The organism is Nonomuraea solani (genome assembly GCF_900108335.1).
Classification (GTDB): domain Bacteria; phylum Actinomycetota; class Actinomycetes; order Streptosporangiales; family Streptosporangiaceae; genus Nonomuraea; species Nonomuraea solani.
In genome coordinates, this window is record NZ_FNVT01000031.1 from 57,672 (window position 1) to 113,361 (window position 55,690).

A 55,690-nucleotide genomic window follows, 5' to 3' on the forward strand; every position below is an offset into this window, starting at 1 on the left:
CTTGTTGGTCGTCTCGGAGAAGGGCTCCCCCGACACGAAGCTGAGCCCGCCGTCCTCCTCCGCGGCGATATTGTCGACGGTGACCCACTGCTGGACTATGAGCTTGCGCATGACGGAATGTGTCCTTTCGAATATCTGTCGGTTGAGCAGGTCACCGGTACGAAGCCTTCGTGACGGATTCGACACCGGAGGCACTAGAGCGATTCTTCTTTTCGAGGACGAAACCGCGCGGGGTTCTCGACCTTCTACCTCGACATTTCCTGGCGAGCTTCAACGAATCCGCGCGCTCCGAGGCGGCCACAAACGGGCACAGGGAGAGCCACTTCGCGCCAAGGACATGGCGGTGCCCCACAATCAGCCGCGTCGGATCGCCGCTTCTCGATCGGCCCCCGCCGCGGCCCGCAGGAGCAGGTCCAGCCGCGTACCCGCGGTGGGAATCCGCCAAGGCGGGCGGCGCTCAGGCGGGCTGACGTTCCTTCCGCTGCCGGATCAGCTCCTCGACCGGGCTCGGCAGGGTCGTCTCGAAGTCGATCAGTTTCGCCCAGGTCGGGGTCACGACGATCCGGACCATGCCGTCGTGGTAGAGGAAACGTACCTCCGCCTCCCAGACGATCCGTTGCTCGGGCGTCATCTGGTAGGTGCTGGTCGTCTGGAGGTACTCGTCCGGGATGCCGTCGACGAACTTCGGCGTGCACATGACGATCTCCGCACCGTTCCAGGCAAAGATGATCGGGATGTGCCGTCCTTGGCGACATAGGCCAAGCGGGCCAGCATCTCCCGGCTGAGCGGCCGGTTCAGAACCTCGATGATCTCATTCGGTCGCACGGTCGCTCCTTCGGTTGTCGTTTCGTGGATCGTTGTGGGTGGTCTCGACCGTCTGCGGCGGGCCGTTAGGCGAGCTCTTCAGCCAGGGCGACGACGATGCCCTCGGAGCCGCTCCATGCCGGGTTCCACGAAGAACGCGATGACCACATCGAGGTCGTCGACGATGCTGTCCATTTGCTTGAGCGTCGTGCCTGGCTCATTCGTCACACGGCCGGTTCGTGGCCGCTGGTATTCCTGGGACGGAGCCGGCACCGCGTTCTCGACAACCTCGACGGCTCGTGTTCCGAATTTTCGTCAGCGATCGTGGCGCTGTTCGTAGATGCGGCGCACGCTGGTTCCGCTGCTGAGGTCCGCGCCGTACACGTGCAGCGTGATCGCGACCGTGTCACCGGTGTTGCGGACCCGGTGGATGTCGTCGGGCGGGGCGACGCCGCTGACCGAGCCGGCGGGCCGGTGCCGCTCACCGATCTCGACCAGGCGGTCGCCGTCGATGTCGTACAGGGTCTCGGTCTCGGCGCCTTGGAGCACCATGAACGAGCACCACACCAGGTGGTCGTGGATCTCCGTCACCTGGCCTGGCCGCCACACCACCGCGGACACCGAGAACGCCGCCTCGGTGTGCAGGGTGTGCTGGGTGTAGCCGTCGGGCGAGCCGGCCCGCTCGGCCACGGTGAGGAGGTCCACGTCCGGTTCGGTCTCTGCCAGTACGTCGGCCACCTGCTCGGCGATGGTCCGTGGGGTCGCCTGCCAGCGGGCGTGCGACCGGATGCGTGCGACCAGCTCGGCCAGGCCGGGCCTGGGCGGCGAGTCGACGGGGGCAGTCATCTGCTTGGCCATGACAACGATGCTGGCCTGCCAGCGGTCATGGCGTCTAATGCCAAAAACTCCCGCGTCCCATAGATAAAGTTAATAACATGATGAACCTGACGCACCTGCGGGTTCTGGAGGCAGTCGCCCGTCACGGGTCGGTGACCGAGGCCGCCAAGGAGCTGCACTACTCCCAGCCCTCGATCAGCCACCACCTCGGGCGGCTGGAGACCTCGATCGGGGCCCGGCTCATCCAGCGCGCAGGCCGCGGTATCCGGCTCACCCCCGAGGGCGAGCTCCTGGCCCAGCGGGCCAGGGAGATCGTCGGGCGGGTGGAGGCGGCCTCCGTCGAGATGGCCGCCCAGGTCGGGCTCCGGGCCGGGCGGGTCCGAGTCGCCGGCTTCCAGACGGTCCTCAGCACGATCGTCCCCAAGGCGGCGGCCAAGCTGTCCATGTCGTACCCGGGCATTGAGCTGAACCTGGTCGACGTGCACCCGGTCGAGGGGCTGCGGATGCTCCGCGCCGGGCACGTCGACATCGCCCTGGTCTTTCGGCACGCCGACACTCCGGACGAGGAGGAGGGCTTCCGGCTGACCCACCTGCTGGACGACCCGCTCTACCTGATCAGCCAAGAGCCAGGCCAGCGCCTGGAGGACCACCGCGACGCCGCCTGGGTCGGGGGATGCGAGCGCTGCCGCGCGACAATGGTCACCGCCTGTCAGGAAGCCGGCTTCAACCCGCGGATCGCGTACTCCAGTGACGACATGGTCGTGGTCCAGACGCTCGTGGCGGCCGGCATGGGGGTCGCCACCCTGCCCGGGCTCGCGCTCCAAGCCCACCGCACGCCGGGGATCCACGCCACCGAGATCCCGGGCAACACCCGGCACATCTTCGCCGTCACCTACGGCGAGCCGCCGGACCCGCCCGCGACCACCGCCCTGCTCAAGATCCTCAGGACAACCGCATAGAGCACGATGACGACCTCCCCCGGGCCGCACTCTCGGTCCGCGATCCGCGCCCAGCCTAACCAGGGGTTGGGCGGTGTCCGTCGCGTCGTAGAGCCTTCGGGGTGGTAATCGGGTCAGTGGTGCCGCCGGCCGGGGTCGTGCTCGGCGAGCGCGGCGGCTACGGCATTGGACGTAGATGCTGAGGTGTGCAGGTTCCGGTGGCCGGACAGGGGCATGAGCATGGAAGCCGACCAGCCGTCTTCGCCCAGGCGGGTCACCGCGGTGGCGTCGGCCAGGCGGAGCCGGGCGGCGATGCCGAGGGTGAACCCGCCGCCCAGGTTGGCGACGAACGCGATCGGCGCGAGCAACTGCTCGGCGACCGCGTGGCGGACGGGCTCGGGCAGGCGGGACGGATCGCGGTGTGCCCGAGCGCAGGGCGGGACGACAAAGACGTGGGCATGGTGACCTCGAAAGCGGGAAGCGTGGACAGCACGACAACGCCGACGCGGGAGAGGACGCAAAGTCCTGCCTGTTACTCCCGCCTGGCGCTGATAGCTCGGTCACGATGACCACCCCAGTGTGCCCGGGGCCGGCCACGTGGCCACGGGCACCTCCTGCAGAGATTGATTTCGACAGTGAGAAGAGGATCTGGCGTTTATCGGTCATTTTGGACAGCGCTTGCGCCAGTGGCGGGTCAGAAATGCCGATGAGAAGTAGCAGCGCTCCTCGCCCCAACGTCTTGGCGGTGCCTGGCCGCCGACAGCGTGCGGGAGCGAGCGGCGGCCAATCCCAGCCTGGACACGGGATCTGCGGCGCGGACTCGCCACCAAGGATCTGTCTCGGACGGTTCGGGAGCGTGCCTTCTCAGACAATTTCGTGCGTGAGTGTCTTCGCCCCACCCTGGGGGTGGACAAAGGTCACAGACCATGACCACCGTTATTCGGTGCCACCAGCACCGGGGCCGGCCAGCGTGACCATCGTTTCGAGCAGCGTCGTGTAGACAATGCCGGGTTCAGCGGATTCCTCCCAGCTCGGCTCTTCCCCGGCCGCCGGACTGGTTTCCGCCGCCGGAAAGAACAGCCACCACAGATTGTGCCAAGGGTCGAGGAACCGGGCGATGCCGTACCCGCCGTAGAAGGGAGACACCGGAGTGACGACGGTCGCACCTCGTTCGACCGCTCTGCGCATCGTCTCCTGGGGGTCGGCGACGTACACCTGGGTCAGGGCCGGGGTGAACGGCCAGTCGGCCTTACGGTCAGCGACCATGAGCAATGAGTTGCCGATTTTGACTTCGGCGTGGATCAGCGTTCCGTCTCCGGCGTAGAAGTCAGGGGTGCGGGCTTCCCCCCGCTCAGTCGCATCAAAGACAGCGACGAGGAAGTCGATGAAAGGCGCGGCTCCGTCAACGACGACGAATCCGTTAACGGTGTTCTCACCCTGGGGTTCGGGATCTTGCTTGGTCATCTCCATGCCGCGAGGCTAGAGATGATTGCGGCCAGTTTCCTGCCGCAATAGCAGCTCAGGGGACGCCCTGCCGGGTCCAGCTCGTTGGCTTCGGAGCTGAAGAACCAGCGGATAGCCGTTATCGATGAGAACGATCATGGAGCTGCGGGAGATTGGAACGTTCGCTTTGTGACGGGTTGAGTGCCCAGGGCGTGCCGGTCAAGGACGAGGATGTGGCCCGGCTGTCCCCGCTGGGCCACGTCCACCTCAACTGCCTGGGCCGGCCTCATCGGCCCCGGACGAAGGGCCTGCGGCCGCTCGGAGTGGCGGCGCTGCCCCAGGACGCTTCTTCCGCCGTCGTGGACGAGGACGATGCTTAAGCCCTGCAGTCGGCACCGGTCACCGATCAGGTCGAAGCCCTCGGCTCATCACCGGCTGTCTGTCCACCGCCGACGCGTCCGGCGATGACCGAATCGGGATCAGCGCCATGCCAAGCATCAAGAGTTCACCGGGATAGATCAGGTTGCGGCAGACCCGGACAGAGGTCATGGCCGGATCAAGACGCTTCAGACGCCGACATCCGGGCTCGCTGTTCCTCCGGTGTGCCGTGATCGGCTGGTCTGCTCATACGGCGATATAGCGATCGCTCGCCTTCCCGCGCAGATGCCCAGGTGGCAACTTCCGGCCGTAGGCGAGCAGGAGGAGATCCTGTGCTGAGCCGATCAGGGGGGCGCCGGCGCCGAAGGACCAGTCGAGGTCGTCGGCGCGCAATTCGACACCGTCGAGGTTGGCGCCGAAGAATTTGAGGGTTCGGGGGGTGACGTGCTCCAAGAGGAGGCGCACGCGGTCTTCGGGGACGCGGCGGCCGAGGCCGAGGGCGACGGTGATGTCCAGGCCGTGGATCAGGTCATGGCCCAGCGCCGCCGTGATGCCGCCGACCGGTGGTTTCCAGGGGTGGAGGACGTTGTCGCGGATCGCGCTGACCAGCTCGGCCGTGGACAGGGTGGCCGCGTCCTGGCGGGCCCGCCGGTCGGCCATCCGGTTGACGCCGCCTCCTGCCTTGACCAGCTCCAGCACCATCCTGGGCAGCGAGTATCGGAATCCCATCGACATGTGCGCCGCGACCTCCCGTACGCGCCATCCGGCGCACAGGGTCGGCGCGTCCCATTGGGCGGGCGGCAGATCGTCCAGCATCGCCGCCAGTTCTGTACGTTCGGCGGCGATCGCGGTGGTGATGTCCATGTGGTGCTCTTTCTCGTCAGATGGGTGGAGCCGGTCAGCCGCCGAGCAGGAAGCCCAGCACATCCGGGACGAACCGGTCGTCGGTGAACGTCGCGGCGTGACTTCTGCCTGGATAGCTGATCAGCCGGGTGCCGGGGATGCCCTCAGCGGTCTGGCGGGCCAGCTCCAGCGGGGTAAGCCAGGTCCTTTCGCCCTGGATCAGCAGCGTGGGAGCGGTGACGTCGCGTAGGCGGTGGCGCAGGTCGAAGCCGTCTTCCGCGTTGAGCATGGTGGCGGCGTCGGCGTGGGTCCTTGCGGCCGTCGGCCAGCCGGCCCATCGCCTTGACGAGGGCTTGTCCAGCGGGCGACTCGGTGACCGGCTCGGCCAGCGCCGGGGTGGGGCGCGCTCCCCGCCGTGTCCGGTCGATGTAGGCTCGCTGGGCGTGTTTGCCGATCGGTCCGAGGGTGGCCGCCGTGCCGGCCAGGGCCAGGCGAGTGACCAGGCCCGGGTGGTCGGCGGCGAGTTGGAGGGCGAGCGAGCCGCCGGTGGACATGTCCAACACGTTCACCGATAGGCCTCCATCGCCCTGGCGTAGTGGGCGGCCAGGTCGGCCATGGTCGTGGTGGATGGCAGGCCGGGCCGGCGGTTGAGCACATGGACGGTGAAGTGCTCGGTGAGGGGCCCCACCGTGCGCATCAGGTAGCGGCGGCCGAAGCCGGTCGGGATGGCGGCCTCGGGGGTGAAGAGCAGGACGATCAGCGGCGGTCCGGCGCCGATCGACAGGCACGGCAGTCCGTTCATCATGACGCCACTCGTTCTGTCAGGCGGGCGGCGGCGGTCAGGATGGCGCCCAGCTGCACCGCGACCATCCTGCGCGGCTCGATCGGCGGGCCGGGGCCGTCGGTCTCGGCCTGTCCGTACCACTGGTCGAAGCGCTCGGCGAACAGGTGGCGTTGCTGCCGGATGGCCGGCGTGAGGTTGCCTGCGGCCAACTCGGCGTCCAGCATGCGCAGGAACACCCCCAGCAGGCGCAGCCGCAGCAGGTGCAGCGTCTGGCGGTGGGAGAACTCCTCGGCGACCGTGGCCGGCCGATCCAGCTCAGGCAGGGCCTCTTCTTCGAGCTCGGCGAGCTTGCGGAAGGTCTCCAGCGTGCTCTCGGTCGAGCGGCGGAACGGCGAGCGCACGGTCAGGTCGCCGGCGACGGCCCGCATGCCCGCCTGCAGCGTCTCGATCAGCTCTCGCCCTGCCACCGCCCCTTCGGCAGCCACCTCCCGATGGGTACGGCCTGCCGCGCTCTGGTCGGCCACCCGCTCATCAGCCCACGAGGGCACCTCGGTCACCAGGTGGAGCGCGCCGAACCTGGCGGCGTAGTCGGCGCTGCTGCCGCCGGCGCCGAAGGTCGGGCCCACCTGTGCCCCGTCCGGCGTCAGGAAGACAGCGGGCGCGATCGGCTCGGCGCCGGGCAGTTCCGGCTCGCCGTGGTGCAGCGGAAGGCCCTCCACGCCTGGCAGGCCGGCCAGCCGCTCGGCCAGGACGGCGTCGCGGCGGTTGAGGTAGAAGAACGCGCCCTGATACTCACCGTTGTGCAGCGAGCAGACCAGCGACGGCCGAACCTCGTCCATCAGCCGCATGAGCGCGGCCGTCTCCGGCAGCGGCCGGTCGAACCGGTAGTCGCCGCTGACCAGCGGGAAGGTCCACTCGACCTGGTCGGCCAGGTCCGGGCGGTAAAAGTGCTCGGCGTAGGCGCGGCGGTCGCCCGGCGTGGCGTACCAGCCTTCGTTCAGCCGTGCGCCGTCCGGATCCGCGCACGCCACGATGTGCCAGCGAAACCCCAGCGAGGCCGGGTCCTGGCACAGCAGCCTGATCAGCGTGAGGACGGTCAGCGCGCCGACCGGCTCGTTGGGATGCGGCCCGGCGATGATCACCGCGTCCGCCGGGCCGTCGCCGATGGTCAGGGCGTGCAGCGGCTCGCCGAGCCGCGAGGCGCCAATGCGACGCCGCCGTACCAGATCGGGATGGGCGGCGGCGATCTCCTCCAACTCGGACTGCACGGCGTCGACCGATGGGAACGCGGCATAGCCGGGAACCCGGCTCATGTACTCTGCAACCTTCATAACGAGATTACTGTAATAATGAGATTATGAGAATGACAAGGGCGGAGGCCAAGGACCGGAACCGGCAGGCCCTGCTGGAGGCCGCGCGCCGGATCGTCGCCCGCGATGGTCACCGGGCCAGGCTGGAGGAGATCGCCGAGCAGGCCGGGCTGACCACCGGTGCCGTCTACTCGCTGTTCGGCAGCAAGAACGGCCTGCTGATCGCCCTGGTCACCGACTACCTCGGCCCGCATTACGACGGCATCGAACAGGCGGTCTCCCCCGGTCTCGAAGTTGTCGAGGCGGTGGAGGTCTTCGCCCGCCACTACCGCCGCCTGTGCGACGACCCCGACGCGCTGCGCCACCTGTCGTTCGAGATCAGCCTGCAGGACCTGGCGCTACGCGACCCCGAACTGCGGCCCAAACTCGCCGCCTCCGTACGGGCGCACGAGGAACGCCTGACCACACTTCTGTCCGGCAGATCCCACAACGGGAACGTCCTCACATCGCGGCAGGCGCAACGCCTGGCCACGGCGCTGCGTGCGCTCCTGGTCGGCCTGAGCCAGGGTGTCATCCTCGGCCTCGCTGACGCTGCCCCTGGGGAGTATTTCGCCGCCGCCGCCTGCGCCCTGGTCACCCCGGAGGTGCTCGGACCACCCTGAGGCCACCGAGAGGCGCGTCATGAACCGCCACCCGTGGCAGGACTCCGATAATTCCTGGACGGCATTACCGCTGGTCGCCAGGGTGTCCAGAAAGGTTTTACGTTTTTGGACACTGCCGGGAGGGTGGCTGACGACCGTCTGGGCGTGCGCACGAGTCTCGACGCGCGACCAGAACCCACAGCTCCAACTCGACGCCCTGGCGACCAGCGGCTACGACGAACTGGCCACACTACGCCGCCTGCTCGACGATGGCGCCTCGGTCCCCGAAGCTGCCCGCACTCTAAAAGAGGCCGTTCCACCGCCTACGTAGCGCTCGCGCCGTTGACCGGTAGCTACCCCACCGGCATCCCGTACTCTGCTCGACCGCGCCCCTACCCCGGCATCCGTCTACGACTGGAGCGACCCCTTCGGCCGGCTCTTCCTGCAGACCCTCGCGAGGTGTCCCTGGCAGGCGAGTACAGCGTCGGACGCTCTACCATCCACGGGCCAGAAACCTCCAGGTAGAGCGGCCACACGTGGAAATTGGACGTCACCCCTTCGCGTAAGATCATTCTCAGCGCCAAGGGCTACTCCTGGACGGCCAGCCTCAACCCCGAACACGCCGGGCAGTACCCTCGCACCGTTGCCTCGGGGTGACAGAGGCCTGGTTGATAGTGACTTTCGGTCATAGAAGAATTACTCTCCGTATGGACGTGATCAAGTCCGGCTGATCAGGAACGTCAGCCGACAAACGGAGGGGCGACACATGTTCAACCCCAAGGCGCGCACCCTGCTCTTCGCCGGGGACACTGTCCGCGCTCGTGATCCTGGCGCCGGCCCCCGCCCATGCGGACGCGCCGCACACCCGGGCCTCCGCCCACGTGGCCGCAGACGACACCCTGATCTCCGGCAAGAACATTACCTTCGCCTCCAGCCCGACCCCGGCATCTACTGCGTGGACATCGACCGCAGCGTCAACCTCAACGACGAGCCCATCATCCAAGCCGCCTCACCCACCCCCCACAGCGACTGCGGCAACCGGGCGGACACCGTGACCGTCTGGGTGAAGTGGGCCCTCGTGCACGGCCACGAGCTCTCCCCCGGCAACTTCTACCTCAGCATCCCCCAGTCGACCCAATACGGCATGGGCCCCTCAGCCGTATGACGTGAACCGCACCGGCAGCTAGAAGCTGGCATCACATAGGGTAATTTCGCGAGCACGTTTGGAGAGTTCTTTGCGGCACTCGCTTACCGCTCTCGGCGCTTTGACCCTGGCGCATTTCATCGCCCTGATCCCCGCGGCGGCACCCGCTCAGGCAGCTGAAGGGACAGCGACCTTCAATAACGCGAGGGGCATGGACATCACCCTGACCAACCCCATCGACGGGGAGTGCTACAACCTCGCCAACAGCTGGCCCGAGGGCGCCGTGTGGATGAGCAACCACACCAGCACCGACGCCACGGTCTATGCAAGGCAGGACTGCGACACAAGCCGTACCAACTATCCGTTGCCCGCCGGCGCATCCAAGAACCTGGCCATGACGATGCTGGGGTTCCAAAGCGGCTGGACCAGCATCCGCTCGGTGAAGTTCGGCACCGGTTCCACGGCGGCCAGCATCCAGCCGCGGGCCTTCTCCGACGTGCCCGACATCGGATGCCCAGCAGGACAAAAGAAGACCGGCGACGGCCGATGCTCATCGGTCCCTAGCTTCTGACCGCGTTACGGGCCGTCGCCCGCACGGTAGGGCCATATCGGTCGCGCACCCTGGAAGGCCACGAATCGACCCACAACCGCGGCAAGGCCATCAGCGGCGCCAGCGTCACCGACGAGGCCAACTTCTCCATGGCCGTGCACCTGCGCGGCCAGGTCCGGGGGCTCGGGACTCTACTGACGGGTAGCTACGCTAAGGACGGATCCGTAGGTCGGCAGGGTGGGGGTTGACTGGTTTGGTTTGATTTCGATTTGGGTGTACTGGTCGGTAGTGGCTGTCTGCATCCATAGCGTCGCGTTCTGTGGCTGTTGACTATCTCTCGGACGAGCAGGTCCGGCGTTATGGGGCGTTCGTGGCCGACCCGACGCCTGAGGAGCTGGAGCAGTTCTTCTTCCTTGATGAGCAGGGGCTGGTGGAGGCTCGGAAGAAGCGGCGCAAGCACAATCGGCTGGGCTGGAGCGTTCAATGGGGCACCGTACGGATGCTGGGGACGTTCCTGGAGGATCCGATCGAGGTCCCGTGGGCGGTGGTCGACTACGTCGCCGAGCAGCTGGGGATCGACGACCCGTCGTGTATCAAGCAGTACGCCGAGCGGAGTGAGACGCAGTACGAGCACACCGGCGAGATCCGGAAGTTGTTGACGTTCCGGGAGTTCGCCGAGGCCGAAGAGTAGATCGTGCGGTTCGTCGCCTCGCGGGTGGCCACGACGCGGGATTCGCGGCGGGAGTTGTTCGACCGGGCAGTGCTTCATCTGATCGAAAAGCGGGTGCAGCTGCCGGGGATCACGACGTTGGCGCGGCTGGTGCGGGATGTGCAGCTGTCGACGCTGGAGGAGATCAACGCGGCGGTGGTGGCGCCGACGCCGGTGCACACGCGGCGGGAGCTGATCGGCACGCTGGAGGTGCCGGCGGGCAAGCGGGTCTCGACGCTGGAGTGGATGCGTACCCCGGTGGTGAAGCTGACCGGCAAGGGGGATGGTCGCCGCGCTGGATCGCACCTCCTGCGTGCTGGGGCTGGGGACGGGTGCGGTGGATCTGACGGCGGTCGCGCCGGTGAAGCTGGCGGAGCTGGCCTCCTACGGGCTGCACGCCAAGGCCCCCAAGATCAAGAATCTGAAGGATGAGCGGCGGGTCGCGACGCTGGTGGCGACGGCCCGGCAGTTGGAGCGGTCGTCGGTGGATGACGCGCTGCTGCTGTTCGACCTGCTGATGTCGACGAAGCTGCTGTCGGGGGCGACCCGGGCGAGCAACAAGGAGAAGCTGAAGACCTTCTCGAAGCTGAAGACGGCGGCGTCCCGCATGGCGGCGGCGTGGGCGATCGTCCTGGCGGAGCGGCCCGAGGGTCAGGGGCCGGCGTCGGTCGCGGAGATGATGGCCGCAGTCGAGACCGTGGTGTCCAGGGAGGAACTGGCCGCCGCGGTGGAATCGGTGCGCGAGCTGCTGCCGCCGCCGGGCAGCGACGACGACGGCGATGCCGAATGGCGGGCGTCGCTGGTCGACCGGTACGCGACGGTGAAGCCGTTCATCGACATGCTGTCGGCGGTGATCCCCTGGGGCGCGACCGAGGCCGGCACCGAGGTCCTTTCCGCGCTGCGCGGCCTGCCGAAGGTGATCGCGGCCCGCAAGCCGGGCACCGAGCACATCCGGGGGTTCGAGGGCCTGGTGACGGGGTCGTGGCGTCGGCCGGTGTTCGCCGATCCGAAGCTGCAGCCCCCGGCGATCGACCGGCCCGCCTACGTGTTCTGCGTGCTGGAGCAGCTGCACGACGCGCTGCGCCGCCGGGACGTGTACGCGGTCGGCTCCGACAAGCGGGCCGATCCGCGCGTCCAGCTGATCGAACCCCGGTTGTGGGTGCGGGAGCGGGACACGGTGCTGACCGCGCTCGGCCTCCCGGCGGATCCCGCCGAGCACCTGGCCGACCTCGCCGACCTTCTGGACGGCGCGTTCCGGCAGGTCGGGGAGGGCCTGGCGGGCAACGACGCGGCCAGGATCTCGGGCGGGAAGCTGTCGCTGGCCCGGCTGGAGGGACCCCGCACCCCGAGGGTTTCGCCGCGATCCACGACGCGGTCGCGGGGATGCTGCCCCGGATCGACTACCCGGAGCTGATCCTGGAGGTCAACGCCCGGACGGGGTTCTTGGACGCGATGCCGCACATCTCCGGGTCGCAGGCGCGCCGCGACGACCTCGATCTGAGCCTGGCGGCGTTGCTGGTGGCCCGGTCGTGCAACATCGGGCTGACGCCGGTCGCCAAGCCCGGCACCGCCGCGTTGGGCGAGAGCCGCCTGGTCGGGGTGGAGAAGGGCTACTTCCACGGTGAGGGCATCGGGAAGGCCTCAGCGATCCTGGTGGACAAGCAGGCCGGCATCGAGATCACCGCGGACTGGGGGGCGGCCTGGTCGCCTCCACCGACGGGCTGCGGTTCGTCGTCCCCGTCCGTTCCCTGCACTCGCGGCCGTCTCCGCTGTACTTCGGAATCGGGAAACGGCCGCGCGGCACGACCTGGCTGAACACCGTGTCGGACAAGGTGATGGGGCTCGGCGGTCTGGTGGTGCCGGGGACGATGCGGGACTCGATGTTCATCCTGGACGCCATCCACCGCCTGGACGCCACCGAGCCGCCCGACATCGTCACGACCGACACCGGCTCTTACAGTGACGTCGTCTACGGCATGTTCGCGATCTGCGGCTACCAGTTCGCGCCCCGTCATGCCGACATCACCGACACCCAGCTGTGGTGGGTCGACGCCGTCATGCTGAAGGGCGAGATCACCCGCGATCACCGGGGCTCCAACGGGTGGGGCGCGTTCAACGAGCTTCAGCTGCGGCGGGTGTCGGTCCCCGCGATCGTCCAGTACTGGGATGACATGGTCCGGGTCGCCGGATCGTTGTCGACGAACAAGGTCCGCGCCTATGACCTGATCAAGATGATGACTGCGGGCGGGCGGCTCACCGGTCTGGGCAACGCGTTCGCCGCCTACGGCCGGATTTTCAAGACGCTGCACCTGCTCCAGATCATCCACGTCGAGTCCTACCGGCGGATGATCGGCGCCCAGCTCAACACCGGAGAGTCCCGCCACCAGCTCGCCCGCCGCGTGTTCTTCGGCAACCTCGGGCAACTCCGCCAAGTCTATGAACGCGGTATGGAGAACCAGCTCGGTGCCCTCGGCCTCGGCTTGAACGCGATCACTTGGTGGAACAGCCTCTACATCGACGCCGCCGTCGCCCGGCTGGAGGCCGGCGGCCTGGGCATCAGCCGTGAGATCAAGGCCCGCCTGTCACCTCTGCTGTTCGAGCACATCAACTTCCACGGCTCCTACCCCTTCCACCGCCCCCAACTGGAGGAAGGACGCCTGCGGGACCTGCGCGACCCCAACGCCGTCGAGGACGAGCCGGAGGAATAGGGCACCCGGTGAGCGACGACTCCCCTCCAGGCCCGGACGCGGCACGGGCCAGGCCCGGCTTCACCGTGCCGTCCCGCTCCGACGGATGGCCCGACCTGCTCGGACGGCGGCCCCTGACCCCTGCCGAGCGTGCCGAACTGCGGCGTGCGCTGGAAGCCGAACCCGAGCCCGGCAGCACCGACACCACCCCGGATCCTCTGTTCCTGGCCTACCTGACCATCGACGGCCTGGACCGCGAAGGCGACCCGCGAAAGGCGATGCGGCTGCGCGGCCGCATCCTCGCGGCCGCACGCAGCGCCGCCGAACAGCGCCGCACCACCTTCCACGCCACCGAGACCACCGTGACGGTCGGGATCTACGGCACGGACGCCGCCGCCCGGATCACCGTGCTGCGCGCCGCGTTGGCCGCGCTCGTCACCAAGCACGGGCTGGCCGCCCGCGACGAACCATGGTGAGCGGCAGGAGACGAAGGGGTCCGCTCACCCCATGGTCGTCGGCACTGCGGCGGCTCCGTCGTGTTCACGCAGCATGCGCAGGACGGTGGCTGGGGAGGGGTGGCGGCCCTTCTTCTTGCCCTTGGTGATGACGAGCCGCGCCGCGATGTCGCGCAGGCTCAGGTTTTGGGCGCGCAGGTGCAGGGCCATGGAGAGCATGGCGTCGTCGGTGACGGCGACGCCGCCGATGGTCTTGCCGCGGCTGCGGGCCGATTCGTGGCCTTCCAGGGTGCGGTCGCGGATGTACTCGCGCTCCATCCCCGACAGCGCGGCCAGCACGGTGAACACGACGCCGGACGGGTCGTGGGAACCCTGCAGCTCCCCGGTGAGGAACTCCAGGCCGATGCTGGCGGCGCGCAACTGCTCGGCCAGGGCGGCCAGGTCGAGACCGCGGCCGAGCCGTTTGTGCTCGTGCACCACGAGCGTGACCGCCACCCCGGCCGAGCGGAACTCGTGGGCCAAGGCCACGGCCTTATCGAGCTCAGGCCGGGTGGTGGCGCGGGTGGAGATCTTCTCGGAGAAGACGCGGGTGACGCCGGCGGCCTGGAGCGCGTCGAGTTGAGTGTCGAGGAACTGGCGGACGGTGGAGGCGCGGGCGTAGCCGATGCGCACGTGCCCGGCCGGCTCGGCGCCGGCCGCGGCCGGGCGGGGCAGCTCGATCCACAGCGTGCCCGGCTTGCGGACGGGCGGGGTGGCCACGGTGAGCGTCTTGGCGAGCGCGGACACCAGCCGGAAGCGGGCGGTGTGGTACTGGACGGCCACCTTGCCCTTGCCGGTCCGGCAGGGCGAGCCGGCCGGGGCGGCGCAGGAGGTCATCGGGCAGGCGTGGGCCTCCACGCGGAGGTAGTCGTCGTCGGGCACCGCCAGATCGTTTCATGGATGCGTTTCATCCCGCCATCTGTTTGCATCGACCTATGAAACGGTGTTCGCCCTGGACGCGTCCGGCCGGAGGCGCCGTTTCATAGATATACCTATGAAACAGCCGAGGGCATACCCGCCCCGATCCAGGCCGGCAAGTGCTGAGCGGACCAACCCATGGGCCGACCTCGGCGAACCGGCTGTATCTGTCCGAATCCTGGACCTGTTGCCAGTCGCTCATACTCCGGGAGTTAGCCGAGGTAGAAGTCCTTGCGGGCGGTGACGAACTCCTCGACCGTCTGGGGCCGTTTTCCGGTGATGCGCTCGACGTCGGGGGTCGCCCGGTCATATCGGTTCGCGCGGTGTAGCTGGGCCATGGTCGCGATGTGCTGTTCGGTGTGCTGCGGCAGGCCCGCGTTCGCGAGTATCTCTGTGCGCCACCATTGCAGGGGGACGTCCAGATAGGTCACCGTGCGGCCGAGCGCCTTGGAGAACTCCTGGGCTACGCCGGTCATGTCGAGCGCCCGCGGTCCGGTCAGCTCGTACACCTTTCCGGGGTGCTCGCCGGGGTCGCGCAGGATGGTCGTGACCACCTGGGCGACGTCGTCGGCGGCGATTGGCGAGGTGCGTCCGGTCCCGAACGGCAGTGCCAGCGTGTTGTTCTCGCGGATCGAGCGGGCTGCGAGGGTGGTGAACAGCGGATTGTCGAGGAACGTGGTCGGGCGTACGTGCACCACGGGCAGGCCTGACCAGTCCAGCACCTGCTCGGCCAGCCAGTGCAGCCGCTGCTGGTGGGATTCGGCGGTGCTGGTGGCGGTCATCTGTGACACCGTCATCTGCGACAGGTCCACCAACAGGTCGAGTTTGCCGTGCGCCTTCGCGACGGTGGCGACGACGGTCGCCGCCAGCAGGTGGTCCGGGGAGACGCTGAGCCCGAAGTACGCCCGGCGGACTCCGTCGAGCGCGGCCGCCACCGTGTCGGCGCGGGTCAGGTCCCCGGTGACGACCTCGGCGCCCAGTGCCCGCACCGCGGCTGCGCGGTCGTCCTCGCGGCGGACCAAGACGCGGACCGGCACGTTCTGCGCGCGCAGCCGTTCGATGACCAGGTGGCCCACGCCGCCGGCGCCGGTGACGAGAACGAGGTCATGTTCAGTCATTGGGTAGTTCCTTTCGGTGAGTTCGCCTCGGCCGGGGTCTGGCCGTGCTCGGGGCCGGCGGGCGCCGGGGATGCCTCTGTCATCGGAGGAAGAAGTTGAGGAGGGTCTCGGTGCGCTTGTTGAAGGGGGCGCGGAGCAGGCGGGTGGCGTTGAAGCGTCCTTGGGTGTAGATGCCTTTGGGGTGGCTGAGGGTGCGGAAGCCTTCGATGCCGTGGTATTTGCCCATGCCGCTGGCGCCGACGCCGCCGAAGGGCAGGTCGTCCTGGGCGACGTGCATGAGGGTGCCGTTGATGGTGACGTTGCCGGAGGTGGTGCGGTCGAGGACCTTGCGCCGGTCGGGGCCGTCGTCGCCGAAGTAGTAGAGCGCGAGCGGCCGGGGCCGGGCGTTGACGTAGTCGATGGCGTCGTCGATGGTGCGGTAGCCGAAGATCGGCAGGATCGGGCCGAAGATCTCTTGGTGGGCGATGCGCATGTCGTCGGTGACGCCGAGCACGACGGGCGGAGCGAGGGTGTGCGGGCGGTTGGTCGCCTCGTGCGGCCGGTGTCCGACCTCGATGATGCGGGCGCCGTGGGTGCGGGCGTCGTCGAGTAGGCCGGTGAGGTTCTGGTACTCCTTGTCGTTGACAATCGAGGTGTAGTCGTCGCTGGTCGGGCCGTCGGGGTAGGCGGCTTTGACGAGCCGGTCGTAGGCGGTGATGAAGGTGTCGATCTCGGATTCGTGGACGAGGGCGTAGTCGGGGGCGATGCAGGTCTGCCCGCCGGACAGCAGTTTGCCGAAGACGATGTCGGCCACGGCCTGATCCGTGACGTGGCCTTTGGCCACGATGGTCGGGGACTTGCCGCCCAACTCCAGGGTGACGGGGACGAGGTTGTCGCTGGCGGCTTTCATCACGGCCCGGCCGACTTCGGTGCTGCCGGTGAAGACGAGGTGGTCGAACGGCAGGCCCGAGAAGGCGGAGCCGTCACCGTTGACCATGGTGACCTGCTCCGGCGGGAACAGTTCGGCGAGCATGGACGCGAGCACCTTGTTGGTGGCAGGGGTCAGCTTCGAAGGTTTGAGCATGACCCGGTTGCCTGCGGCGATCGCGGTGACCACCGGCATCAGGGACAGGTTGACAGGGTAGTTCCACGGGGAGATGACCCCGACCACGCCGAGTGGCTGGTATTCGATGCGGTTGCTGCCGAACCGCAGCAGCAGCTCGATGTGGCGGCGGGTAGGGCGCATGAACCGGCGCAGGTTGCGCTGCAGGTATTCGATGCCCTGCACGACACCGACGATCTCCATGAACGCGGTCTCGTGCCGTGAGCGGTGCCCGAAGTCGGTGTCGATCGCCTCCTCGATCGCGGTACGCCGGGCGATCAGCGCCGCCTTGAACCGGGCCAGATCGTTGCGGCGCGCGGCGAGCGACGGTGCGCCGTCGCGTAGGTAGGCGGCGCGCTGCACCTGCAGGATGTGCTGGAAGCGCTCGGCGTCGGTGGGCGAGGTGGTGACGTCGCTGACGGTCATGATCGTGCTCCTCAGTTGGTGCGGATGGCGGCGGAGGGGTGGGCGCGCTGGCTTTCCGCAGCGGTTGGTGCGGGCAGTGGCGGCCGGCTGAGTGCGCCGGTTTTCCTCAGCGGTTGGTGCCGGCGGCGGCCTGCTCGGGGAGCGAGCGGCGGGCGGCCCAGCCCATGATCCGGACCATGGCGCGGCGGGGCAGGAGCTTGCCGGCTACGGCGAGTGAGCCGCTGTTGGTGATCACCGACGGCGGTGCGGAGCGGCGGTCGAGGGTGTCCAGGGCGATCTTGACGACCTGTTCGGGGGTGGCCCGTTTCGTGCCGTAGTCGGCGTTCTGGCCGGCGGCGTCGTAGAACTCGGTCTTCGTGGCGCCGGGGGCCACGGCCAGCACGCGCAGGCTGGTGTCGTGAGTTTCTTCCCACAGTGCTTCGGTGAAGCTCAGGACGAAGGCCTTGGTGGCGCCGTAGACGGCCATGTACGGGTTCGGCTGGAAGCCGAGCAGGCTGGCGACGTTGATCAGGATGCCGTTGCCGGTGGCGGTCAGCGGGCCGACGTAGGCGCGGCTGAGGTCGATCAGCGAGGCGATGTTCAACGCGATCATGCTCTGCAGCCGGTCCGGGTCCTCGTCGGTGAACGCGTCATGGGTGCCGAACCCGGCGTTGTTGACCAACCCGGTCGCGTAGATGCCGCGGGACTCGAGCTCGGCGCGCAGGGTCCGGCCGGCATCCGGCAGGCCGAGGTCGCGGGTGACGGTGGTCACCGTGACGCCATGGGCCCGGGTGAGTTCGGCGGCCAGGCTCTCCAGGCGGTCGGCGCGGCGGGCGACCAGGACCAGGTCGGCGCCGCGGCGGGCGAGTTGGCGGGCGAACTCGGCGCCGAGGCCGGAGCTGGCGCCGGTGACGATGACGGTCTGGCTGCGGTAATCAACTTTGCTCATGCCGTTCACTCTACGCACTGCTTTGCACTGAGTGCAAATAGGTGCATCGTGTGAGTTGAAGTACCATCGGTGCATGGCTTCGAAACCGACACCCCTGCGGGAGCAGACCCGCTCCGTGGTCCGCTCGCTGCTGGCCCGGACCGCTATCGAACTGTTCGCCGCCAAGGGGTACGACAACACGACCCTGGAGGAGGTCGCCGCCGCCGCGGGCGTCTCCCGGCGGACCCTGTTCAACTACTTCCGCAACAAGGAAGACCTCGCGCTCAGCAGCCTGGCCGAGCAGGGCGACCTGATCGCCGCGCGCCTCGCCGAACGCCCGGCCGACGAAGACGCCTGGACGGCGCTGCGCACGGCGTTCCAGGCTCTCGAAGAGATCGACATGACTGCCGAAAGGCGCCTGGAATTCATCACGCTGCTGTTCGGCAACGACTCCCTGCGCGCCGGCCACGCCGAGAAACAGGCCCGCTGGCAAGACCTGTTCGCACCGCTGATCGAGCCGCGGCTGCCCGACTCCGACCGCCGCACCCTGCAAGCCCGCGCGATCGCCGCCACCGCGATCATCTGCCTGCAAGTGGCCAACGAGGAATGGGTACGCCTGCGTGGACAGGCCGACATGCTCGACCTCTACGACACGGCCGTCCAGGCCATCCACCGCCCTACCTGAACCCGGCCCGCCTCCCGCTTCATCACGCTCGCCGGTGGCCACGGGACGGGTGCGTAACGCGTGGAGGGCGGCCCATACCCCGGTGGCCGGGGTTCCCCGCTGGGCACGAATCGCCGCCTACACCGTCCCGTTCACCGTGCTGCCGTCCAGCCTCTGGCGGCTGCCGGCCGCGTTCGGCGACGGGCTCCCGCTCGGCGAGCGGGCCTACATCGTCCTGCTGTCGATCCTGTCGGAGCTGGTGGCGTTCACGGCCGTCGGACTGGTCGCCACCTGGGGGGAACGATTTCCACGCTGGATTCCCGGGATGGGTGGCCGTAGAGTGCCAACGCCGGTCGCCGTCATCCCCGCCGGTCTCGGCGCCGTGGCTTCGACGATCTTGTGGACAGCCTGCTTTATCACCCAGCTGGCCGGAGTGACCCTGCGAGGCGAGCCGACTCCGGCCAACTTCCCCACTCAAGCAGGCGACTGGGAGGCGGCGCTCTTCTACCTCTGCTACCTCCCGCTGCTGCTGTGGGGACCCCTGCTCGCCGCCGTCACCTACGCCTGCTACCGACGCCGCCGGAACAACTGACCCGATCGGCACGGCGCAGCGCAAGCCTCGCCTCCTCCACCCTCTGAAGGCCTCCTACGTCTTCCCGGGCCCGACGTGCGATGGTTATCTGGGGTTGTCAAGTGAACCTGCTGGTCAGCCACTTGAATGCCTGTCAGGCACGTCAGGCAAGTAGGCTGCCCGGATCGGTCCGGGGGTCATATGTGGCAGTAGGTTCGTCCCGGTCCCGCCGCTGTCGCGATTCCGTCATCGGCGGCTCTTGGATCAGGGGCGGGATCGCGGGCGTTGGGATCATGCTGGGTGAACAGATTCCCAGAAGGGCCTGGATCGGCAAACTGGCTGGGCTTGCTGCAGAGATGGCGGGGGGCCCGCCGGGCGGCGATCGGCGCCGTGCATGGTCGGGCGGATTCGGTTTCGGAGGCTCCTGCCCGACCATCGCGTCTGCCCGGTCCCGTCAGGCGGCCTCGAAGTCGGCTCGGTGGTCGGCGGCCCACTTCGCCAGAGTACGGCCCGGCCGCCCGGTCACCACGGTGGCGGGACGCGGGACGTCGGGGACGGTGAGGGTGTCGTGCCAGTAGTCGAGCAGCATCTTCATCACCGGCTCGGGGATGAACTGTGCGGTCTCGGTGCGGAACTCCTCGGGTGTGATCTCCACCAGCGGGATCTCCCGTCCCAGGGCCTCGCTGATGATGGCCACCTGCTCGGAGCGGGTCAGCGCTTGCGGGCCGGTGAGCGGGATCACCTCACCCAGATGATCGTCGGAGAGCAGGGTCTCGGCGGCGGCCTCGGCGACGTCGTACTCGTGGATCGGGGTCTGCGCCGATGCCAGGTACGGCGCCCGGATCGGTGCGCCGGATCGGATCTGCCAGGCCCAGGAGAGCAGGTTGTTGGCGAAGGTGCCGGGCCGCAGGATCGTCCAGGCATCGGTGCGGCCGGTCACGACGGCCTCCACCGCGCTGTGGTGAAGCTGGCTCGCCGACCCGTGGTCACGCTGGAACTCCTTCGCGGCAGCCAAGGAGGACAACACGGTGAAGCGGTGGACGCCATGCGCGATGGCCGCGGTGACGAACGCCTCGACGCCCTCGGCGGGGAAGACGAAGGCGCGATCGACACCGTCGAACACCTGCGACCCGAGCGTGGTGGCATCGGCCAGGTCACCGGCGACGACCTCGACCCCGGCCGGCAGGTTCGCGTCATCGGGCTTGCGGGTCAGCGCACGTACGGCGGCGCCGCGGGCGAGCAGGGTCGCGACGAGGTGACGACCGACGGCACCGGTCGCTCCGGTAACAAGGATGGTCACGATTGTTCTCCTTAGGGAGTAGCCCGGTCTGTCCGGCTTGAACTGCAATCTAGAGCAGGTTTAGGTCATTTTCTGTCCCTATTTCTCCTAGACTCACGGATCATGCCGGAACAGACCACGACCGAGCGGGCCCTGCGCCTGCTGGAGCTGCTGCAGGCCCGCCGGTCCTGGAGCGGCGGCGAGCTCGCCGACCGCCTCGGCGTCGGCGGCCGCACCTTACGGCGGGACGTGGAGCGGCTGCGGGCCCTGGGCTATCACATCGAGGCACGCCGCGGCCCTGACGGCAGCTACTGGCTGACCACGGGCAGCGACCTGCCGCCGCTGGTGTTCACCCCGGACGAGGCGCTCGCCGTGGCCGCGGCCCTCGCTTCGTCAGCCGCGAACGGCGCCGCCGGCGGGGGTGAGGTCGCGCTCACCGCTCTGGCCAAGATGGAGCAGGTGATGCCCCAGGCGGTGCGCCGGCGGGTGCGGGCGCTGCGCTCCTCGATCGCCCTCGGCGACACACCGAACGCAGCGGCCGGCGCGTATCCGGCTCCATTGAACGCCGATGTGCTGGCGGTCCTGGCGCTGGCGTGCCGGGACGCGGAGCAGGTCCACCTGCGCGTGATGAGCACCGAGGGCGCAGAAACCGGACGGGAATCCTCGCGCCACGTCGAACCTGCCGCCCTGGTGCCCCGGCAGACCCGGTGGTTCCTCGTGTGCCGCGACCTCGACCGCGGCTGGCGGGTGCTGCGCGTCGATCGGATCACGCGAGCATCGGCTACGGGCGTGCGCTTCGAGCCGCGCGAGGTCCCCGAAGGCGACCCGGTCGCGTTCGTCACCAGCCAGCTCGGCGCTCCGCCTCGGAAACATACGGCGACGATCCTGATCCACGCCCCGATTGAACAGGTACAGGCGTACATGGGCGGCTTCGCCGCGGACTTCGCTCCGACGACAACCGCCACGGGTCAGGCAGCGACCCACTGGCGCATCGCCGACGTACGTCTGGAGGTCCTCGCCGGTGGCCTGCTCTGGGTGCGGTGGCCCTTCGAGGTGATCGACTCCCCCGAGCTCGCCGCCCTGCTGCGGGATCGAGCCGCGGCCTTCGCCTTCGCCGCCGACCCGCGCTGATGCCGACTCGCCAGGCCGTCACCACTAAGGGTCTCGCGCGGGCAAAGGGACACGCATTCCCGGACTCCTGCGCGGGCTGGGGCGATCGCCGCCGGGAGCCTCCTTCGTCGGCCCACGGCATCGAGCCCGAAGGCCACCTGAGGTGGCGTGATCACGGCAACGCTGACGTAAACGCATACGACCGAGCCCTGACGAGATTTCGCAGGTGACGAACGTGCCTGACAACCCCAGATAACGTGTCAGGCACGTTCCTCTATAGCCCAGTTACCTGACATGCCTGACGCCTTCTCGGCACCCCAGATAACAGGGGAGTTCTGCCATCCGTGCAGCCGGCTTCTGAAAACGACAAGGGGGGCGACGGGTTCGAAGGAGCGCAGCGGCCGGTAGCCAGTGGCATCCCGCTGGGCCCGGTCCGGTTAGAGAACCAACCGAGCGATCCAGTCGCTCACCAGCGTCAGTCCCCCGATCCGTCCTTAGCGTAGCTACCCGTCAGTAGAGTCCCGGAGCCCCGGTCCTCGGCCTGCGCGACGTCGCCGCACACCTGATCATCACCACGGGCAAGCGGAAAGGACGGCACCTCTCGGCGACAACCGTCCTGCGCATGCTCCGCAACCATGACGACAAGACCAGCACCGGTCCCGATGCGGCGGGCGTCGGCGGCTCGATGACTTCGCCCGTTGCCCCGGCCCGCCAACTCCAGGCAGGCAAAGATGGGATACATGCCGGAGCCGAGCGAGTCGTTCCAGCCGGTGCATGAAGTGGCGAAGGTCGTCCGTTTGCCCGTACCCAACGAGATCCGCGAACCGGACTGCATGATCGGCCCGAAGGTCTGGGTCAGGCGGCGGATCCGCCGCCTGCCGCCATTTGGCGATCTTCCGGGACCGCTCGCTCGTGCACTATGACTGCTCAAGCCACCACACTGCTACGCGCGCTGCTGGTGCTCACCCACAACGAGACCACCCGGTGACAGACGATCACACGACATGATCAAGCGCCCTCGCTGCCCCAGCACCGACAATCGAACTCAGGCAAGGGGTATGACCTGCGATTTCAGGATGGACGTACCCCGCTATACCGGGCCAACGCGCCAAGCCTGACCACCGGTTCCCCTCGCCTTTTCGGCATGCCGCCGTTGGCTCCTTGCGCGGGTGGCGAGTCACCTAGTCAGCGGCCACAGCGGCTACGCAGGCGGCGAGATCCTCGCGTAGCCGACGCTGTTGCGCCGCGGACAACGGGGAGAACAACCGCTGTTCGACGGCGCGCACCGCGACGCTGGCCTCGCGCAGCGTCGACCGTCCGGCTTGGGTGAGCTCGGTGGGCAGCGCCCGCCCCTGAGTGGCGTGATCAGGCCTGGTGAGCAGGCCGCGCTCTTGTAGCCCGCGAAGGACGAGGTTCATCGACTGGCGGGTGACGAAGGCGCGGCGGGCGAGTTCGGAGTTGGACAGTCCCGGATGCCGGCCGAGCAGTTCGAGGCATGCGTATTGGGAAACGGTGAGGCCCAGTGGACGCAGCACCTCATCCATCGCGGTGTGCAGTGCGGCTTGCACCTGCTTGAGGACGTAGCCCACCGACTGGCCAAGGTCGCCCACGGTCTCTTCTTGCTCCATGTCAGCATCCTGACATACTCTCCTATGTCAACAAGCTGACATAGGAGAAAAACTTATGAATGGACCGGTCACCTACTTCGAACTGCCGAGCACCGACATCGAAGCAACCCAGCGATTTTGGGGCTCGCTGTTCGGATGGACGTTCTACCAGGGCAACTTCCCGGGCTACTCGATGATCCAGGGTTCCGAGCCCATGGGCGGGGCGCCGCACGACGATTCGTCACGACACCCGCGCATCTTCTTCGCCGTCGACGACATCACCGCCGCCGTCACCCGGGTGCGCGACCTCGGCGGTACGGCAGAAGATCCGGTCAACATCCCCTCTGGCGCCTACGCCCACTGCACCGATGACCAGGGCGTGGAGTTCAGCCTGTCCCAACAGGCCGGAGACCAGGGTTGAATCGCACCGAGATCGGCGAGCCAGGACCAAAGGGATCTCTGGTGAGAGCGTTGTTGCCGCTGGCGCTGGCGACCTTCGCGGTCGGCACCGACGCGTTCGTGATGGCCGGTCTCCTGCCGGCCATCGCCGCCGACCTTGAGGTCAGCGTCCCGGCTGCCGGCCAGTTGGTGACCGTGTTCGCACTGACGCTCGCTGTCGCCGCGCCGATACTGAGTTGGCTGCTGAGCCCACTGGATCGTCGCAAGGTTTTGCAGCTGGCGCTGATCGTGTTCGTCGCCGGCAACGTCGTCACCGCACTCAGCCCGACCTACCCGATCGCGCTGTCAGCCCGGATTCTCACAGCAGCCGGGGCGGCCACCATCACCGCCACAGCGTCGAGCGCCGCTGTCGCCATCACGCCTCCCGAACGCCGGGGGCGTGCCATGGCGCTGGTCATCGGCGGATTGACGCTGTCCACCGCGCTGGGCATGCCGCTGGGCAACTTGATCGGCGGCATCGACTGGCGCCTGACACTCTGGGCGGTCGCCGCCCTTGGCGTCGTTGCCGCGATCGGCATCTCGGTAGCGTTGCCCAAGGTCGTGCTGCCGGCGACCAGCCTCATGGCCCGCCTGGCCCCGCTGCGCCAGCCCAAGGTGCTCTCCATTTTGGTCGTGACGCTGCTGGTGATGGCCGGACATTACGCCGTCTACACCTACATCGCAGCAGTGACGGCTAGCGCCACGACCGGATCGTTTTCCCAGGCCCTCACCATGATTCTGTTCGTCTGGGGTGTCGGTGTCCTGGTCGGCAACTTCTTCGCCGGCCATCTCGTGGACAAGCGTCCGGTACTCGGGGTCGCGGTCGGGGCACTCGCCGGCGGCACCGTGCTACTCGCGATCAGCCCACTCACGGTCGGCAACCTGGCCATTGCGAGCATCTGGGCCGCCATCTGGGGCATCACCGACGGTATGGCCTCGGTGGTGCAGCAACACCGGCTGGTGACCTTCGCGCCCGCCTCGTCACCCATGCTCCTTGGTCTCAACTCCTCCGCGATCTACTTCGGTGTAGCGATCGGTGGCGGACTCGGAGGTCTGGCCCAGGAGTGGCTGTCGGTCACCTTGCTCGGCGTTCCCGCCGCGGTCTTGGCACTGCTCGCCACCACCATCACCGTCGTGGAGGGGAGGGAAGACCCGGCGAATGCCTCGCCAAAGGCAGCCGAGAACCGCCGCTGAGGCAGCAAATGGGCCGACCGGCCCGCCGGGGCAGGCGCCGTACCCCCGGGATCTGCTGATCGACGCCACGGCGGTGACGGAGGCCGGCCGGGGCGGGGACGCACCGCACGGCGTCACCCGGCCGCATGAAGGACCCGCGATCGGCTGACGCGCAGCACGTCCATCGCCACGGCGCGGCACGCGGCCTTGCTGCTACTGATGCTCGCCCCTCTTCGGACAGGAGAACGGCTCCATGCGGAAGGATCTTGAAGTTGCCGACGAGGCGGCCGGGCTGGTCGGCCAGGAGAACCTGGACCAGCTCGCCCGCGCGGCCACCGTCTCCTACGAGTGCTGGCTGTGCATGCGGCCGGGGAAACTGCCGGACACGCCCGCAGCGGTGCTCGCCCTGAGGGACGGCCCGGTGACCGTGGCCAAGCTCGCGCACCGCTTCTGCTCAGAGTCGTTGGTGATGGACGTGCCCGGCCTGACCTCCGTGATGTACGACCCCGCCAGGGCGGTCAGCGTCGATGCGGAGGCGGCGTTCCTGCCCTACCAGGCGGGCCACCGCCCGGCCCTGCTGCTGGAGGTCCGCGCGACGGTGAGCATGGACGCCGGGCAGGATGAACGCGTCGACCGGGCGGCCGGCTGGCTGCTGGAGCACGGCCTGCACCTGATGGCCGCCGCCGGCGAGCAGGTGCGGGCGGCGCTCGGATGGGCCGTGCAGCTGATCGGCGGCGGCGGCCTGCGGGTGACTGGGCCGGGCGGCGAGTTCTACGGCGGCAACCTGCAGGCGGATCCGGCCTGGCGGCGCGCGGTCACCACGCACGGCCGCTGCCTGCTGCTGGTGGGCGCCGGCTTGAGCCTGAACCGGGCTCCGCACAGCCTGCAGGACGCCCTGGACCGGGTCGACGCCGTCGTCCGCCAGGGACGGCTGGCCGGCGCCATGGTGACGGTCGAGAGCCGATGACCGGCGGCCTGCTCGCTGGAGCGGCTCGACCGATCGAACGGGCCCGGCGCGCCCCCTGCTGATCGACGCGGTCAAGGGCGTGCTCGCCGGGGCCCGGGCGGCGGCCTTCGAGGAAGCCAACGCCACAGGACTGTCCCTGGCGGAGATCGGCCGGTGGGTCGGCATCGGCCGGGCGGAAGTGAGCGAGGCGATCAAGGAGCACGGGCCGCCGGCCCGGCCTGCTGGCCACCCTCGCCGACGTTCTGGGGAAACACGCCGCATGGCGTTATCGGGCCAGCGAGCGCCGGACTCATCCCCGATCGTCCAGGTCGAAAACCGGCCTCGACAGGAGCCCCGGTCACCTGCTGTGACCCGGGGCGACTCTCTACTTTGGGGCTCATCGCACCGATCCGAGAGGAGGACCGACTACTGGCGGGACACCACCCGAACCCTCGACATGGACCTCCGGGTGGCTGCGCTCATGCTCCTGGATGAGTCCGCAGCCACGCCGGGCCACCCCTGACGCGCAAGATCGAGACCCGTTTCGCATCCCCTACACACAAATTCCGGGACGTGTCCATGGCGCCGCCACCTTGCCAACCGTCACCAGCAGCGCACTATGCATGTTTGCGCCCCAGCACAAATCCTCTCCCCGCCGGGCGACGCGGCGACCGACCATCGTGCATGACCGGCACGACGGGGAAGGCGGCCGAACGCGCGGAGTCCGCGGCGACCGCCTTGAGGAGTGCCGATCGGCACCAGCACCGTCCACTTCTAGGAGGAGCACTGTGCGTAGCACATGGATCAGGAACGCCATCGGAACGGCGGCAGCGGGAGCGCTGCTGGTAGCGCTGAGCCCGTCGGTCGCGCACGCGGAGCCGCGCTGGAACCTCGTGCCACCATCGGGAGAGCGGGCCGAGGCCGTCGCCCCGTCCATCATCAACTACAACTCCCGCATGGTCCTGCAGCCAACGGGCAGCAGCACCGCCAACGGTGCCCGCGTCGTGCAGTCGCTCTACAGCGGTTCCAGTTTCCAGACCTGGACCCGCGTCCTCGACGGCAGCTATTCCAGTTTCGACAACGGCGGCTCGCGCAAGAACCTCGGCATCGACCGCGCGAGTACCGCGGCAGGGGCGAACGCCATCCAGGCGAACCCGGCCGGCGATACGAACCAGGACTGGTACCTCGACGACGCCGCGTACCCGGGGAACTGGTTCGCGATGAAGAACCGTAAGAGCGGCCTGTGCCTGGGCATCTCCGGCGGCAGCACCGGCAGCGGCGGGCAGGCCGCGCAATTCTCCTGCGACGGAAGGGCCAACCAGCGCTGGGCATTAGGAGTGCCAGCCTGACGCCCAGCTCGAAGGCGCCGCCCCGGACCCGTTCCGGGGCGGCGCCCCATGGGCTCTACGCCGAAGAGCATCCCTGCAACAGGGCATGACCCAGCGGGGTGAGCAGGTGCAGCACGGCATTGCCGTCTCGCCAGCTGCGGACCAGCCCGGCCTCGCGCAGCGCTGAGGCATGGCGGCTGGCGGCAGCGAGGGAGATCCGCACAGCCCGAGCCAACTGTGTCGTTGTCGCAGGCCGGTCGAGAGACTGCAGGACCGCCGACCTGTTCCTTCCCATCAGCGTGGTCAGCGCCGGGGCGCTGCCTATCACCGGCTGCCAGCGGTGCCGTTGCGCGATCGGATAGATCAGGACCGGCGGTAGTTCCTGATCGGCCAGGGACAACGGGGCGCGCTGGCAGAAGTAGGACGGAACCAGCCGCAACCCGCGTCCGCCGAGCACCAGATCCCGGTCCAGCCCGTAGCCGACCTCCAGCACCGGCGGCTGCCAGCGCATCAGGGGCCGCATGCCGTCGAACAGTCCCGCCAGGCCACCCCGCAGCAGGTTGCCCGATTGACAGGCACGGTCGGCGGCGGCGGCCGCGCCGACCAGATCGGCGAACGGTGCCACGGCTGCCTCGTGATAGGCGTGCAGCGTCCCGGCGAGCCGGCGCAGCGCCATCATGTCGCCCTCAGCGAGCGGCCGCACCCAGCCAGGCAGCCGGTGGCGCTCTCCCAGCAGCCGCAGCTCTCGGCGCAACCGCCGCCGGGGCGTGCTGAGCAGCGCCTCCAGCCCGGCGTCCAGCCCGCGAGCCGACTCGTTCGGGGTGAGGAAGTCCGGGAAGTACGGCCCCGTCGGCGTGAGCGGGTCCAGGACCCGCCCCCCGGCCCGGATGCGCGCACACCTATCGGGAGAGGCGCGTAGCCGGTTCAGCCAGGGCGTGAAGGCTAGTGGTCGTACCGGATCCCGCAGCCGGAACCGGGTGAAAGCCACCTCCCACAGCGGGTCAGGCTCGTTGGCGATAGTGACGCGAGCGAGGTCGTCAGCGGTGAAATGCACCCGTAAGATCCCCACGTTGGCTCTCCAAGCCAGGATTTCCTTCGCATGCGTACCGGTATCTTCGGTTCAATGACCGATGATTGTTGTGCTGTACCGCGCACCACAGCGGTTTCATAAGTGACTTCTTCCTCGGTGCATTTATGCTGCTTGCGACCCTGCCCCGCGCAGTCGAGATATTGGCCAGCCTGCAGCGGGTTGCCGAACTCGCTGGCCGACGACCTCAACCCGCCCGGCATAGATGCGGTACGTCCGATTGACGGCGATGTTGATCTTCCAGCTCTTGACGGTCTGGCTTCTTTTGCAAGCCCGCTCTTTGTGAATCCTGATCCACGCGGAGCTGCTGGTGTAGTACGGCCGCAGGCTCGCGACGTAAGTACCCCCGGAGGTGAAATCGCCGTAACGTCTCTCCAGGTAAGCGACGGCTGCCTGCGCCGGCGCAGGCAGGGCCAACGAACCCACGGGGACGAATGTAGCGGCAGCGATCTTTTGAATGCGTTTTATGCCGAGATCCCGTCCTGTCTTCCCGTTCCCACCAGGAGCGTGGTGCCTACATTGTTCGACATCCATGATCTGGCAGGAAATAACGCGTTTCTGGAATTACTGACCAGAGACAGCTATCGAGCGAAAGGCCTGGCCGACTATGCAAGGGTAAAGCGATGGGGCAGGCGTAGCGTCAGCCCAGGAGCGGTTTTCTGCCTACATCACACGGCGTATGTTTTCACGCGCGTCCACCCTGCGTTGTAGCCGGCATCCCCTCTTCGTGAATGAGGTGGATTCCGCTGGCCGCGTGGCCAGCGGAATTGCCCGTCGAGGGCGACCAGCCCGGAGTAGAACAGCAGTCGGCCGATGGCGCGGTCGCGGGCGAGCCGGCGCACCTCCACGGCGCGCAGGAAGCATTTCTGCTCGCGGGCGTCCAAAGGCTTGGGGGGCGACCAGCCAAGCCAGGAAGGAGCGGACCCGGGAGGTGTAGGCGCGGCGGGTGTCGTCCAGCGGCGCTCGCTCCAACGCCGCGGTGAACGCGGCCGTTACGGGGAGAGGGCTTTGCCGACATCCCCCTGCTGCTCCCCGGCAAAGATATGCAGAAAGGGGGACGCACGGACGGGACGGCCCCGGCGATCCTTCCGGCATGAACATCGTCGCCTCACTCGTCATCGGCGCGGTCACCGCCGTCGCTCCGGTCACGACCACGCCACCGTCGTGGCAGGACTGCGGAGACGGTCTGCAATGCGCGCAGATCCAGGTGCCGGCCGACTGGGCCCGCCGATCAGGGCCGAAGGTCACGATCGGTCTCGCCAAGCTGCCCGCCCAGAACCAGGCAGGCAAGAAGGGCGTGCTGCTGGTCAACACCGGTGGGCCGGGCGAGCAGATCACGCTTCTCCGCCAGGGACAGAAATACTTCAAAGATCTCACCCAATGGTTCGACGTGGTGATTTTCGACCCACGGGGGTTCGGCAAGTCCAACGCGATCAACTGTCCTATCCCCGCACCGTTCGCCACCGAGTGGGTGTTTCCGACCAAGCCGGCCTATGACGCGTACGCTGCGAAGAACCGCACGTTCGGGGAGGCGTGCGCCAAGGAAGCCGGGCCGCTGTCGGGCAACCTCAACTCCTGGCAGATCGCGCACGACATGGAAGCGATCAGAGAGGCCCTCGGCCAGGCCAGGCTGACCTACCTGGGCAACTCGCACGGCACCGTGCTCGGGCAGGCCTACGCCGAGCTGTTCCCCCGCAAGGTCGGCCGGATGTACCTCGACAGCGTGTGGGACCACACCACGCCCGGCCCGCGCGAGTGGCTCCGCCGGCGCGCTCAGGCACTGGAGGCCAACGCCGAACGCTTCGCCACCTGGTGCAAAAACACCACCACCTGCGCGCTGCATGGCAAGGACCCCCTGGCCGTCTGGGACGAGGTGATGGACAAGGCCCGCCGCGAGCCCATCCCCGCGCCCGAGGCCGGTCCCGAGGTGCGCATCAGCGACACCCAGATCGCCTCTCGCACCAACTTCACCTACGAGGCCACCTGGGAGCGCCTGGCCGCCGGGCTCGCGCGAGCGCAGGCCGGTGACGCCTCGTTCTTCGCCAAGGTGGAAGGAGCGCCCGACCCCAGCCTGTCGCGCGTCATCCTCTGCGCGGACCTGCCCTACCCCGACTACGACAAGCTCAAGAAGCTGGAGAGCGCGCTGCGCCGCGACACGCCCCGCATCGGATGGCGGATGGTGTGGCCGATGGCCAACCACTGCGCGGGCCTGCCGCCGACCAGGACGTACCCGCCCCATCCCATCAAGGCGCCGGGCCTGCCGCCCGTGCTCATCGCCAACGGCGACCACGACGACAACAGCCCGGCCGCCGACGGCCGCCGGCTGGCCGCACAGCTTCCCCGCGCCCATTACCTGAAGGCCGTGGGAGGACATGCCCTCTACTTCACCGGTCACCCCTGTGTACGCGAACACGTGCACCGCTACCTGACCACGGGCAAGATGCCGCCGCGTGGCGCCTCCTGCGGACCGGCGAAGTAGCGTAGCGGCCGTGTACGCCAGACAGGGACTGCTCATGCTCGCGGCCGCAACCGTGCTCACCGGATTCGCCATGCTCGACGGCGAGCCGCCGCGACCCGAGCTGCCCTTCCTGGCGAGCGTCAGTCTCGTCGCGGCTCTGCCTCTGACCCTGGCAGGACGCTTCCCACTGACGGGAGCGCTGCTGTCGGCCGCGATCGCTCTCCTCGGCCTGCTGGTACCGGGCTGGCCCGGCCGGCTGGTGACCATGGTCATGTTCGGTGCGGCGGCCTTCCACCTGCCGCGCCGCCCGTGGCTGGTCATGAGCCTGTCCATTGCCTGGACCACCGGCTACGGCCTGCTCATCCCGCAGGCCAACAAAGGGCTCTCCGTGGTCACCGACCTGGTCATCATGGGCGTGGCCCCGGTCGCGGTCGGCCACATCCTGCGGTTGAACGGCGAGCGGGCCGCACAAGCGGCCGAGCTTGATCATGCCGAGGCCAGACGCGCCATGGCCGAGGAACGCGCCGGGCTCGCACGCGACGTCCACGACAGCGTCGGCCACCACCTCACCGCGATCCGCATGCAGGCCACCGCCACCCGCCGGGCCCTGCGCGGCCAGACGCCGGCCGCCGACCACACGCTGGCCACCATCGCCGAGCTGTCCTCAGCCGCGCTGAAAGAGGTACGTGCCCTGCTCGACACCCTGCGCGAGGCACCCGTCGGACCGGACCTGGAGGAGATCGAGGACCTGGCCCGGCGGCTCTCCACCCCGCACCTGCGCATCTCGGTCCACCACGCCGGTTCCAGCGCCTGGCTGCCACCCGGCGTGGCCCATACGGTCTACCGCATCGTGCAAGAAGCGCTCACCAACGCCGCCCGCCACTCGGGGGCCGCCCACGTGGAGGTGCGCGTGCGCCGCAGCCGGTCGGCAGTGACGCTCTCGATCACGGACAACGGCCGCGCCCGCCCCGGCGCGGAAGGGCGGGGCATCAGGGGCATGCGCGAACGCGTTCAGGAGCATGGTGGCACACTCACTGCAGGCCCAGGAGAACATCACGGCTGGCGGGTGGAGGCCGTCGTGCCAATCGCAAAGGGCTCTGCGTCACCGAGGGTCAGGCACAGCCCTTCGGCACGACGGGAGATCCCACGTTGACAGCCCAGGATCGCGGCGTGTGCCGCATACCGGTTCGGGCGACCCTTAGGAGGAGAGCGGCGTGACCATTCGCGTGGTGATCGCCGATGACCAGCCCGCCGTCCGCGAAGCTCTACGCATGACGCTGGACGGCGAGTTCGACATCAAGGTGGTCGGTGAGGCGGCCGATGGAGCCCAGGCCGTGCACCAAGCGCTGTGGCGGCGTCCCGATGTTGTGGTGATGGATCTGCGCATGCCGTACGTCGACGGGATCTCCGCGATCCGGCAGCTCGCTCAGGTGGAGGTCTCGCCGAAGATGCTCGCGCTGACGACGTTCGACACCGACGAGTACCTCTTCGGCGCGCTCCAGTCGGGCGCCTCGGGGTTCCTGCTCAAAGACAGCGACCCTGACCTGCTGCTGGAGGCGGTGCGAGCGCTACACCGCGGGCACGGGCTGGTGGACCCGCAGGTCACCACCCGGCTGATCCACCGCTTCGCGAGGGTGTCGCCCGCGTCCGCCACCGAGGCGCAACAGCGGCTCACCGCCCGCGAGTTCGAGGTGCTTCAAGAATTGGCCCGTGGCCTGAGCAACAGGGAGATAGGCGAAGCCCTGACCATCGAGGAAGGCACGGTCAAGAACCACGTCGCGAGCCTCCTCCGCAAACTCGGGCTGCACACTCGGGTGCGCGCCGTCATCTATGCCCACGAGCACGGGCTGGCCCCGCGCGACCTGGACATCTGACCCCTCAACGAAGGGCTTCTGGCATCCGCTGCGACGTTTCCTCAAACGGTGTCGCCCACGAAATCCCTGCTCAGACCTGGTTTGGCGGCTCATCGCCCATTTCTTATTCGCCTACACCGGCGCCCCTCGCCTGATTCCAACACGCTCGCACCGCCGCCCAATCTTACACACTTGTTTCTTTTGACACACATGTGTAAGTTCATCGCATGTCGGGAAACCACATGCCGGAGCAGCCGGCCGTCGACCGCAGGGTGCAGCGTTCCCGCGCCGCCCTGATGGCCGCCGCAGTGCGACTGGTGTCCGAGCGTGGCACTACAGCCCTTCCGGTCGCCGAGTTCACCGAGGCTGCCAACGTCAGCCGGAAGCTGCTGTACATGCATTTCGGTGACCGGGACGGGCTGCTCGTGGCGGCGGCCATCGACCTGGTGGAGCGAGAGTTGCTGCCACGGACCGTAGAAATGGATGGGGATCTGCGTGAGCACGTGCTGGCGACGGTGCGGCACTTCGCCGAGCACCGGCCGTTCTACCGCCCCATGCTGACCGGGCCGTGCGCGTTCGCCATGACCACGAAGCAGAACAGCCTGCTCGGCTCGCTCAGCAGAGACACGGTGCGGGACGTGTACGGCGATCTGGAGCAGCAGACGCTGAACGACCTGGCACTGGTCATCACGTCGGGAGTGAGCGCGGTCGTCAACGACTGGCTGATCAACGCGGACGACCCCCTAGACCCCGACGCGATGACGGATCGCCTGCAGCGCATGGCGTCGGCGTTGATCAATTCTCGAAGTGGCGGAGGCCGGGTCCGATGAATCTGATAAGTCACGTCGTCGAGCGCCTTCAGCATCTGCCGCCGCCGCTGACCCGGGATTTGGGCAGTGAACGCGATCTGAAGGTGCCAATGCGGGACGGGGCCGTCCTGCTGGCCGACCGCTGGTTCCCCAAGGCCGGCCGGAAGGGCCTGCCGACCGCGTTGATCCGCACCGCCTACGGCAGAGGCTTCCTGGACGCCTCGATGCTGGCCAGGCCGCTGGCCGAGCGCGGCTTCCAGGTGCTGATCGTGAGCTCGCGCGGCACCTTCGGCTCCGGCGGCGCCTTCGACCCATTGCGCTGCGAACGCGAGGACGGGCTGGACACCCTGGACTGGGTGGTCGAACAGCCCTGGTTCGGCGACTCCATGATCCTCACCGGCGGCAGCTACCAGGGGTTCACCCAATGGGCCGTGGCCGACCAGGTGCCGCCCCAGGTCAAGGCGATCATCCCGCTGGTGTCGAACTCGGCCCTGACCTTGGACTTCCTGCACCAGGACCGGTTCTCCCTGGAAGTCCCGTTCAGCTGGGGCATCAGCGTCGCCGGCCAGGAACGACCATTGTCCATGCTGCGCGTTCTGCTGCAGGAGAGAAGGCTTGAGCGCGTCCTGCGCACGTTGCCGTTGAGCCAGGCCGACGTCGCCATGCTGGGCCGCCACGACGACTACATCCAGAACATCCTCACCCACGACTCCGACGACCCCTTCTGGGCGGCACTCGATCACCGTGATCGTGTCGCCGACATCACGGTGCCCGCCAGTCTGATCGGCGGCTGGTACGACTTCTTCCTGCCCGGTCAGCTACGCGACTTCCACGTGCTGCAAGAGGCCGGACGTGGCGCCCGTCTCACGGTCGGCCCCTGGCCGCACGCGTCATTGGAGGCCGGCGGGGTGGCCGCCCGGGAGGCACTCGACTTCGGCCTGGCCCACGCCCGCGGCGAGCAACCACCGGAACGCGCCCCGGTGCGGCTGTTCGTCATGGGCGAAGACGCTTGGCGCGACTTCCCCTCCTGGCCGCCGCCGGGATACCGGCCGCAGCGCTTGCACCTCCAGCCCGCCGGAGCCCTGGCCACCGACCCGCCCCCCGAATCGGACCCGGACGGATACCACTACGACCCGGCCGATCCCACGCCCACGGTGGGCGGGATGCGCATGACGATGACGGAAAAGGCGGGCAGAGTCGACAACACGAAGCTGGAGGCCCGGCCTGACGTCCTGACCTACACCACCGCCGCTCTGGAGCGCGACGTGGAAGTGATCGGAGAGGTCAGCGCCGAGATCTGGTTCCGCTCCAGCCTGCCCTACGCCGACATGTTCGTCCGGCTCTGCGATGTCGACGAGCAAGGCCGCTCGTACAACGTCTGTGACGGCCTGATCAGCCTCACGGGCGCCGACCGGACCTCCTGCGCGACAGTGCGTCTGTGGCCGACCGCGTACCGGTTCAAGCGCGGCCACCGCATCCGCGTCCAGGTCTCCAGCGGCGCCTTCCCCCGCTACAACCGCAACCCCGGCACCGGCGAACCCCGCGCCACCGCCACCACCCTCCGCGCCGCCGACCAGCAGATCCACCACGACCCGCAGCACCCCTCCGCCGTGATCCTCCCAGTTCGGCAACCCGAATAAGCCCTGTGGTGGTACATCGAGCACTGGGTCAGGGACGCTCAGGGTCTGTCGTCGGATCGAACATGGGAGCGCCATCCGCTGCTCCTGCGGCAGGTCTGGGTCGTCGGAGGCCGCCTCGGGTCGGGCCGGCCGGCGCTGGCTGACCGCGCAGCATCCACCCAGGTGGTGAGCGAGATCCGGTAGACGCGGGCGGAGGGCTTCGCGATGCGCGCGCCGGTGAGGTGCCGCTCGACTGCGGCTTCGTACGACGGCGGCGGGGCGGACAGCGGCACGACCCGCGCGCGGCACCCGCAACGCGCCCCCGTTCTCCGGCACGGCCACCCGTTCGATCGCCACCCCGTCGGCTCCTTCCGGCCCTGCCGCAGTAAATCCGACATTCACCGCGGCAGTGCTTTCAGCTGCTGCGGTTCGATCAGGCCGTCAAGATTGTGCCTGTCAGTAAGCAGACGCCGAGTTCTGCTTCGCCCAGTTCGTCTCGGCCTCGGAGCCCTCTGGAGGCGGCACGATTCCGTTGATCATCCAGAGGTCTCTGCTGGTTTCGTCGACGTGGAACTCCCAATGCAGCCCTGTGTGCTGTTCGAGGTGGGGCTGCAGCATGCCCTTGATCCACTGGGCGGTCCGCCGGCGGCTGTCTTGGTCGGGATTACGCCGGGCGATGTGGTCGATGACGATGCGGATCCCGGCCGGGGTGGGTTCCCCGCCGACGTAGAAGTCCTCGGGCCGGGTTTCGTGGAACAGGGTGACCGCGTAGAACCGGGGCAGCCCGGCCTTTTCGTAGTGATCGGCGATGCGGGAGGCGAGTTGGTGTTTGTCGTCGTCGGTGAAGATCCCGGGGGTGTGATGAATGGTCCACAGTGGCATGGCGGTTCGGTACTCCTCGGGTGATGGTCAGCCGGCAGATGAGAAGGTCAGGTGCTCCACGGGGCCGGAGAGAGCCGCTTTGACCGTGACGGTGACGTCGTCGGCGAGCACTTCCGTGTCGCCGGACTCGAGGCCGGCGACGATCCGCGCGGCGATCTCGGCGGGCGTGGTCTTCGGCCGTTCGATGGCGGCGACCATGTCGGTGTCGATGAATCCCGCGTGCACGCCTACGACCTGGGTGTTCTGGGGCGCTAGTTCGAGTCGGAGCGAGTTCGTGACCGACCACGCCGCAGCTTTCGACGCCCCGTAGGCGCCGCTGCCGGCCAGCCAGGACAGCACGGAGTGCATGTTCACGAGTGCGCCCCCGCCGTTGGCGGCCAGGATCGGCGCGAACGCCCGCGCCATCCGCAGCGACCCGAAGACGTTGACGTCAAATGTCTCGATGACGCTCTCGAGGCCGCCTGTCAGCAGTGCGGCCGGCAGCAGGACGCCGGCGTTGTTGAACACGATCTCGGCGTCGGCGGCGACCTTCGCGAGGGCGGCGACCGACTCCGCCGAGCGGACCTCGAGCTCGGCGGTGACCACCTCTGGACGTTCATCGATGTACGCCGCGCGCGCGGTGGAATACACCTTTCGCGCGCCGCGCGCCAGCAGTTCGTCCACGAGGGCCGCGCCGAGTCCGCGCCGGCCGCCGGTCACCACGGCCACCCTGCCCGTTACCGCAACCATTGCACTCCTCTACCTGGGTAACGATGTCGTTAGTAAGATAAATCACGACACTGCTGGGTAATGCAAGCGTTAGTTAGAATGTCGGAGTGGCGATGGAGTTCGAGGAGCGGCTGCGCGACCGGGATGCCTGGTCGATCGGCGACGGGTGCTCGGCGGGGCGTGTGCTGGACCTGCTGAGCACCAAGACGGTGTTCCTGGTCATCCGCGAATGTTTCTATGGCACAACCAGGTTCGATGACTTCGTGACGCGGATCGGGACCACGGCACCCGCGGTGTCACGGGCGCTCAAACAGCTGGAATCCGCACAGATCGTCGCGCGCGCCCCCTACCAGGAGCCGCGCAGACGGGCCCGCGACGAGTACCGGCTGACCGCGGCCGGCGAGGACCTGCTGCCAGTGTTCCTGTCGCTGTTGCAGTGGGGCGACAAGTACCTGCAGGAGGGCCGCCCACCCCTGTCGTTCGTCGAGACCAGCACCGGCCGTGCCTTGAGAGTCCGCGTGACCGCCGACCCGACGCCGGAGACGACGTCCGACGACATTGAGATCCAACTGAACCCCGCATGGCGGCGCGGCTAGCGCCTTCGACTCGTACGCCTCCGGCTGGATGCCGAGCTCACGCGTGGAGTACTCGCCAAACCGCTTCAGGTACGGCGAGACGTGGGCCAGGTCCTCCTCCAGGGGCTGGCGGACGATCTCGGCGATGTCCGGGACGTCGTGGAGATCACCGTGTTCTCGGAAGTCATGGCCAGGGCGTGAAGCCCTCGTGCCGGACGACCCAGCTCCCGTCCTTCGGGAAGCCCGGGCAGTCGGTGTCCGAGCCGTCCCAGCCGGCCGCCATGAGGGAGACGGCGGCGAGCACGCCGCCGTTGGCCGACAGGTAGATCGGCAGCAGGCTGCCGAACTGCGGGACCTGGCCGGTGGGCAGGAAGGTGTTCTTGCCCGTCTCCATGAGGAGGGCGTCCACGGCCAGGTCGGGGCGGCCGAGCCGGGTGGCGGTCATCGCCATGGTGGGGAAGTCCCAGCCCCAGGCGGTGTCCCACTGCCAGTCGGCGAGCACGTCCAGGAGTGTGGCCTCCATGATGGCGGGGTCGATGAGCGGGTTCTCGGGGACGACACCGAGGGCGCACAACAGCGAGGGGTGGTCGTCGCGGCGCAGGTACGGCTCGGTGGCGATGGCGGTGTAGACACCGTCACGCTGGTGGGGCCGAGCCAGGTTGTCCTGGATGTGCTGCCAGTCTTCGCGCCGCCTGAGACCGGAGCGTTCCCGCCAGCGCTGCGCGATCTCCAGGCCCCACCACCAGTAGGCGAGCTCGAACGTCGGGTCCTCGGTGGCCCGGGCGTCGTAGAACTCCTGGGCCGGCATGACGGGGGCGGGCAGGTGATAGGTGCCGTCGCGTTCTTCGACGAAGGACGCCATGAACAGCGCGGTCTCCTCGACCAGTTCGGCGAAGCGGGTCACCAGCCGTTCCCGCTGCGGCTCCGTACGGCCGCGGTGGAGCAGTTCGAGGAGGTAGAGCGGGTGCGGCTGCTGCCAGACGAGCAGGGCGCCGATGTGGGACGGGCTCTCGCGGCCGTCCGAGGCGACGTGTTTGGGCCAGCGGGCGCCGGCGTAGTGCTGGCGGCGGGCGGTCTCCTGGGCGACGTCCAGGATGGTCAGGTACCAGTTGAGGCTGCGTTCCAGCAGGTCGGGGCGGCCCCAGGGGGCGAGCTGGGCGGCGTGCCACCAGTGCATCTCCAGATGGAACTTGCCGTACCAGGAGTTGGTGGTCAGGCCGGTCTCCTGCGGCGGGGTGCTGCCGGAGCAGTTGACCGCGTTGAGGTACTGCGACAGGATCACGCGGCGTTCCAGCTCGGCGGCGCGCGGGTCGGTGCTGCCGGTGAGGTCGATGGCGGCGCCCGTGGTCCAGAACTCGCGCCACCAGGCGTTCGCGGCGCCCTCGATCGTCAGGAACTCACCGCGGCCCAGCGCGCCCGCGTCCTCCGGGGCGAAGGTGGCCACGAGCTCCAGGGCGGTGCCGGAGGTCTTCAGCTCGAAGGTGTGCGGCTCGGCGGCGGTTGCGATCTCGCCTTCCGACCAGTCCAGGCGCACCACGTACGTGGTGTCGTCGAGCGTCCGATCGAAGCGGCAGGCGCGCTCGCCGAGGGGCCGCAGCACCGTGGTGTGCCTGTCCGGAGCCGTCCAGTCGGAGGTCGCGAAGAAGCCGTCACTGGCGTACGGGAAACGCACCGCGACGGCGGCCTGGCCGGTGGCGAGCAGGTCCGACTCGATGCGGAAGGCCACGCGGGCGCGGCGCGGATCGGCGACCGTGGTCACCCGAACCTGGTGCCCGGCGTAGGTGAAGACGCTGGTGATGGTGCCGGTCCACAGGTCAAGAAGCTGATGCGGCTCTTTCAGGGCCCCGGGGTCCTCCTCTGGCGCGCCCCCGGCCTCCGGCCTCAGCATGAGTCCGATGCGGCCGAGGTCGAGCCGGTGGGGGTTGGCGTGCAGCCAGGCTCCGGCGCGGAATTCCTCCGGGATCTCACCGCCCATCATCGAGTTCATGTCGAACTTGTCCGGATACGCGACAGGGCCGCGAGGGCTGTCATAGGTGGTCATCGCGTCGGCGAGCACAAAGTTGTCCGGGTTGGGCATCGCGTGCCAGCCCCACGTGGACATGGTCGCCGTGTTCACCGCGAGCCGCCCTTCGGGGAAGGCGGTGGCCTGGTCGTGGTAGGCGGGGAAGGTCTGCATGCCGGTGATGTCGGCGGTGTAGGCGAAGTCGCCGTTGCCGACGGTCAGCGCGGCCGCGGGATCGGCCTGCGCGATCTCGACGGTGTGGCGGCGGACCAGCGCCTGCCTGTCGATCTTGGTCAAGGGTTCTTCCCTGCTATTCAACGGTGATCAGGATTTCGGCCGGGTCGCAGTCCGGGGCGGTGGCGATCACGTGGATCTTCCCGGGACCGGTGGGGCGCAGGACGGCCAGGGCGCGGCCGTCGTGGGTGCGGCGTTCGGCCGCGTCGAAGCGTTCTTCCGTGGCCGGGCAGGCGCTGCCGAACCCGGCAGCCACTCCCGCGCCCGACACCTCCAGCCGGACCGGACGGTCGGCCGAGGTGTACGAAGTCCCGTCGGCATCGGTCAGGGTGAGGGTGACGTAGGCGAGGTCACCGCCCGTGGCCGAGACGGTGAGCCGGTCGGCCTCGGCGCGCAACCGCACGGGGCCGGTCGCGGACCGCAGCAGATCCCGGCCGGCCTCGGTGCCGTCGCGGTAGGCGACGGCGAGCAGTTCGCCCGGCTCGTACGCCGCCTCGAACGCGGTCCGGAAGCGCTCCACCGGCTGCCGTCCCAGCGAGCGGCCGTTGAGCAGGAGCTCGATCTCGTCAGCGTCGCTGTAGACCTCGACCGTGATGGGCTCGCCTTCATACCCCGGCCAGGTCCAGCTCGCGATCGTGTCACTCCACGCCCAGGGGCTGCCGATGAACGTCCTGCCGTGGTGCTCGGGCCGCCACACCGCCAGGTAGGGCCGGCTGCGCAGGCCGAAGACGATCTCCCGGTAGTAAGAGGCGGGACGGCGGTGGCCGGTGATGTCGATGTCGCCGCAATCGGCCGTCAGGTGCGGGTACGGGGCGTTGTGCGGCGGCCGCGCATCGTCCGAACTCGCGTACTGGGCCCGGCCGATGCCGACTTCGCCCAGGTAGTCCCAGCCGGTCCAGGTGAAGTCGCCGATCACCGTGCTGTACTGCCGGACCAGCGCCCAGTTGCGGTCGATGCGGGTGGGGAAGGTCTCGGTGCCCAGGATGATCCGGTCCGGGAACCTCTCCCGGTCGAGCGCGTAGCGGCTGTCGGAGTAGTTCATGCCGGCCACGTCGAGCACGCCGTACGACTCGGCGGTGCGCTCGGTGACCAGGTCGGAGACGGCGACGGCGTTCATCGCGTCCCCTGCGTCGGCCATCAGGGTGTTGATGCCCGCGCCCTGGTCCTCGGCCGCCTGCCGCATGAAGGCGCCCAGCTCGGACATGACGGCCAGCATGTTGTTGATCGCGTTGGTGACGTAGCGGGTGCCGTCCAGGGCGCGGACCTTCTCGGCCAGCCTGCGGCCCCAGGCGGCGCCGGACGGGCTGCCGGTCTCGGGGATCTCGTTGCCGATCGAGTACATGATGACGCTGGGATGGTTGAAGTCCTTGGCGACCATCGCCTCGATGTCACGTTCCCACCACTCGGGGAAATTCAGGCTGTAGTCGTACGGGCTCTTGGCCGAGGTCCACACATCGAACGTCTCGTCCACGACCAGCATGCCGAGCCGGTCACAGGCCTCCAGCATGGCCTTGCTCATCGGCTGGTGGGACATGCGGATCGCGTTGAAGCCCGCCTCTTTGAGCAGTTCCACGCGGCGTTCCTCGGCGCGGGCGAAGGTGGCCGCGCCGAGCACGCCGTTGTCGTGGTGCACGCACGCGCCGCGCAGCTTGACGCTCTCGCCGTTGATCCGCAGGCCGTGCTGAGGGTCCAGGCGCAGCGACCGGATGCCGAAGGCGACCCGCTCGGCGTCGAGGCCGGTGAGGCTGACGTCGCAGGTGTACAGGGCGGGCGCGTCGACGCTCCACAGAGCGGGGTCGCGCACGTAGAACCGCTGCCGGGCGATCGCGGACTCGCCGGGCAGCGCGGTCACCTTCGAGCCACCCGATGCCACCACGATCCCGGCGGCGTCGCGAAGCTCGGTGACCAGGTCGAGCGTCCTGATTTCGATCGAGTCGTTCAGCACGGTCGTGGCGACCTCGACCACCGCGCGCTCGGCGTCGATGTCCGGCGTGGTGACGCGGACGCCCGCGGGCGCGATCCGGACCAGGTCGCCGACGAGCAGCCACGTCTCGCGGTAGATGCCCGCGCCGGTGTACCAGCGCGAGTCCTGGTGGGCGCGGCATTCGACGCGGATCTCGTTGTCCTCGCCGTACCGCAGGAACCGGCCGGCGTCGATGCGGAAGAGCGAATACCCGTAAGGACGCTGGCCCGCGTAGTCGCCGTTGATGTGCACCGTCGCGTCACGATGGACGCCCTCGAACTCGATCGCGATGCTCTTGCCCCGGTGCTCCTCCGGGACGAAGAACGTCTTGCGGTACTCGTACACCCCGCTCGGGAAGTACGCGCCGGCAGCACCCTCCTCGGAAGCCACCCGCTCGCCCGAGATCATCGCGTCGTGCGGCAGCGTCACCTCCTGGTACGGGACCACCACCCCGGCCAGCTCGGCGAAGGGGTTGACCTTCGGCCGCACCTGCCAGCCGTCGTTGAAGGACGTGCGGATCACTTGTACTCCAGTCCGAAGCCTTCGGGGAACAGGACGTCGTCGAGGTCGTTCGGCACGTCGGCCTGGTTGCGTTCGACGGCGGTCATGCTGCGGGGCAGCTGGAACGGCAGCCGGCCGCGCATCGCGCCCGGGGCCACCAGGGCGTGCGCCAGCGCCGCGTTCCCGGAGCCGAAGCTGCCGACGATCGCGGTGGCGAGGTCGGCGAGCGGCGTCAGGACGGCCGGGCGTTCGAGCTTGACGTCCACGATCACCGGTCCGATCGCGGCCAGCTCCCGCACCCGCGCCACCGTCTCCTCGGCGAAGTCGAGGCTGCCGGCGTGGAAGTACGGCTCCAGGAACATGCCGTCGCGCTGCTCGAAGGGCGCGTCGAGCCGGACGACGATGACGTCGGCCTCCTCAGGGCGATCCACCCCTTCGGGGAAGGCGCCGCCTTCGACGTACACGCGGGCCGTCGGCGCCAGGGGCAGCAGGCCGTCGTTCTTGAGCAGCACCAGCGACCCGACCTGGACGTCGAACCCGGCCGTGACGGCCTCCGGGGTGCCGGCGCGCTCCGGCGCCTCGGCATAGGGGTCGTCGAACAGGCCCAGCTCGAACTTGACCGCGAGCAGCCGGGCGAGCGATTCGTCCAGCCGCGACTCGGGGACGGTGCCGTCCTCGACGAGGGAGAGCAGCACGTCGGTGCACTCCTCGCCGCCGAGCTGGTCGCAGCCGGCGTCCAGGATCCTGGCCACGCGCCCGGCGCGGCTGAGGTGTTCCACGCCCCAGGCCCGCGCCGGGCTGTAGGGGCTGTCGGTGACGAGCTGCCAGTCGGTGCAGACCACGCCGTCGTAGCCGAGGTCCTCGCGCAGGATGCCGGTGATGACGCCCTTGTTGAAGCCGAACCCGACCTCCTCGATCGCCCGCCCCTTGTGGACGGCGCCGACGGGCATGCCGTAGTACGGCATGATGGCCGACGTGCCGGCGTCGATCGCCTCCAGGAACGGCTGCAGGTGGTGGTCGAACAGGCCGCCCGGGTAGACCTGCTCGCGCCCGTACGGGAAGTGCGGGTCCTCGCCGTCCTTCTGCGGGCCGCCGCCGGGGAAGTGCTTGGTCATGCACGCCACGCTGGTGGCGTCGAGCGATTCGCCCTGGAAGCCCTCCAGGTAGGCGCGCACGTAGGCGGTGGTCAGCTCGGCGCTGGGACCGAAGGTGCCGGACTGGCGGGCCCAGCGCGGCTCGGTCGCCAGGTCGATCTGCGGGTGCAGGGCCGACCGGATGCCGATCGCCCGGTACTCCTGGCGGGCGATGCGGGCGAACTCGCGCACCGCGTCGACGTCGCGCAGCGCGGCCAGGCCCATGGCCTCCGGCCAGCGGGAGAACGCTCCGGACAGCATCGAGGTGGCGAGATTGTCGCCGCCCGAGTGGCACGGGTCGGTCGAGATGGTGACCGGGATGCCGAGCCGGGTCTGCTCGGCGAGTTTCTGCACCCGGTTGTGCCAGAGCGCCGCGACCTTCGCCTCGCCCGGCAACATGATCACGTTGAAGTGGGTGATGAACTGCCGCTGGATGGTGTGCGAGGTGGAGTGCGGCATCAGCATGGCGCCGGTCTCGACGGGCGAGCCATCCTGGCCGGCCTCGATCATCGGGTGGAAGAACTGCCCGGCCTTCTCCTCGACGGTCATCCGCGAGATGAGGTCGCGGACCCGCTGGGCGACGGGCAGGCGGGGGTCCTCGTAGGGGTCCATGACGCCGTTGCCGTTGAGATCACGGTAGACGGTGCCGTCGGGGGCCTGTGAGGTGACGAGCCACTCGGACATGAACTTCTTTCTCTCGTTCAGCGGACGGATTTGACGCGCAGCAGCACCACCAGGCCGCTGGCCAGGGTGAAAGCTCCCGCGACGTAGAAGAGCAGGGCGTAGTTCTTGTCTGCCCCGGTGGCGCCGATCGCCAGGAACAGTGGCGCGACGAGGGGCGCGACGCCCTGCGCGATCGAGTTGGCGAAGCCGTAGATGCCGATGTAGCGGCCGGCGTCGGTCTCCCGGTCGGGCAGCACGTCCAGCATCAGCGCCTGGTCCACGGCCGAGAACACGCCGATGCCGAGATTGCCCAGCATCGCTCCGACCATGATCAGCGGTACTGTGGGCGAGAGCGCCATGACGACCGCGCCGATCGCGACGACGGCGCCGCCGAGCAGCACGAAGATCCGGCGGCGGCGAAACCTGTCGGACAGGAACCCGCCGCCGATCGCGCCGATCATGGCGGCGACGATGCCACCGAGCCCGAAGGCGGCCATGATCCCCGCCACGTCCGCCACCCTCACGTCCATCCGGTCGGCCAGGAAGAACGCGGTGAAGGTCGAGTAGAAGGTGACGCCGGCCATGAACAGGAGCTTGCCGAGCCAGTTCCAGGCGAAGTCAGGGTTGCGGCGCGGGCTGAAGAGGTAGGGCCGGATCAGCAGCCGGGCGCTGAAACGCTCTTCCGCCTTGGGCAGGTGGCGGCTGTCGCTCTCGCGTACGAACACGATGAACAGCGCCAGGGCCACCGCGCCGATCGCACCGGGCACCAGGAACAGCAGCAGGTTGTTCCCCGTCACCGCGCCCGCCATGATCGTTCCGCTGACGGGCGCGAGCTGCTGGACGACGCCGGACAGGCCGGCCACCTTGCCGCGCTGGGACTCCGGCAGGCGGTCGGCCTGCGAGGCGGTCAGCAGGGTCATGACCGAACCCCAGCCGATCTGCGCCAGCATCCAGCCGATGGTGAGCACCAGGATGGTGGGGGCCTGGGCCAGCACCACGAGGGCGACGACGCCGAGGACGGTCAGGCCGATCAGGTACGGTCGGCGGCGGCCGAGCCGGGTTCGCGCGCGGTCGCTGAGCATCCCGAGCACCGGGGTCGTCAGTAGCGCGGCGATGGCTCCGGCTCCGGTGACGTAGCCGAGATACTCCTCGTTGTCGGGGGCGAGCTGGGCGACCCTGATCGCCAGGGAGATCGAGATGGGCGTGACCAGCGCCATGAAGGCGCCGAATACGGCGATGACCAGGAGCCAGATGTAGCCGGCGCCCACCTTGGGCAGGTCGTCGGTGGGCGCGACGGCCGGTCCGGCGGCAGGCGGGTCGATGGGTGGCTGGTCGGCGTGGGTGAATGCCATGGAAACCTCGCAGGGGGATGAGTGCGGCATTCGCAGAGATGGGAGGGTCAGCGCCCGGTGGTCTCGAGCAGGAGGTCGATGTCCAGCAGGCCGCCGCTCATCGCGGCGAGTCTGCTCAGCGGCAGCGACTCGACCATGCGGAAGATCGCCGGGTCGGTGAGGACCGAGGCGTCCTGTCCCGCGCTCATGGCCTTGAGCAGGAGCGGGCCGCCGGTCGGGTGGGCGAGCCAGTCGCGGATGGGCGAGTGCGGGCCGAGAGGCTTGGCGAGTACGGGGGCGTCCACCGTCACGGTGGCCGTCAGGCGCAGGTCGCGGGAGGAGGCGCCGACGGCGATCTCGAAGTCGCCGGCCTCCAGAACCCAGCGGCCGTGGTCGGGGCTGTAGTAGGACAGGTCGCGTTCCTGGAGCTCGAACGCGACCTGGGCGGACTCGCCCGGCGAGAGCTCGATCTTGGTGAACGCCTTCAGCTCGCGGACGGGCCGGTCGAGGGAGGCGTCGAGGTCGGCGACGTAAAGCTGCACGACCTCCTTGCCGGCGACCGGGCCGGTGTTGGTGAGCACGAGCCGCACCCGCACGGTGTCGCCGTCCACCTCGGTGCGCAGGTCGGAGTAGCCGAAGGTGGTGTAGGACAGGCCGTGGCCCAAGGGGTGGGCGACCGGCATGTCCTTGGCGTCGTAGTAGCGATAGCCGACGTACAGGCGCTCACCGTAGGTCGGTCCCGGGTAGTTGAGGTAGGCGGGGGTGTCGGCCAGGCGCAGCGGAATCGTTTCGGCGAGCCGGCCGCTCGGGTTGACCCGGCCGGTCAGCAGATCGGCGATCGCGCCACCGCTGGCCTGGCCGGTCAGCCACCCTTCGAGGATCGCCGTGGCGTGGTGCCGCCAGGAGGCGACTTCGACGACGCCTCCGTTGGCCAGCACGACCACCACGTTCGGGTTGGCCTCGGCGACGGCCGCCAGCAGGTCGAGCTGGACGGCGGGCAGGTCGAGGTGCCGGCGATCGAAGCCCTCGGACTCCTCGCCCTCCGGTAGCCCGAGGAACAGCACGGCCACGTCGGCGACGGCCGCGCCGGCCACCGCCTCGGTGAGCAGTGCCGGGTCTTGTTCGCCGGACAACAGGAAACCAGGAGCGAACGACAGCTCGGCGAAGTCGCCGGCCAGCGCGGTCAGGGCGTTGTCGACCCTGATGGGGTTGATCTGGGAGCTGCCCGCTCCCTGGAACCTCGGCGTGCGGGCGAACTCGCCGACCAGCGCGATCCGTGCTCCGGCGTTCAGGGGCAGGATGCCGTCGTCGTTCTTGAGCAGGACGGCCGACTCGGCAGCGGCCTTCCTGGCCAGGTCGTGGTGTCGGCCGAAGTCTGCTTCGCCGCTCGGTTCGGCGGTGCGGTCGATCAGGGTGAGCAGGCGTGCGACGGCCTGGTCGAGCACCGCCTCCTCGATCTCCCCGGCCCGCACGGCGGTGACGAGGCGGGCGGCGCTGACGCCGTTCGTGCCGGGCATCTCCAGGTCGAGCCCGGCGGCGACGGCCGCGGCCGGGTCGGCGACCGCGCCCCAGTCCGACACGACCAGGCCGTCGAAGCCCCACTCCTCGCGCAGCACCTCGGTGAGCAGCCGGCGGTTCTGAGCGGCGTGGACACCGTTGATCCTGTTGTAGGCGGCCATCACCGTCCATGGCCGGGCGTTCTTCACGATGTGCTCGAAGCCGGCCAGGTAGATCTCCCGCAGGGTGCGCTCGTCCACGTCGGCGCTGACCAGCATGCGGTCGGTCTCCTGGTTGTTGGCGGCGAAGTGCTTGACCGACGCGCCCACTCCCCGGCTCTGGATGCCGCGCACCAGCGCCGCGCCCAGTCGCCCGGTCAGGACCGGGTCCTCCGACAGGTACTCGAAATTGCGCCCGCACAGCGGCGATCGCTTGATGTTGACGCCCGGTCCGAGGATGACGTCCACCCCGGCCGCCCGGCTCTCGGCGCCGAGTGCCTCACCGACCTCCGTGAGCAGGCCGGCGTCCCAGGACGAGCCGAGGGCCGCCGGCGTGGGGAAGCAGGTGGCCGGCAGGCTCGCCTCGAAGCTGAACTGCTCGGCGTCCGGGGCCACTTTGCGCAGGCCGTGCGGGCCGTCGGTCAGGGTGATCGAACGGATGCCGGCCCGCTCGACCGCCGCCGTCTCCCAGGCGCCCTGCCCGGACAGCAACGCGGCCTTCTCCTCCAGCGTCAGTGCCGCGATGGCCGTCACGATGTCGATCTTTTTGTGCACGCGCGTTCCTTATGCCGATGGGTCAGAGCCGCCCGTGACGGGCGACGTGGCCCAGCCACGAGAGACTGGGCTTGGGATGGCGTTCGAAGGTCTCGCGGTCGACGGCGATCAGCCCGAAGGTGGGCTCCCAACTCCCCCACTCGAAGTTGTCCAGCGCGCTCCAGTGGAGGTAGCCGCGCACGTCGATACCGTCGTCCATGGCCTGGGACAGGCCCCGCAACGCTTCGGAGGTGTAGGCGATCCGCCGGGAGTCGTCGGCGGTGGCGATGCCGTTCTCGGTGACCAGGATCGGCACCCCGCCGGTCGCCTCCCAGGTGTGGCGGACGGCGATGCCCAGCGCGTCCGGGCGGTAGGCGAAGCCGGTCTGGGTGTTGTCCGGGCTGGGCGGGTGCGGAACGACGCCGTTCTCGTCCACGGGCTGGCTGGTGTAGGACTGCACGCCGATGAAGTCGTCACCGCGGGCCGCTTCCAGGTACAGGTCCTCGCGAAGGTAGCGCACCTCACGCAGCTTGGCCTCGTTGCCCGGGGTCGGGGTGAGTGCCTGGTTGGCCACCGTCCACCCGACGGCCGCGCCGATGTGCTTCTTGACGATCTCGCGAGCCGCGTGGTGAGCCTCGGCCAGCCGCCGCCCGATCTCCAGGCCGGGTTCGGGCAGCACCGGTCGCGTCTCGCCCTCGATGGTGGGCGTCGTCCACTTCTCGACGTCACCGGCCTGGGCCGCGCGGCTCATGGCGACCATCACGGCGAGCATGTTCGGCTCGTTGATCGTGCAGACCCACTCGACGCCGTCGAGGATGCCCGTGACCTCCCGGACGTAGCCGGCGAACCTGTCGATGGCGTCGTCGGCCATCCAGCCGCCCCGCTCGGCGAACCAGCGCGGGCCGGTGAAGTGGTGCAAGGTGACGACCGGCTTGAGCTCCAGGGCCAGCGCAGTGTCGATCATGCGACGGTAGTGTGCGAGCGAGGCTCGGGAGAAATGCCCGGGATCGGGCTCGACGCGCGCCCACTCGACGCCGAAGCGGTAGGTGTTCAGTCCGGCCTCGGCGAGCAGGCGCATGTCCTCGGGATAGCGGTGGTAGCCGTCGACCGCGTCGCCGCTGCGCTCCAGACCGGGCACGAGTTGCTCGCTCAGCCACCAGTCGCTGTTGAGGTTGTTGCCCTCCACCTGATGCGGCGCGGTGGCGGCGCCCCAGAGAAAGGTTGCGGGGAAAGTCAACGAGGTGCTCCTTTGGGCGGTTTGGACGGCTTCAGCGTGTGCAAGTTGGTGACACGTTTCGGTGACACGTGTCTGTAGAAGGTGAGCTGACGTTAACAGCAGATATCCCGGGGCTGACAAGGGATGTCTTCGTAACGGATCCGCAACGGCCTGCGAACCGCCACTCCCACGACAGACACGTGTCACTATCCGTTTAGGATGAAGGGCCCCTGCCCCAGCACCTCAGACGTGAGGACTCATGACGCGACCTGCCAGAAGGATCACGAGCACCGACGTTGCCCGGGCGGCCGGTGTCTCCCGCACCACGGTGAGCGTGGTGCTCAACGACGCGCCAGGGCAGTCGATCCCTGAGGAGACCAGGCGTCGCGTCATGGAGGCGGCCGAGCGCCTGGGCTACCGCCCGCACGCCTGGGCGCGCGCGCTGCGTGCCGGCCGGAGCGACGTCGCGTTGCTGGCCGTTCCCGACCTGCCGATCGGGTCGAGCATCAGCCGCTTCATCGAGGAGCTCGCCACCGCGCTCGCGGCCTTCAACCTGACCCTCGTCACGCATCTGGAAGGGGCGCACGGCCGTTCGCTGCCGGACGTCTGCGCCAGCGTCGGCGCGTCGGCGGTGATCGGCTTCTACCCGTTCGACGCCGACACCGTCCAGGCCCTACGCCGCGCCGGCGCCACCGTCGTCCTGCCTCTCCCGTACGAGGACTCCTCGATGCAACAGGTCGGCCGGATGCAGGCCGGGCACCTCATCAGCCGGGGCCATCGGCGCATCGGCTACGCTCTCACCGCCGACGCGGCCCTGCGGCCGATGGCCGACGACCGCCTGCGGGGGGTGGCCGGTGCTTGCGCCCAGGCCGGCCTCGAACCGCCCGTCGCGCTGACCGTCGGGCTGCAGGTGCCGGAGGCGGCGCAGGCGGTGCGGCGCTGGACGGAGCAGTCGGTGACGGGTGTGTGCGCCTTCAACGACGACACCGCGATCGCCGTCCTGGCCGGCATCCACGAGCAAGGTCTGCGCTCCCCCACCGATCTCGCCGTCATCGGCGCCGATGACATTCCCACCGCGCAGGTGGCGATCCCGCCCCTCACCACCGTGGTCTTCGACCTGCACGAGATCGCGCGCGACCACGCCGAGTCGGTGGTCGCCGGCCTTTCCGGCACGCAGCCGCGTTCGACCCCCGCCTCCTTCAATCCCCGCGTGATCCAGCGCGCGTCCACCTGAAGCCCGATTCCCCGGCCTCTCCTGTCCCCCTGTACCTGTACCGAGAGGAATCGCCATGCGATCCGTCAGAAATGCCGCGCTCCGCTGCTTCGCCGGCGCCGTGGAGCCGGTCACCGACGCGACAGGCGTCACCTTTCACCGCTCGTGCGGCACGACGCGGGCCCGGCTGGGCGACCTCGGCTTCGACTTCATGAGCACCGTGCCGTCCGGGGTCCGGTTCGAGGCGTTCACCGACGCCTCGGTGCTGGAGCTCGACGTCGATCTGACGAAGGTCCTGACGCCCGGCGTGACGGTCGGCACCGCCTTCGACCTGGTGATCGAGGGTGACCTGCGGGCCCCAGTGATCGCCGATGAGCAGACCCTCATCGTGCTGGACACGGCCACCGGCGGCATGGAGGTCCGGCCGGGCGGGCCCGCCACTCTCCGGTTCGACCTCGGCGAGGCGGGCGAGGAGCGGCGGGTGGAGATCTGGCTCCCCGCTGCGGCGGGGCTGAAGTTCCTGGACGTCCGGATCCCCGACGGGGCGTCACTGCGTCCCGTGCCGGCCGATGCCCCGCTGTGGGTGCACCACGGCAGCTCCATCAGCCAGTGTTCCGAGGCCGAGCGCCCGACCGGGACCTGGCCGGCGATCGTGGCCCGGCGGACCGGCCGGTCGCTGCTCAACCTCGGCCTCGGCGGCCAGTGCCACCTCGACCAGTTCGTCGCCCGGACCATCCGCGACCTGCCCGCGGCCGCGATCAGCCTGGAACTCGGCATCAACGTCGTCAACGCCGACTCCCTGCGCGAACGCGCCTTCGTCTCGGCCTTCCACGGATTCCTCGACACGATCCGGGACGGTCATCCCACGACGCCGATCCTCATCGTCACCCCGATCGTCTGCCCGGTCGCCGAAGACCACCCCGGCCCGACCCTCGTGGGCGCCGACCACCAGGTCCACGTGGCCGCACGACCCGCCGAGCTGGGCAACGGCGCGCTCACGCTGACCCGCGTCCGCGAACTCCTGCACGAGCACGCCGGTCTGCGCCGCAAGGAGGGCGACGGGAATTTGCACGTCCTCGACGGGCTTGCGCTCTTCGGCCCTGACGACGTCGCCGACCTGCCCGACGGCCTGCATCCGAACGCGGCAGGCTACCGCCGCATGGCCGAGCGCTTCCTGCCCCTGGCCTTCGGCGACGAGGGCCCGCTGCGGTAGATCAAAGAGCCACCGTCCGGAAACCCGCGTTGCCCATGCTGGAGTCGGGCGTGTTCGACGATCGGGCGGCGTTGCGGTAGCGGTTGCAGTAGGAGTCATGGCAGAGGTAGGAGCCGCCGCGCAGCACGCGCAGGACCGGGGATACCCGGGGGCGCGGGTTGTGCGCCGGCTCCTGCGCGCGGGCGCGTTTGGCGTAGGCGCGGGAGTCGAACGGGTCGTCGCACCACTCCCACACGTTGCCCACCGTCTGCCAGAGGCCGAAGCCGTTCGGCTGGTAGGCGCGCACGGGCGCGGTGGCCGGCCAGCCGTCGTCGCCGGTGTTGTGCCGCGGGAACGTGCCCTGCCAGATGTTGACCTGCCATTGCCCGTTCGCGTCGAGGAGTTCGTCGCCCCAGGGGTAGCGGGCGCCTTCGAGCCCGCCGCGCGAGGCGCGCTCCCACTCGGCTTCGGTGGGCAGGCGCCGCCCCGCCCAGACGCAGTAGGCCTGGGCGTCGTTCCAGGTCACATGCGTCACCGGATGGTCCTCCCGCCCGTACAGGTCGGAGCCCGGGCCTTCCGGTCGCCGCCGGCTCGCGCCCTCGACGGCGAGCCACCAGGGCGCGCGGGGGGAACTGCCGATCACGGTGGCGCGCGGACGCACCAGCGTGTGGAAGACCGCCGAGGAGCCGGCGGTCTCGGCCTCGGTGCGGTGATCGGTGGCGTCGATGAAGCGGGTGAAGTCGGCGTTGGTCACAGTGGTCGCGTCGATGTCGAACGCGTCGAGCCACACCTCGTGAACGGGCGACTCACCGTCGCCGGGCAGGCCGTCACCGAACGGGTCCCCCATGCGGAAGGTGCCGGCCTCGATGGGGCACTGCTCGATCAGATGCGCGCCGCTGTGCGCCGTGTTCGCCGCCGTGTTCGCCGCCGGTTCCGCGCGCGTGCCGGCCGTCCGGCGCGGGGCGCAGCAAGAGGTGCGCTCGGGATCGGGGTAGGTCATGGGCCTTTCCAGAAAGACGGAGGCTGTTGCGGATCCGTGACGGAGCCGGCTCTTGTCAGCCTCGGGTCACCGACACGTGTCTGTAGTCTGGCGCGACGAGCGTCAGCCATCCCGTCCCCTTTCAAGGAGCACTTCCGTTGCGCAATTCCGGAATCGCGGTCGTCCACTGTTCGCCGGGGCGGCGACGCGATGAGGGCCATCATCGTCATGTTCGACAGCCTGAACCGGCACCTGCTCTCCCCGTACGCCGACACCTTCGTCGACGCCCCGAACTTCGCCCGCCTGGCGGCCGGGATATGGGACGGGGTACCTGGAAACGGGCCTCGCCCACCGGGGGTTCGGCGTACGGGATGCCACGGAAGACGGCCAGGCCCTCTTCCGTGCGGCCGCGCACCACGCCGACGGCGATACGGACCTGGGGTTCAGGCATGGCCACTCCCTGTTAAAAGGACCGATTTAACAGTTGTCCACTTCTTACGCATGTCTGCGGTCCGCCCCAACGTCAGCAACGGTCTGATCAGGATCAAATGAGTCATCCCACCACCCTCATTACCGTTCTCCGCCGGTCACCAGGTGACGGGGAGTTCGTGCACGCCGTAGACCAGTCCGTTGAATTTGAACGGAACCCGGCCCAGCTCGGTGGCCAGTTTCAGCGTCGGGACGCGCCGGTAGAGGGTGCCGTACACCACCTGCAGCTCCATGCGGGCCAGCGGCTGTCCCAGGCACTGGTGCACGCCGAAGCCGAAGGCGACGTGGCGGCGGGCGTCGCGCCGGAGGTCGAGCCGGTCCGGGTCCTCGAACACCTCAGGGTCGCGGTTGCCCATCTCGTTGACCATGATGAGACCCTCGCCGGCGCGCACGGTCTGGCCGGCGACCTCGAGGTCCTCCGTCGCGACGCGCAGCCGTCCGTTGTGCACGATGTTCAGGTAGCGCAGCAGTTCCTCCACGGTGGAGGCGACGAGCTTCGGGTCGTGGGTGTCGCGCAGCAGGGCCAACTGGTCGGGGTGTTCCAGCAACGCGAGGGTGCCCAGGGCGATCATGTTGGCGGTGGTCTCGTGGCCGGCGAGCAGCATCAGTGCGCCCATCCGGGCCGCCTCCTGCCGGTCCAGCTCGCCGGCTGTGACCCGCTCGGCCAGCCCGGACAGCAGGTCGTCACCGGGATGGGCGAGCTTCTCGCCGACCAGGTCGTCCAGGTAGGCGTGCAGCGCCTGGTGGCCCGCCTGCCGCTGTTCGGGGGTCGCCGTGCTGTTGATGATGGTCTTGCTGGTGTCCTGGAAGAAGTCGTGGTCGGCGTACGGGACGCCGAGCAGTTCGCAGATCACCAGTGACGGTACCGGCAGCGCGAACGCCTCCATCAGATCAACCGGGTTGGGGCCGGCCAGCAGGTCGTCGATCAGCTCGTCCACGATCTTCTGTACGGACGGGCGCATGGCCTCGATGCGCTTGATGGCGAACGGCGCGGTGACCATCCGGCGCAGCCGGGCGTGCTCCGGGTCGTCCATCCCGATGAAGCTGCGCTTCACGCCGCCCGGGGGCAGTGGCACCGTAGAGGGGAAGCCGGGGCGGCTGAGGTCGACGCTGACCCTCGGGTCCGCGAGTACGGCGCGCTGCTCGGCGTAGCCGGTGATCAGCCAGGGGGTGCTGCCGTCCCAGAGCCGGACCCGGGTCATCGCGCCTTGCCGGTGCTGGGCGTACAGGGCCGGGGGCGGGTCGAAGGGGCAGCGGGCCTCCCGCGTCATGGGGAACTCTGGAACCTCTGCAGGGCTTTCCGCAGAGCGAAGTGTGCTCGCCACGATTGTCCGTCCTCTCCTTGGATCTTGCTTGTCCGACGGTGCTGCCGCGTGCGGTGCGCCGGTCACGGGTGATGAGTCACGGGGGCCTGCCAGAGTCCGACGATCGCGTCGATCAGGCTGGTGGCGAGGTCATCCCAGCTCGGATGGAGGGTAGGGGTGCCCTCGGCGAGGGCGCGTTCCCGCTCGACGCACATCTGGGCGATCAGGTGACGGGCCATGACCGAGCGTTCGTCGCGCACGGTGGGCGGTAAGCCGGGCAGGCATTGGTTCAGGCCGGCCACGAACATCCGCAGCGAGGCGGAGGTCAGCGCCTCTTCCATCATGATCTGGTGGAGGGCGGGGTCGCTGGTCACTTGGACGCAGAATCGGGCGTACCAGGTGGGGCTGCCCAGGGCGGCCAGCCGCCCCGTGAACGGGCGCACCAGACAGGCCACCCAGTCGCGGACGTCCGTGGAGCCGGCGGCGTCGGCGACCATCCACACCCGCAGCTCCTCCATCTCCTCGGCGTGTTTACGCGCGATCGCGCGCACCAGGTCGGCCTTGGTGCCGAAGTGGTAGCCCACCGCGGCGCTGTTGCCCTGCCCGGCCGCCTCGCTGATCTGGCGATTGGACACCGCGTGAATCCCCCGCTCGGCGAAGAGGCGCTCCGCCGTGGTCAGGATCACGTCCCGCGTCGTGCTTCCCCGTTCCTGTCGCATCGTCTTGCCCACGATCGTTACCACCCCCATCAGGCCAGGTCACCCAAAGTGAATCATATGATTTACATTAGTCAAGCATATGATTTAATCGAGTTCAAGGCGCCCGCTACCGAACGGAGGGTTTGTGAGCAAGATTTGGTTCATTACCGGCTCGTCGCGTGGTCTCGGCCGCGCGTTCGCCTGTGCGGCCCTGTCGCGCGGCGACCGGGTCGCAGCAACGGCCCGAGACCTCCATGGCGTGGAGGACCTGGTCGCCACGTACGGCGAGGCGATCCTCCCGCTGACCCTGGACGTCAGGGACCGAGCAGCGGTGGACGACGGCGTGCAGCGCACCCATGACCACTTCGGGCAGTTGGACGTCGTGGTCAACAACGCCGGCTACATCGTGCACGGCGCCGTCGAAGAGCTGAACGAGCAGGACCTGCGCGATCAGCTGGAAACCAACCTCTTCGGGCCGCTATGGGTGGCCCGGGCGGCGCTGCCCCACCTACGCAGGCAAGGCGGCGGGCGCATCATCCAGATCTCCAGCCTCGCCGGGGTCGCCGCCTACCCGACCCTGGGCGCCTACCATGCCTCCAAGTGGGCGATGGAAGGGCTTTCGGAGTCTCTGGCCGGGGAGGCCGCCCAGTTCGGCATCAAGGTCACCATCGTCGAGCCCGGCTCGTACGGCACCGACCTCGGCGCCGGGGCGGTCCGGTCGGCTCCCCTGCCGATGTACGACCATCTGCGCGAGGCGCTCCTGACCGAAGCCCCCGCGCGCGAACCAGGCGACCCGGCCGCCGCCGCGCGGGCTCTGCTGCGGATCGCCGACGCGGACGACCCACCGCTTCGAGTCATCTTCGGCGCGCACCCGTATCAGGCCGCACGACAGCTCTATGCCGAGCGGCTCGACACCTGGGCCGAGTGGGCCGAGTTGTCCACTCAAGCCCAAGGCTGAGGATCGCGCGATGGCCCGCCCCTCATTGGATCAGGCCCCGGCGACCCTGCCCGTGCGAACCGTCCGGGCCGTCATGAGCGAGGTGTCACCGGCGCCTGCAGCAGTCCGACGATCGCGTCGATCAGACTTGAGGCCAGGTCGTCCCAGCTCGGGTGGAGGGTGGGCGTGCCCTCGGCGAGGGCGCGCTCCCGCTCGACGCACATGTGCACGATCACGTGCCGCGCCATGGCCCAGCGGGCCTCGCGTACGTCGGCGGGCAGGCCGGCCAGGCACCGGTTCACGCCGTCCACCAGCAGCCGCAGTGACGGTGAGGGCAGTGATTCCTCGACCGTGATCCGGTAGAGCGCCGGGTCGGCCATCACCTGGGCGCGGAAGCGGGCGTACCAGGTGGGCGCGCCCAGGGCGTCCAGGTGCCGGGTGAACGGGCGCACCAGGCAGCCCACCCA

The 55,690-nt window shown here is 69.0% G+C and carries 54 protein-coding genes and 2 pseudogenes (1 of these 56 running past the window's edge); 27 read left to right on the forward strand and 29 right to left on the reverse strand.

Going from position 1 to position 55,690, the window contains the following annotated elements; genetic code table 11:
* The 3 genes from C4V41_RS54445 to C4V41_RS54455 form a co-directional block, all read right to left on the reverse strand.
* A protein-coding gene (locus C4V41_RS54445) for a dihydrofolate reductase family protein (protein WP_103963955.1) crosses the window boundary here: on the reverse strand, positions 1–111 show its start. Its footprint begins 453 nt before the window's first position; the window shows 111 of its 564 coding nt (coding positions 1–111); the start codon lies at positions 109–111; its stop codon lies off the left edge, out of view.
* Positions 112–457: 346 nt separating this feature from the next.
* Positions 458–697 (reverse strand): hypothetical protein, encoded by a 240-nt coding sequence (locus tag C4V41_RS54450; RefSeq protein WP_235030974.1) that lies wholly within the window; start codon positions 695–697, stop codon positions 458–460.
* 422 nt (positions 698–1,119) lie between these two features.
* A complete protein-coding gene (locus C4V41_RS54455) occupies positions 1,120–1,662 on the reverse strand; it encodes a cysteine dioxygenase family protein (RefSeq protein WP_235030975.1) in 543 nt (180 codons plus the stop codon).
* 77 nt (positions 1,663–1,739) lie between these two features.
* Here C4V41_RS54455 and C4V41_RS54460 point away from each other — a divergent pair, with 77 nt between their 5' ends.
* A complete protein-coding gene (locus tag C4V41_RS54460) occupies positions 1,740–2,600 on the forward strand; it encodes a LysR family transcriptional regulator (protein ID WP_103963956.1) in 861 nt (286 codons plus the stop codon).
* 113 nt (positions 2,601–2,713) lie between these two features.
* On the opposite strand, the gene C4V41_RS54465 is transcribed toward C4V41_RS54460, so the two are convergent.
* Positions 2,714–2,947, reverse strand: coding sequence for a hypothetical protein (locus C4V41_RS54465; protein WP_103963957.1), 234 nt, complete (start codon positions 2,945–2,947; stop codon positions 2,714–2,716).
* Positions 2,948–3,515: 568 nt separating this feature from the next.
* A complete protein-coding gene (locus tag C4V41_RS54470; protein WP_103963958.1) occupies positions 3,516–4,049 on the reverse strand; it encodes a VOC family protein in 534 nt (177 codons plus the stop codon).
* Between the two features lie 146 nt (positions 4,050–4,195).
* Here C4V41_RS54470 and C4V41_RS61350 point away from each other — a divergent pair, with 146 nt between their 5' ends.
* Positions 4,196–4,402, forward strand: a complete 207-nt coding sequence (locus tag C4V41_RS61350) for a hypothetical protein (protein ID WP_146104179.1) — start codon at positions 4,196–4,198, stop codon at positions 4,400–4,402.
* A 244-nt stretch (positions 4,403–4,646) separates the two neighbouring features.
* Here the strand turns inward: C4V41_RS61350 and C4V41_RS54475 are convergent, their stop codons facing one another.
* The 4 genes from C4V41_RS54475 to C4V41_RS54490 form a co-directional block, all read right to left on the reverse strand.
* Positions 4,647–5,264: a maleylpyruvate isomerase family mycothiol-dependent enzyme gene (locus C4V41_RS54475; protein WP_103963959.1), complete on the reverse strand. Its 618-nt coding sequence runs from the start codon at positions 5,262–5,264 to the stop codon at positions 4,647–4,649.
* Positions 5,265–5,298: 34 nt separating this feature from the next.
* On the reverse strand, positions 5,299–5,532 hold the full coding sequence (locus C4V41_RS54480) for an alpha/beta fold hydrolase (protein WP_103963960.1): 234 nt from the start codon (positions 5,530–5,532) through the stop codon (positions 5,299–5,301).
* A 276-nt stretch (positions 5,533–5,808) separates the two neighbouring features.
* On the reverse strand, positions 5,809–6,048 hold the full coding sequence (locus tag C4V41_RS54485; RefSeq protein WP_103963961.1) for a hypothetical protein: 240 nt from the start codon (positions 6,046–6,048) through the stop codon (positions 5,809–5,811).
* A complete protein-coding gene (locus C4V41_RS54490; protein WP_200824905.1) occupies positions 6,045–7,358 on the reverse strand; it encodes a M14 family zinc carboxypeptidase in 1,314 nt (437 codons plus the stop codon). The genes C4V41_RS54485 and C4V41_RS54490 overlap by 4 nt, the downstream gene beginning before the upstream one ends.
* A 26-nt stretch (positions 7,359–7,384) precedes the next feature.
* Here C4V41_RS54490 and C4V41_RS54495 point away from each other — a divergent pair, with 26 nt between their 5' ends.
* The 8 genes and pseudogenes from C4V41_RS54495 to C4V41_RS54540 all read left to right on the forward strand — a co-directional run bounded on the left by C4V41_RS54495 (position 7,385) and on the right by C4V41_RS54540 (position 13,544).
* On the forward strand, positions 7,385–7,999 hold the full coding sequence (locus C4V41_RS54495; protein WP_235030976.1) for a TetR/AcrR family transcriptional regulator: 615 nt from the start codon (positions 7,385–7,387) through the stop codon (positions 7,997–7,999).
* Between the two features lie 934 nt (positions 8,000–8,933).
* Positions 8,934–9,143 carry a hypothetical protein gene (locus C4V41_RS54505; protein ID WP_103963965.1) on the forward strand — a complete coding sequence of 70 codons (210 nt, stop codon included), beginning with the start codon at positions 8,934–8,936 and terminating at the stop codon, positions 9,141–9,143.
* A 190-nt stretch (positions 9,144–9,333) separates the two neighbouring features.
* The gene (locus C4V41_RS54510) at positions 9,334–9,693 is read left to right on the forward strand and encodes a hypothetical protein (protein WP_103963966.1); all 360 of its coding nucleotides are present in this window, start codon (positions 9,334–9,336) and stop codon (positions 9,691–9,693) included.
* Between the two features lie 298 nt (positions 9,694–9,991).
* The gene (locus C4V41_RS66325; RefSeq protein WP_160150723.1) at positions 9,992–10,363 is read left to right on the forward strand and encodes a DUF4158 domain-containing protein; all 372 of its coding nucleotides are present in this window, start codon (positions 9,992–9,994) and stop codon (positions 10,361–10,363) included.
* Between the two features lie 3 nt (positions 10,364–10,366).
* A complete protein-coding gene (locus C4V41_RS66330; protein ID WP_160150724.1) occupies positions 10,367–10,813 on the forward strand; it encodes a DUF4158 domain-containing protein in 447 nt (148 codons plus the stop codon).
* A complete protein-coding gene (locus tag C4V41_RS62500) occupies positions 10,719–11,795 on the forward strand; it encodes a hypothetical protein (protein WP_160150725.1) in 1,077 nt (358 codons plus the stop codon). Before C4V41_RS66330 ends, C4V41_RS62500 begins: the two co-directional genes overlap by 95 nt.
* A 38-nt stretch (positions 11,796–11,833) precedes the next feature.
* A pseudogene (locus C4V41_RS54535) lies at positions 11,834–13,089 on the forward strand (Tn3 family transposase).
* Positions 13,090–13,097: 8 nt separating this feature from the next.
* Positions 13,098–13,544, forward strand: a complete 447-nt coding sequence (locus C4V41_RS54540) for a hypothetical protein (protein ID WP_103963970.1) — start codon at positions 13,098–13,100, stop codon at positions 13,542–13,544.
* A gap of 24 nt (positions 13,545–13,568) precedes the next feature.
* On the opposite strand, the gene C4V41_RS54545 is transcribed toward C4V41_RS54540, so the two are convergent.
* The 4 genes from C4V41_RS54545 to C4V41_RS54560 all read right to left on the reverse strand — a co-directional run bounded on the left by C4V41_RS54545 (position 13,569) and on the right by C4V41_RS54560 (position 18,033).
* Positions 13,569–14,444, reverse strand: a complete 876-nt coding sequence (locus C4V41_RS54545) for a recombinase family protein (protein ID WP_235030977.1) — start codon at positions 14,442–14,444, stop codon at positions 13,569–13,571.
* 248 nt (positions 14,445–14,692) lie between these two features.
* The gene (locus tag C4V41_RS54550; RefSeq protein WP_103963971.1) at positions 14,693–15,598 is read right to left on the reverse strand and encodes an NmrA family NAD(P)-binding protein; all 906 of its coding nucleotides are present in this window, start codon (positions 15,596–15,598) and stop codon (positions 14,693–14,695) included.
* A gap of 79 nt (positions 15,599–15,677) precedes the next feature.
* Positions 15,678–17,105 carry a coniferyl aldehyde dehydrogenase gene (locus tag C4V41_RS54555; protein ID WP_103963972.1) on the reverse strand — a complete coding sequence of 476 codons (1,428 nt, stop codon included), beginning with the start codon at positions 17,103–17,105 and terminating at the stop codon, positions 15,678–15,680.
* Positions 17,106–17,211: 106 nt separating this feature from the next.
* Positions 17,212–18,033, reverse strand: coding sequence for an SDR family NAD(P)-dependent oxidoreductase (locus C4V41_RS54560; RefSeq protein ID WP_103963973.1), 822 nt, complete (start codon positions 18,031–18,033; stop codon positions 17,212–17,214).
* 73 nt (positions 18,034–18,106) lie between these two features.
* Here C4V41_RS54560 and C4V41_RS54565 point away from each other — a divergent pair, with 73 nt between their 5' ends.
* A complete protein-coding gene (locus tag C4V41_RS54565) occupies positions 18,107–18,697 on the forward strand; it encodes a TetR/AcrR family transcriptional regulator (RefSeq protein WP_103963974.1) in 591 nt (196 codons plus the stop codon).
* Between the two features lie 82 nt (positions 18,698–18,779).
* Positions 18,780–19,268, forward strand: coding sequence for a hypothetical protein (locus C4V41_RS54570; RefSeq protein WP_235030978.1), 489 nt, complete (start codon positions 18,780–18,782; stop codon positions 19,266–19,268).
* A gap of 433 nt (positions 19,269–19,701) precedes the next feature.
* On the opposite strand, the gene C4V41_RS54575 is transcribed toward C4V41_RS54570, so the two are convergent.
* On the reverse strand, positions 19,702–20,547 hold the full coding sequence (locus C4V41_RS54575) for an SDR family oxidoreductase (RefSeq protein ID WP_103963976.1): 846 nt from the start codon (positions 20,545–20,547) through the stop codon (positions 19,702–19,704).
* Positions 20,548–20,649: 102 nt separating this feature from the next.
* On the opposite strand from C4V41_RS54575, the gene C4V41_RS54580 reads away from it, so the two are divergent.
* Both C4V41_RS54580 and C4V41_RS61360 read left to right on the forward strand, forming a co-directional pair.
* Positions 20,650–21,657, forward strand: a complete 1,008-nt coding sequence (locus C4V41_RS54580; protein WP_103963977.1) for a helix-turn-helix transcriptional regulator — start codon at positions 20,650–20,652, stop codon at positions 21,655–21,657.
* 719 nt (positions 21,658–22,376) lie between these two features.
* Positions 22,377–22,559 (forward strand): hypothetical protein, encoded by a 183-nt coding sequence (locus tag C4V41_RS61360; RefSeq protein ID WP_146104182.1) that lies wholly within the window; start codon positions 22,377–22,379, stop codon positions 22,557–22,559.
* A gap of 258 nt (positions 22,560–22,817) precedes the next feature.
* Here the strand turns inward: C4V41_RS61360 and C4V41_RS54585 are convergent, their stop codons facing one another.
* Positions 22,818–23,264 carry a MarR family winged helix-turn-helix transcriptional regulator gene (locus tag C4V41_RS54585; protein WP_103963978.1) on the reverse strand — a complete coding sequence of 149 codons (447 nt, stop codon included), beginning with the start codon at positions 23,262–23,264 and terminating at the stop codon, positions 22,818–22,820.
* A 55-nt stretch (positions 23,265–23,319) separates the two neighbouring features.
* On the opposite strand from C4V41_RS54585, the gene C4V41_RS54590 reads away from it, so the two are divergent.
* The 4 genes from C4V41_RS54590 to C4V41_RS54605 all read left to right on the forward strand — a co-directional run bounded on the left by C4V41_RS54590 (position 23,320) and on the right by C4V41_RS54605 (position 27,149).
* Positions 23,320–23,664, forward strand: coding sequence for a VOC family protein (locus tag C4V41_RS54590; RefSeq protein ID WP_103963979.1), 345 nt, complete (start codon positions 23,320–23,322; stop codon positions 23,662–23,664).
* 41 nt (positions 23,665–23,705) lie between these two features.
* Positions 23,706–24,875: an MFS transporter gene (locus C4V41_RS54595; RefSeq protein WP_200824907.1), complete on the forward strand. Its 1,170-nt coding sequence runs from the start codon at positions 23,706–23,708 to the stop codon at positions 24,873–24,875.
* Positions 24,876–25,107: 232 nt separating this feature from the next.
* The gene (locus C4V41_RS54600) at positions 25,108–25,821 is read left to right on the forward strand and encodes a hypothetical protein (protein WP_103963980.1); all 714 of its coding nucleotides are present in this window, start codon (positions 25,108–25,110) and stop codon (positions 25,819–25,821) included.
* Positions 25,822–26,588: 767 nt separating this feature from the next.
* Positions 26,589–27,149: an RICIN domain-containing protein gene (locus tag C4V41_RS54605; RefSeq protein ID WP_200824908.1), complete on the forward strand. Its 561-nt coding sequence runs from the start codon at positions 26,589–26,591 to the stop codon at positions 27,147–27,149.
* Positions 27,150–27,204: 55 nt separating this feature from the next.
* Here C4V41_RS54605 and C4V41_RS54610 read toward each other — a convergent pair whose 3' ends face one another.
* Entirely contained in the window at positions 27,205–28,197 is a 993-nt protein-coding gene (locus C4V41_RS54610; protein WP_103963982.1) for a winged helix-turn-helix domain-containing protein, read from the reverse strand.
* 1,111 nt (positions 28,198–29,308) lie between these two features.
* Here C4V41_RS54610 and C4V41_RS54620 point away from each other — a divergent pair.
* The 5 genes from C4V41_RS54620 to C4V41_RS54640 all read left to right on the forward strand — a co-directional run bounded on the left by C4V41_RS54620 (position 29,309) and on the right by C4V41_RS54640 (position 34,975).
* A complete protein-coding gene (locus tag C4V41_RS54620; RefSeq protein ID WP_103963983.1) occupies positions 29,309–30,694 on the forward strand; it encodes an alpha/beta fold hydrolase in 1,386 nt (461 codons plus the stop codon).
* A 10-nt stretch (positions 30,695–30,704) separates the two neighbouring features.
* A complete protein-coding gene (locus tag C4V41_RS54625) occupies positions 30,705–31,826 on the forward strand; it encodes a sensor histidine kinase (RefSeq protein ID WP_146104183.1) in 1,122 nt (373 codons plus the stop codon).
* 61 nt (positions 31,827–31,887) lie between these two features.
* On the forward strand, positions 31,888–32,547 hold the full coding sequence (locus tag C4V41_RS54630) for a response regulator (protein WP_103963985.1): 660 nt from the start codon (positions 31,888–31,890) through the stop codon (positions 32,545–32,547).
* Between the two features lie 206 nt (positions 32,548–32,753).
* Positions 32,754–33,356 carry a TetR/AcrR family transcriptional regulator gene (locus tag C4V41_RS54635; protein WP_200824909.1) on the forward strand — a complete coding sequence of 201 codons (603 nt, stop codon included), beginning with the start codon at positions 32,754–32,756 and terminating at the stop codon, positions 33,354–33,356.
* Positions 33,357–33,445: 89 nt separating this feature from the next.
* On the forward strand, positions 33,446–34,975 hold the full coding sequence (locus C4V41_RS54640) for a CocE/NonD family hydrolase (protein ID WP_235030979.1): 1,530 nt from the start codon (positions 33,446–33,448) through the stop codon (positions 34,973–34,975).
* Between the two features lie 435 nt (positions 34,976–35,410).
* On the opposite strand, the gene C4V41_RS54650 is transcribed toward C4V41_RS54640, so the two are convergent.
* Entirely contained in the window at positions 35,411–35,836 is a 426-nt protein-coding gene (locus C4V41_RS54650; protein WP_103963988.1) for a tautomerase family protein, read from the reverse strand.
* 27 nt (positions 35,837–35,863) lie between these two features.
* Positions 35,864–36,565 carry an SDR family oxidoreductase gene (locus tag C4V41_RS54655; protein WP_103963989.1) on the reverse strand — a complete coding sequence of 234 codons (702 nt, stop codon included), beginning with the start codon at positions 36,563–36,565 and terminating at the stop codon, positions 35,864–35,866.
* A 92-nt stretch (positions 36,566–36,657) separates the two neighbouring features.
* Between C4V41_RS54655 and C4V41_RS54660 the strand changes: the two genes are divergently transcribed.
* Entirely contained in the window at positions 36,658–37,140 is a 483-nt protein-coding gene (locus C4V41_RS54660; RefSeq protein ID WP_235030980.1) for a winged helix-turn-helix transcriptional regulator, read from the forward strand.
* Positions 37,141–37,303: 163 nt separating this feature from the next.
* Here C4V41_RS54660 and C4V41_RS54665 read toward each other — a convergent pair whose 3' ends face one another.
* From C4V41_RS54665 to C4V41_RS54690, 6 genes are read right to left on the reverse strand one after another with little or no spacing between them, the layout of a single operon-like run.
* On the reverse strand, positions 37,304–39,418 hold the full coding sequence (locus C4V41_RS54665; protein WP_200824910.1) for a hypothetical protein: 2,115 nt from the start codon (positions 39,416–39,418) through the stop codon (positions 37,304–37,306).
* A gap of 13 nt (positions 39,419–39,431) precedes the next feature.
* Positions 39,432–41,840 carry a glycoside hydrolase family 2 TIM barrel-domain containing protein gene (locus tag C4V41_RS54670; RefSeq protein WP_103963992.1) on the reverse strand — a complete coding sequence of 803 codons (2,409 nt, stop codon included), beginning with the start codon at positions 41,838–41,840 and terminating at the stop codon, positions 39,432–39,434.
* Positions 41,837–43,636 (reverse strand): glycoside hydrolase family 3 protein, encoded by a 1,800-nt coding sequence (locus C4V41_RS54675; protein ID WP_103963993.1) that lies wholly within the window; start codon positions 43,634–43,636, stop codon positions 41,837–41,839. The genes C4V41_RS54670 and C4V41_RS54675 overlap by 4 nt, the downstream gene beginning before the upstream one ends.
* A gap of 17 nt (positions 43,637–43,653) precedes the next feature.
* Positions 43,654–44,967, reverse strand: coding sequence for an MFS transporter (locus C4V41_RS54680; protein ID WP_103963994.1), 1,314 nt, complete (start codon positions 44,965–44,967; stop codon positions 43,654–43,656).
* 47 nt (positions 44,968–45,014) lie between these two features.
* A complete protein-coding gene (locus tag C4V41_RS54685; RefSeq protein ID WP_103963995.1) occupies positions 45,015–47,216 on the reverse strand; it encodes a glycoside hydrolase family 3 C-terminal domain-containing protein in 2,202 nt (733 codons plus the stop codon).
* Between the two features lie 22 nt (positions 47,217–47,238).
* A complete protein-coding gene (locus C4V41_RS54690) occupies positions 47,239–48,432 on the reverse strand; it encodes a glycoside hydrolase family 1 protein (protein ID WP_103963996.1) in 1,194 nt (397 codons plus the stop codon).
* Between the two features lie 238 nt (positions 48,433–48,670).
* On the opposite strand from C4V41_RS54690, the gene C4V41_RS54695 reads away from it, so the two are divergent.
* Positions 48,671–49,645 (forward strand): LacI family DNA-binding transcriptional regulator, encoded by a 975-nt coding sequence (locus C4V41_RS54695; protein ID WP_103963997.1) that lies wholly within the window; start codon positions 48,671–48,673, stop codon positions 49,643–49,645.
* Between the two features lie 55 nt (positions 49,646–49,700).
* The gene (locus C4V41_RS54700) at positions 49,701–50,837 is read left to right on the forward strand and encodes an SGNH/GDSL hydrolase family protein (protein WP_103963998.1); all 1,137 of its coding nucleotides are present in this window, start codon (positions 49,701–49,703) and stop codon (positions 50,835–50,837) included.
* Position 50,838: 1 nt separating this feature from the next.
* Here the strand turns inward: C4V41_RS54700 and C4V41_RS54705 are convergent, their stop codons facing one another.
* The 4 genes from C4V41_RS54705 to C4V41_RS54720 all read right to left on the reverse strand — a co-directional run bounded on the left by C4V41_RS54705 (position 50,839) and on the right by C4V41_RS54720 (position 54,337).
* Positions 50,839–51,816 carry a formylglycine-generating enzyme family protein gene (locus C4V41_RS54705; RefSeq protein ID WP_103963999.1) on the reverse strand — a complete coding sequence of 326 codons (978 nt, stop codon included), beginning with the start codon at positions 51,814–51,816 and terminating at the stop codon, positions 50,839–50,841.
* Positions 51,817–52,021: 205 nt separating this feature from the next.
* Positions 52,022–52,246 (reverse strand): carboxylesterase family protein, encoded by a 225-nt coding sequence (locus C4V41_RS63660; protein WP_103964000.1) that lies wholly within the window; start codon positions 52,244–52,246, stop codon positions 52,022–52,024.
* A gap of 136 nt (positions 52,247–52,382) precedes the next feature.
* A complete protein-coding gene (locus C4V41_RS54715; RefSeq protein ID WP_103964001.1) occupies positions 52,383–53,555 on the reverse strand; it encodes a cytochrome P450 in 1,173 nt (390 codons plus the stop codon).
* Between the two features lie 116 nt (positions 53,556–53,671).
* Positions 53,672–54,337, reverse strand: coding sequence for a TetR/AcrR family transcriptional regulator (locus C4V41_RS54720; RefSeq protein ID WP_200824911.1), 666 nt, complete (start codon positions 54,335–54,337; stop codon positions 53,672–53,674).
* Positions 54,338–54,431: 94 nt separating this feature from the next.
* Between C4V41_RS54720 and C4V41_RS54725 the strand changes: the two genes are divergently transcribed.
* Complete coding sequence (locus tag C4V41_RS54725) at positions 54,432–55,244, forward strand: SDR family NAD(P)-dependent oxidoreductase (protein ID WP_103964002.1); 813 nt, start codon at positions 54,432–54,434, stop codon at positions 55,242–55,244.
* 71 nt (positions 55,245–55,315) lie between these two features.
* Here the strand turns inward: C4V41_RS54725 and C4V41_RS54730 are convergent.
* Positions 55,316–55,690: pseudogene (locus tag C4V41_RS54730) on the reverse strand (TetR family transcriptional regulator); the annotation flags it as partial.

Bases quoted from the DNA above. Each gene is read 5' to 3' on its own strand.
- C4V41_RS54450 (WP_235030974.1), bottom strand. From the start codon at position 697: ATGTGCACGCCGAAGTTCGTCGACGGCATCCCGGACGAGTACCTCCAG.
- C4V41_RS54455 (WP_235030975.1), bottom strand. From the start codon at position 1,662: ATGGCCAAGCAGATGACTGCCCCCGTCGACTCGCCGCCCAGGCCCGGC.
- C4V41_RS54460 (WP_103963956.1), top strand. From the start codon at position 1,740: ATGATGAACCTGACGCACCTGCGGGTTCTGGAGGCAGTCGCCCGTCAC.
- C4V41_RS54470 (WP_103963958.1), bottom strand. From the start codon at position 4,049: ATGGAGATGACCAAGCAAGATCCCGAACCCCAGGGTGAGAACACCGTT.
- C4V41_RS54475 (WP_103963959.1), bottom strand. From the start codon at position 5,264: ATGGACATCACCACCGCGATCGCCGCCGAACGTACAGAACTGGCGGCG.
- C4V41_RS54480 (WP_103963960.1), bottom strand. From the start codon at position 5,532: ATGCTCAACGCGGAAGACGGCTTCGACCTGCGCCACCGCCTACGCGAC.
- C4V41_RS54485 (WP_103963961.1), bottom strand. From the start codon at position 6,048: ATGATGAACGGACTGCCGTGCCTGTCGATCGGCGCCGGACCGCCGCTG.
- C4V41_RS54490 (WP_200824905.1), bottom strand. From the start codon at position 7,358: ATGAAGGTTGCAGAGTACATGAGCCGGGTTCCCGGCTATGCCGCGTTC.
- C4V41_RS54495 (WP_235030976.1), top strand. From the start codon at position 7,385: ATGAGAATGACAAGGGCGGAGGCCAAGGACCGGAACCGGCAGGCCCTG.
- C4V41_RS54510 (WP_103963966.1), top strand. From the start codon at position 9,334: ATGGACATCACCCTGACCAACCCCATCGACGGGGAGTGCTACAACCTC.
- C4V41_RS54550 (WP_103963971.1), bottom strand. From the start codon at position 15,598: ATGACTGAACATGACCTCGTTCTCGTCACCGGCGCCGGCGGCGTGGGC.
- C4V41_RS54555 (WP_103963972.1), bottom strand. From the start codon at position 17,105: ATGACCGTCAGCGACGTCACCACCTCGCCCACCGACGCCGAGCGCTTC.
- C4V41_RS54560 (WP_103963973.1), bottom strand. From the start codon at position 18,033: ATGAGCAAAGTTGATTACCGCAGCCAGACCGTCATCGTCACCGGCGCC.
- C4V41_RS54565 (WP_103963974.1), top strand. From the start codon at position 18,107: ATGGCTTCGAAACCGACACCCCTGCGGGAGCAGACCCGCTCCGTGGTC.
- C4V41_RS54580 (WP_103963977.1), top strand. From the start codon at position 20,650: ATGCCGGAACAGACCACGACCGAGCGGGCCCTGCGCCTGCTGGAGCTG.
- C4V41_RS61360 (WP_146104182.1), top strand. From the start codon at position 22,377: ATGCCGGAGCCGAGCGAGTCGTTCCAGCCGGTGCATGAAGTGGCGAAG.
- C4V41_RS54585 (WP_103963978.1), bottom strand. From the start codon at position 23,264: ATGGAGCAAGAAGAGACCGTGGGCGACCTTGGCCAGTCGGTGGGCTAC.
- C4V41_RS54590 (WP_103963979.1), top strand. From the start codon at position 23,320: ATGAATGGACCGGTCACCTACTTCGAACTGCCGAGCACCGACATCGAA.
- C4V41_RS54600 (WP_103963980.1), top strand. From the start codon at position 25,108: ATGCGGAAGGATCTTGAAGTTGCCGACGAGGCGGCCGGGCTGGTCGGC.
- C4V41_RS54620 (WP_103963983.1), top strand. From the start codon at position 29,309: ATGAACATCGTCGCCTCACTCGTCATCGGCGCGGTCACCGCCGTCGCT.
- C4V41_RS54635 (WP_200824909.1), top strand. From the start codon at position 32,754: ATGTCGGGAAACCACATGCCGGAGCAGCCGGCCGTCGACCGCAGGGTG.
- C4V41_RS54640 (WP_235030979.1), top strand. From the start codon at position 33,446: ATGCGGGACGGGGCCGTCCTGCTGGCCGACCGCTGGTTCCCCAAGGCC.
- C4V41_RS54650 (WP_103963988.1), bottom strand. From the start codon at position 35,836: ATGCCACTGTGGACCATTCATCACACCCCCGGGATCTTCACCGACGAC.
- C4V41_RS54655 (WP_103963989.1), bottom strand. From the start codon at position 36,565: ATGGTTGCGGTAACGGGCAGGGTGGCCGTGGTGACCGGCGGCCGGCGC.
- C4V41_RS54660 (WP_235030980.1), top strand. From the start codon at position 36,658: ATGGAGTTCGAGGAGCGGCTGCGCGACCGGGATGCCTGGTCGATCGGC.
- C4V41_RS54675 (WP_103963993.1), bottom strand. From the start codon at position 43,636: ATGTCCGAGTGGCTCGTCACCTCACAGGCCCCCGACGGCACCGTCTAC.
- C4V41_RS54680 (WP_103963994.1), bottom strand. From the start codon at position 44,967: ATGGCATTCACCCACGCCGACCAGCCACCCATCGACCCGCCTGCCGCC.
- C4V41_RS54695 (WP_103963997.1), top strand. From the start codon at position 48,671: ATGACGCGACCTGCCAGAAGGATCACGAGCACCGACGTTGCCCGGGCG.
- C4V41_RS54700 (WP_103963998.1), top strand. From the start codon at position 49,701: ATGCGATCCGTCAGAAATGCCGCGCTCCGCTGCTTCGCCGGCGCCGTG.
- C4V41_RS54705 (WP_103963999.1), bottom strand. From the start codon at position 51,816: ATGACCTACCCCGATCCCGAGCGCACCTCTTGCTGCGCCCCGCGCCGG.
- C4V41_RS63660 (WP_103964000.1), bottom strand. From the start codon at position 52,246: ATGCCTGAACCCCAGGTCCGTATCGCCGTCGGCGTGGTGCGCGGCCGC.
- C4V41_RS54715 (WP_103964001.1), bottom strand. From the start codon at position 53,555: ATGACGCGGGAGGCCCGCTGCCCCTTCGACCCGCCCCCGGCCCTGTAC.
- C4V41_RS54720 (WP_200824911.1), bottom strand. From the start codon at position 54,337: ATGGGGGTGGTAACGATCGTGGGCAAGACGATGCGACAGGAACGGGGA.